The organism is Humibacter ginsengiterrae (assembly GCF_054780115.1).
Genome location: NZ_BAAGWY010000007.1, coordinates 1 through 57,671, shown reverse-complemented (window position 1 = coordinate 57,671; position 57,671 = coordinate 1). Strand labels below are relative to the sequence as shown.

At 67.9% G+C, this 57,671-nt stretch carries 47 protein-coding genes (1 of these 47 running past the window's edge); 27 read left to right on the top strand and 20 right to left on the bottom strand.

Annotated elements, in window-relative coordinates; genetic code table 11:
* Positions 1-352: the 3' portion of a glycine cleavage system protein H gene (gene gcvH / locus ACYVII_RS10115; protein WP_460534510.1), read on the top strand. Its footprint begins 35 nt before the window's first position; only the last 352 of its 387 coding nucleotides appear in the window; its start codon lies off the left edge, out of view; it ends in the stop codon at positions 350-352.
* A gap of 149 nt (positions 353-501) precedes the next feature.
* A complete protein-coding gene (gcvP, locus tag ACYVII_RS10110; protein WP_460534821.1) occupies positions 502-3,348 on the top strand; it encodes an aminomethyl-transferring glycine dehydrogenase in 2,847 nt (948 codons plus the stop codon).
* A gap of 170 nt (positions 3,349-3,518) precedes the next feature.
* Here gcvP and ACYVII_RS10105 read toward each other — a convergent pair whose 3' ends face one another.
* The gene (locus ACYVII_RS10105) at positions 3,519-4,400 is read right to left on the bottom strand and encodes a hypothetical protein (RefSeq protein WP_460534508.1); all 882 of its coding nucleotides are present in this window, start codon (positions 4,398-4,400) and stop codon (positions 3,519-3,521) included.
* Between the two features lie 311 nt (positions 4,401-4,711).
* Positions 4,712-5,536, bottom strand: a complete 825-nt coding sequence (locus tag ACYVII_RS10100) for a CPBP family intramembrane glutamic endopeptidase (protein ID WP_460534506.1) — start codon at positions 5,534-5,536, stop codon at positions 4,712-4,714.
* 283 nt (positions 5,537-5,819) lie between these two features.
* On the opposite strand from ACYVII_RS10100, the gene ACYVII_RS10095 reads away from it, so the two are divergent.
* The 3 genes from ACYVII_RS10095 (at position 5,820) to ACYVII_RS10085 (ending at position 10,461) form a co-directional block, all read left to right on the top strand.
* Entirely contained in the window at positions 5,820-7,583 is a 1,764-nt protein-coding gene (locus ACYVII_RS10095) for an ABC transporter family substrate-binding protein (RefSeq protein WP_460534504.1), read from the top strand.
* A gap of 174 nt (positions 7,584-7,757) precedes the next feature.
* The gene (locus tag ACYVII_RS10090; RefSeq protein ID WP_460534502.1) at positions 7,758-9,290 is read left to right on the top strand and encodes an ABC transporter permease; all 1,533 of its coding nucleotides are present in this window, start codon (positions 7,758-7,760) and stop codon (positions 9,288-9,290) included.
* Positions 9,291-9,345: 55 nt separating this feature from the next.
* On the top strand, positions 9,346-10,461 hold the full coding sequence (locus tag ACYVII_RS10085; RefSeq protein ID WP_460534501.1) for an ABC transporter permease: 1,116 nt from the start codon (positions 9,346-9,348) through the stop codon (positions 10,459-10,461).
* A 59-nt stretch (positions 10,462-10,520) separates the two neighbouring features.
* Here ACYVII_RS10085 and ACYVII_RS10080 read toward each other — a convergent pair whose 3' ends face one another.
* Positions 10,521-11,150: a PH domain-containing protein gene (locus tag ACYVII_RS10080; RefSeq protein ID WP_460534499.1), complete on the bottom strand. Its 630-nt coding sequence runs from the start codon at positions 11,148-11,150 to the stop codon at positions 10,521-10,523.
* Between the two features lie 140 nt (positions 11,151-11,290).
* On the opposite strand from ACYVII_RS10080, the gene ACYVII_RS10075 reads away from it, so the two are divergent.
* The 3 genes from ACYVII_RS10075 to ACYVII_RS10065 all read left to right on the top strand — a co-directional run bounded on the left by ACYVII_RS10075 (position 11,291) and on the right by ACYVII_RS10065 (position 15,877).
* A complete protein-coding gene (locus tag ACYVII_RS10075) occupies positions 11,291-13,201 on the top strand; it encodes an ABC transporter ATP-binding protein (protein ID WP_460534497.1) in 1,911 nt (636 codons plus the stop codon).
* Positions 13,202-13,388: 187 nt separating this feature from the next.
* The gene (typA, locus tag ACYVII_RS10070) at positions 13,389-15,299 is read left to right on the top strand and encodes a GTP-binding protein TypA/BipA (protein WP_460534495.1); all 1,911 of its coding nucleotides are present in this window, start codon (positions 13,389-13,391) and stop codon (positions 15,297-15,299) included.
* Between the two features lie 137 nt (positions 15,300-15,436).
* The gene (locus tag ACYVII_RS10065) at positions 15,437-15,877 is read left to right on the top strand and encodes a hypothetical protein (RefSeq protein WP_460534493.1); all 441 of its coding nucleotides are present in this window, start codon (positions 15,437-15,439) and stop codon (positions 15,875-15,877) included.
* Between the two features lie 4 nt (positions 15,878-15,881).
* Here the strand turns inward: ACYVII_RS10065 and efeB are convergent, their stop codons facing one another.
* Genes efeB through efeU form a run of 3 tightly spaced genes read right to left on the bottom strand, consistent with a single transcriptional unit; the run spans position 15,882 to position 20,043 of the window.
* Positions 15,882-17,192: a Dyp-type peroxidase gene (gene efeB, locus ACYVII_RS10060; protein ID WP_460534491.1), complete on the bottom strand. Its 1,311-nt coding sequence runs from the start codon at positions 17,190-17,192 to the stop codon at positions 15,882-15,884.
* A complete protein-coding gene (efeO, locus tag ACYVII_RS10055; protein ID WP_460534489.1) occupies positions 17,189-18,412 on the bottom strand; it encodes an EfeM/EfeO family lipoprotein in 1,224 nt (407 codons plus the stop codon). Before efeO ends, efeB begins: the two co-directional genes overlap by 4 nt.
* A gap of 20 nt (positions 18,413-18,432) precedes the next feature.
* On the bottom strand, positions 18,433-20,043 hold the full coding sequence (efeU, locus tag ACYVII_RS10050; RefSeq protein ID WP_460534487.1) for an FTR1 family iron permease: 1,611 nt from the start codon (positions 20,041-20,043) through the stop codon (positions 18,433-18,435).
* A gap of 130 nt (positions 20,044-20,173) precedes the next feature.
* Between efeU and ACYVII_RS10045 the strand changes: the two genes are divergently transcribed.
* From ACYVII_RS10045 to ACYVII_RS10025, 5 genes are all read left to right on the top strand, one after another.
* Positions 20,174-20,539 carry a hypothetical protein gene (locus ACYVII_RS10045; RefSeq protein WP_460534485.1) on the top strand — a complete coding sequence of 122 codons (366 nt, stop codon included), beginning with the start codon at positions 20,174-20,176 and terminating at the stop codon, positions 20,537-20,539.
* A gap of 103 nt (positions 20,540-20,642) precedes the next feature.
* Complete coding sequence (fdxA, locus tag ACYVII_RS10040; RefSeq protein ID WP_325454634.1) at positions 20,643-20,963, top strand: ferredoxin; 321 nt, start codon at positions 20,643-20,645, stop codon at positions 20,961-20,963.
* Positions 20,964-20,980: 17 nt separating this feature from the next.
* A complete protein-coding gene (dapC, locus tag ACYVII_RS10035) occupies positions 20,981-22,087 on the top strand; it encodes a succinyldiaminopimelate transaminase (protein ID WP_460534483.1) in 1,107 nt (368 codons plus the stop codon).
* A 145-nt stretch (positions 22,088-22,232) separates the two neighbouring features.
* Complete coding sequence (locus ACYVII_RS10030; RefSeq protein WP_460534481.1) at positions 22,233-23,543, top strand: type II citrate synthase; 1,311 nt, start codon at positions 22,233-22,235, stop codon at positions 23,541-23,543.
* A 776-nt stretch (positions 23,544-24,319) separates the two neighbouring features.
* Complete coding sequence (locus tag ACYVII_RS10025) at positions 24,320-24,862, top strand: hypothetical protein (protein WP_460534479.1); 543 nt, start codon at positions 24,320-24,322, stop codon at positions 24,860-24,862.
* A gap of 201 nt (positions 24,863-25,063) precedes the next feature.
* Here the strand turns inward: ACYVII_RS10025 and ACYVII_RS10020 are convergent, their stop codons facing one another.
* The gene (locus ACYVII_RS10020; protein WP_460534477.1) at positions 25,064-27,658 is read right to left on the bottom strand and encodes a penicillin acylase family protein; all 2,595 of its coding nucleotides are present in this window, start codon (positions 27,656-27,658) and stop codon (positions 25,064-25,066) included.
* A gap of 106 nt (positions 27,659-27,764) precedes the next feature.
* A complete protein-coding gene (locus ACYVII_RS10015) occupies positions 27,765-28,385 on the bottom strand; it encodes a TetR/AcrR family transcriptional regulator (protein ID WP_460534475.1) in 621 nt (206 codons plus the stop codon).
* A gap of 87 nt (positions 28,386-28,472) precedes the next feature.
* On the opposite strand from ACYVII_RS10015, the gene ACYVII_RS10010 reads away from it, so the two are divergent.
* The gene (locus tag ACYVII_RS10010; protein ID WP_460534473.1) at positions 28,473-29,180 is read left to right on the top strand and encodes an SDR family oxidoreductase; all 708 of its coding nucleotides are present in this window, start codon (positions 28,473-28,475) and stop codon (positions 29,178-29,180) included.
* Between the two features lie 114 nt (positions 29,181-29,294).
* Here ACYVII_RS10010 and dapD read toward each other — a convergent pair whose 3' ends face one another.
* Positions 29,295-30,290, bottom strand: coding sequence for a 2,3,4,5-tetrahydropyridine-2,6-dicarboxylate N-succinyltransferase (gene dapD / locus ACYVII_RS10005; RefSeq protein WP_460534471.1), 996 nt, complete (start codon positions 30,288-30,290; stop codon positions 29,295-29,297).
* 17 nt (positions 30,291-30,307) lie between these two features.
* On the opposite strand from dapD, the gene dapE reads away from it, so the two are divergent.
* From dapE to ACYVII_RS09990, 3 genes are all read left to right on the top strand, one after another.
* On the top strand, positions 30,308-31,381 hold the full coding sequence (gene dapE, locus ACYVII_RS10000) for a succinyl-diaminopimelate desuccinylase (protein ID WP_460534469.1): 1,074 nt from the start codon (positions 30,308-30,310) through the stop codon (positions 31,379-31,381).
* A gap of 40 nt (positions 31,382-31,421) precedes the next feature.
* Positions 31,422-32,666, top strand: coding sequence for a hypothetical protein (locus tag ACYVII_RS09995; RefSeq protein ID WP_460534467.1), 1,245 nt, complete (start codon positions 31,422-31,424; stop codon positions 32,664-32,666).
* A 64-nt stretch (positions 32,667-32,730) separates the two neighbouring features.
* Positions 32,731-32,904 (top strand): DUF3117 domain-containing protein, encoded by a 174-nt coding sequence (locus tag ACYVII_RS09990; RefSeq protein WP_440294658.1) that lies wholly within the window; start codon positions 32,731-32,733, stop codon positions 32,902-32,904.
* 96 nt (positions 32,905-33,000) lie between these two features.
* Here ACYVII_RS09990 and ACYVII_RS09985 read toward each other — a convergent pair whose 3' ends face one another.
* The gene (locus tag ACYVII_RS09985; RefSeq protein WP_460534465.1) at positions 33,001-33,633 is read right to left on the bottom strand and encodes an O-methyltransferase; all 633 of its coding nucleotides are present in this window, start codon (positions 33,631-33,633) and stop codon (positions 33,001-33,003) included.
* A gap of 178 nt (positions 33,634-33,811) precedes the next feature.
* Here ACYVII_RS09985 and ACYVII_RS09980 point away from each other — a divergent pair, with 178 nt between their 5' ends.
* Positions 33,812-34,192, top strand: coding sequence for a twin-arginine translocase TatA/TatE family subunit (locus ACYVII_RS09980; protein WP_460534463.1), 381 nt, complete (start codon positions 33,812-33,814; stop codon positions 34,190-34,192).
* A 41-nt stretch (positions 34,193-34,233) separates the two neighbouring features.
* On the opposite strand, the gene ACYVII_RS09975 is transcribed toward ACYVII_RS09980, so the two are convergent.
* The 3 genes from ACYVII_RS09975 to ACYVII_RS09965 are packed head-to-tail and all read right to left on the bottom strand — an operon-like array spanning position 34,234 to position 37,286.
* Positions 34,234-35,388, bottom strand: a complete 1,155-nt coding sequence (locus ACYVII_RS09975) for a P-loop NTPase (RefSeq protein WP_460534461.1) — start codon at positions 35,386-35,388, stop codon at positions 34,234-34,236.
* On the bottom strand, positions 35,381-35,977 hold the full coding sequence (locus ACYVII_RS09970; RefSeq protein ID WP_460534459.1) for a DUF1003 domain-containing protein: 597 nt from the start codon (positions 35,975-35,977) through the stop codon (positions 35,381-35,383). Before ACYVII_RS09970 ends, ACYVII_RS09975 begins: the two co-directional genes overlap by 8 nt.
* The gene (locus ACYVII_RS09965) at positions 35,964-37,286 is read right to left on the bottom strand and encodes a magnesium transporter MgtE N-terminal domain-containing protein (RefSeq protein ID WP_460534457.1); all 1,323 of its coding nucleotides are present in this window, start codon (positions 37,284-37,286) and stop codon (positions 35,964-35,966) included. Before ACYVII_RS09965 ends, ACYVII_RS09970 begins: the two co-directional genes overlap by 14 nt.
* Positions 37,287-37,354: 68 nt before the next feature.
* Here ACYVII_RS09965 and ACYVII_RS09960 point away from each other — a divergent pair, with 68 nt between their 5' ends.
* Positions 37,355-38,077 (top strand): YflT domain-containing protein, encoded by a 723-nt coding sequence (locus ACYVII_RS09960; protein ID WP_460534455.1) that lies wholly within the window; start codon positions 37,355-37,357, stop codon positions 38,075-38,077.
* Between the two features lie 9 nt (positions 38,078-38,086).
* Here ACYVII_RS09960 and ACYVII_RS09955 read toward each other — a convergent pair whose 3' ends face one another.
* Entirely contained in the window at positions 38,087-39,634 is a 1,548-nt protein-coding gene (locus ACYVII_RS09955) for an aminopeptidase P family protein (RefSeq protein WP_460534453.1), read from the bottom strand.
* 89 nt (positions 39,635-39,723) lie between these two features.
* Here ACYVII_RS09955 and ACYVII_RS09950 point away from each other — a divergent pair, with 89 nt between their 5' ends.
* A complete protein-coding gene (locus tag ACYVII_RS09950; protein ID WP_460534451.1) occupies positions 39,724-40,593 on the top strand; it encodes a PHP domain-containing protein in 870 nt (289 codons plus the stop codon).
* A 35-nt stretch (positions 40,594-40,628) separates the two neighbouring features.
* On the opposite strand, the gene ACYVII_RS09945 is transcribed toward ACYVII_RS09950, so the two are convergent.
* A complete protein-coding gene (locus ACYVII_RS09945) occupies positions 40,629-42,083 on the bottom strand; it encodes a DEAD/DEAH box helicase (protein WP_460534449.1) in 1,455 nt (484 codons plus the stop codon).
* Positions 42,084-42,390: 307 nt separating this feature from the next.
* On the opposite strand from ACYVII_RS09945, the gene ACYVII_RS09940 reads away from it, so the two are divergent.
* Positions 42,391-43,107: a ferritin-like fold-containing protein gene (locus tag ACYVII_RS09940; RefSeq protein ID WP_460534447.1), complete on the top strand. Its 717-nt coding sequence runs from the start codon at positions 42,391-42,393 to the stop codon at positions 43,105-43,107.
* Positions 43,108-43,113: 6 nt separating this feature from the next.
* On the opposite strand, the gene ACYVII_RS09935 is transcribed toward ACYVII_RS09940, so the two are convergent.
* The 3 genes from ACYVII_RS09935 to ACYVII_RS09925 are packed head-to-tail and all read right to left on the bottom strand — an operon-like array spanning position 43,114 to position 44,498.
* A complete protein-coding gene (locus ACYVII_RS09935; RefSeq protein WP_460534445.1) occupies positions 43,114-43,947 on the bottom strand; it encodes a tyrosine-protein phosphatase in 834 nt (277 codons plus the stop codon).
* Between the two features lies 1 nt (position 43,948).
* Positions 43,949-44,260, bottom strand: a complete 312-nt coding sequence (locus ACYVII_RS09930; RefSeq protein ID WP_460534443.1) for a hypothetical protein — start codon at positions 44,258-44,260, stop codon at positions 43,949-43,951.
* A 13-nt stretch (positions 44,261-44,273) separates the two neighbouring features.
* A complete protein-coding gene (locus ACYVII_RS09925) occupies positions 44,274-44,498 on the bottom strand; it encodes a DUF3107 domain-containing protein (RefSeq protein ID WP_460534441.1) in 225 nt (74 codons plus the stop codon).
* 207 nt (positions 44,499-44,705) lie between these two features.
* Here ACYVII_RS09925 and ACYVII_RS09920 point away from each other — a divergent pair, with 207 nt between their 5' ends.
* Together ACYVII_RS09920 and ACYVII_RS09915 are read left to right on the top strand one after the other, a co-directional pair.
* Positions 44,706-47,810 carry an ATP-dependent helicase gene (locus ACYVII_RS09920; RefSeq protein WP_460534819.1) on the top strand — a complete coding sequence of 1,035 codons (3,105 nt, stop codon included), beginning with the start codon at positions 44,706-44,708 and terminating at the stop codon, positions 47,808-47,810.
* Positions 47,803-51,279, top strand: a complete 3,477-nt coding sequence (locus ACYVII_RS09915) for an ATP-dependent helicase (RefSeq protein ID WP_460534439.1) — start codon at positions 47,803-47,805, stop codon at positions 51,277-51,279. The genes ACYVII_RS09920 and ACYVII_RS09915 overlap by 8 nt, the downstream gene beginning before the upstream one ends.
* Positions 51,280-51,304: 25 nt before the next feature.
* Here ACYVII_RS09915 and ACYVII_RS09910 read toward each other — a convergent pair whose 3' ends face one another.
* Positions 51,305-52,387: a phosphotransferase gene (locus ACYVII_RS09910; protein WP_460534437.1), complete on the bottom strand. Its 1,083-nt coding sequence runs from the start codon at positions 52,385-52,387 to the stop codon at positions 51,305-51,307.
* 101 nt (positions 52,388-52,488) lie between these two features.
* Here ACYVII_RS09910 and nudC point away from each other — a divergent pair, with 101 nt between their 5' ends.
* The 4 genes from nudC (at position 52,489) to ACYVII_RS09890 (ending at position 57,153) form a co-directional block, all read left to right on the top strand.
* Positions 52,489-53,442 carry an NAD(+) diphosphatase gene (nudC, locus tag ACYVII_RS09905; RefSeq protein WP_460534435.1) on the top strand — a complete coding sequence of 318 codons (954 nt, stop codon included), beginning with the start codon at positions 52,489-52,491 and terminating at the stop codon, positions 53,440-53,442.
* Positions 53,439-55,235 (top strand): ATP-dependent helicase, encoded by a 1,797-nt coding sequence (locus ACYVII_RS09900; RefSeq protein WP_460534433.1) that lies wholly within the window; start codon positions 53,439-53,441, stop codon positions 55,233-55,235. Before nudC ends, ACYVII_RS09900 begins: the two co-directional genes overlap by 4 nt.
* An 865-nt stretch (positions 55,236-56,100) precedes the next feature.
* Entirely contained in the window at positions 56,101-56,847 is a 747-nt protein-coding gene (locus tag ACYVII_RS09895; RefSeq protein ID WP_460534431.1) for an AAA family ATPase, read from the top strand.
* Between the two features lie 135 nt (positions 56,848-56,982).
* Complete coding sequence (locus ACYVII_RS09890) at positions 56,983-57,153, top strand: hypothetical protein (protein ID WP_460534429.1); 171 nt, start codon at positions 56,983-56,985, stop codon at positions 57,151-57,153.
* A 93-nt stretch (positions 57,154-57,246) separates the two neighbouring features.
* Here ACYVII_RS09890 and ACYVII_RS09885 read toward each other — a convergent pair.
* Positions 57,247-57,671: HNH endonuclease signature motif containing protein (locus ACYVII_RS09885; RefSeq protein ID WP_460534427.1), on the bottom strand; the 425-nt coding region annotated here is incomplete at its 5' end.

Sequence of the window (57,671 nt, the reverse complement as noted above, 5' to 3'; positions counted from 1 at the left end):
GCACGAATGGGTGCTCGGTGACGGCGACACCGTCACCGTCGGCATCACCGAGTACGCGGCCGAGAAGCTCGGCGACGTCGTCTTCGTCGACCTGCCGGCGGCGGGAAGCGACGCCGCCGAGGGGACCGTCGTCGGCGAGATCGAGTCGACCAAGTCGGTGGGCGAACTCTTCGCGCCCGTCAGCGGCGAGGTGCTCGAGGCCAACCAGGCGGTGATCGACGCGCCCGAACTCGTCAACTCCGACCCGTTCGGCTCCGGCTGGCTGCTCAAGGTGCGCGTGGCCGACGCGTCGCGGCTGGAGGACCTGCTGGATGCCGCAGCCTACGCAGCGCTGATCGGCGACGCGGAGTGAGCGCCGGTCCCCACGAGCACGGCCCGAGCGAGCACGGCCCCAGCGAGCATGACCAAAATGAGCAGAGCGCAGTGAACGGAACCGCTCTCGGAGCCCGAAGCACCTTCGCCGACCGCCACATCGGTCCGGACGCCGAAGCCACGCGTGGCATGCTCGACGCCCTCGGCTTCGACTCCGTGGACAAGCTGGTGCGCACGGCCGTGCCCAAGGGCATCCAGCTGCCCGCAGATGTCGACCTGCCGAACCGGTCACTGCCCGTCGAGGGCGTGAGCGAGCGCGACGTCCTGACCGAGCTTCGGGCGCTCGCCTCCGGCAACCGCGTGAACACGTCGTTCCTCGGGCTCGGCTACTACGGAACCGTGACCCCCGCGGTCATCCAGCGCAACGTGCTGGAGAACCCGAGCTGGTACACCGCCTACACGCCGTACCAGCCGGAGATCTCGCAGGGGCGCCTCGAGGCGCTCATCAACTTCCAGCAGATGGTGTGCGACTTCACCGGCCTCGATATCGCCAACGCGTCGATGCTCGACGAGGGCACGGCTGTTGCAGAGGGGATGCTGCTGGCCCGCCGAGCATCGCGCGCGAAGTCCAGCGTCTTCCTCGTCGACTCGGATGCCTTCCCGCAGACGCTCGCGATCCTGCGCGGTCGCGCAGCGGCGGTCGGCATCGAACTCGTCGAGCTCGACCTCGCCTCCGCGAACCCGGTCGAGTTGCCCGAGGCGTTCGGCGCGTTCGTCCAGTACCCGTCCGCCTCGGGCCGCGTATGGGACCCGTCGCGCGTCATCGACACCGTGCACGCCGGTGGCGGCCTCGCAGTCGTCGCCGCGGACCTCCTCGCACTGGCTCTGATCAAGGCTCCTGGCGAGCTAGGTGCCGACATCGCGGTGGGTACGACGCAGCGATTCGGGGTGCCGATGGGCTTCGGCGGCCCGCACGCGGGCTACATGGCCGTGCGCAAGGGTCTCGAGCGTCAGCTCCCAGGCCGCCTCGTCGGCGTCAGCCAGGATGCCGCCGGCAAGCCCGCATACCGACTCACGCTGCAGACCCGCGAGCAGCACATCCGTCGCGAGAAGGCCACCAGCAACATCTGCACCGCCCAGGTGCTTCTGGCGGTGATGGCATCGATGTACGCGGTCTACCACGGACCACGCGGCATCCGCGCGATCGCACAGCACGTGCACGCGAACACGGCGTTGCTGGCCGACATGTTGGTGCAGCGCGGTGTGCACGTGTTGACCGATTCCTACTTCGACACCATCCGGGTTGGTGTCGACGACGCGAACGCCGTCGCAGGTGCGCTCCACGCCGCCGGCATCCTGGCGCACGTCGTCGACGAGACAACGCTCTCGTTCAGCATCGACGAGGCGAACGTCGACGACATACAACGCATCGTCGGCGTCGTCGCCCCTGGGGCGCCGCAGGAGCGGCTCGGCGACGACCACGAGCCGGAGCCTGGCGTGCGGCCGGCACGAACGTCCTCGGGCATTCGTCGCTTCCCCGAGCACCTGGCCCGCACGAGCGAGTACCTCACGCATCCCGTCTTCTCCTCGTACCACTCCGAGACGGCGATGATGCGCTACCTCAAGCTGCTCGCCGACCGCGACTACGCGCTCGACCGGGGCATGATCCCGCTCGGATCGTGCACCATGAAGCTCAACGCCGCCACCGAGATGGCCGCCATCACGTGGCCGGAGTTCGCGGCGATGCATCCGTTCGCCCCCGCATCGGATGTCGGCGGCTATCTCGACCTCATCGCCCAGCTCGAGACGTGGCTGGCGGAGCTCACGGGCTACGACACCGTCTCACTGCAGCCCAACGCGGGCAGTCAGGGCGAGCTCGCGGGTCTCTTGGCGATCCGCGGTTACCACGATGCCAACGGCGACGCGCACCGCACCGTGTGCCTCATCCCGCAGTCCGCGCACGGCACGAACGCCGCATCGGCCGTGCTCGCCGGCATGCGGGTGGTCGTCGTGGCGACGGATGCCGCGGGCAACGTCGATCTCGACGATCTGCGCGGCAAGGTGGCCCAGCATGCCTCCGAACTCGCCGCCCTGATGATCACGTACCCCTCCACGCACGGCGTGTACGAGCACGACGTCGTCGACGTGATCGACGCCGTTCATGCCGCCGGGGGACAGGTGTACATCGACGGCGCCAACCTCAACGCGCTGCTCGGCTTCGCTCGCTTCGGCGACTTCGGCGGGGATGTCTCGCACCTCAACCTGCACAAGACCTTCTGCATCCCGCACGGAGGCGGCGGACCCGGCGTCGGACCTGTTGCGGCGAAGGCCCATCTCGCGCCGTTCCTGCCCGGGCACCCGCTCATGCAGTCGAACGACCATGTGGGATACGCGCACGATGGCGCACCCGTCTCTGCCGCGCCGTACGGGAGCCCGAGCATCCTGCCGATCTCCTGGGCGTATGTGCGCATGATGGGAGCCGAGGGCCTCGCTCGTGCGACCGGTGCCGCCGTGGTCTCCGCGAACTACGTCGCGGCGAGGCTCCGCGAGCACTACCCGGTGCTGTACGCGGGCGAGCGCGGACTGGTGGCGCACGAGTGCATCATCGACATCCGTCCGCTCACGGATGCCACGGGCGTCACCGTCGACGACGTCGCCAAGCGCCTGATCGACTACGGATTCCATGCGCCGACCATGAGCTTCCCGGTCGCGGGTACTCTCATGGTGGAACCGACCGAGAGCGAAGACCTCGCCGAGCTCGACAGGTTCGTCGAGGCGATGATCTCGATCAAGGCCGAGGCGGATGCCGTTGGTGCAGGTACCTACCCGGCCGACGACAACCCGCTGCGAGGCGCCCCGCACACCGCGGAGTCGGTCGTGGGGGAGTGGACGCATCCCTACACGCGTGAGCAGGCGGTGTACCCGGTTTCGGGTCTCGTGCGCACGAAGTACTGGCCGCCGGTGCGCCGCATCGACCAAGCCTGGGGCGACCGCAACCTGTTCTGCGCCTGCCCGCCGCCTGAGGCGTTCGCCTAGCGAACGCCTCAGGCGGCGGGATCCGCTGCACTGCTTGCTGGCAGGCGCCGTCGGCGCGCGAGGTGTTCGCGTAGCGAACCCTCAGGCGGCGGGAACCGCCGCTGTGCTCGTGTGCCTGAGATCGCTGCACTGTGCCGAGACCGGGGAGCTGTGCGCCGGTTTCGGCACGATCAGTCGGTCTCACCCGATTTCGTGGCCTCGAAGGATCGCGGGTTGTGCGCGAGCGTTGCAAGGAGCGAGACATTCCGCCGGCGCACCGGTCGGAGCCCGGCAGCGCGAAGTTTGCGGTCCAGCGATTCGTAATTCAGGACGTCTCCCCAATCCCACCGCGCGAATCCGCCCTCGTGCCGGCGCAGACGGTCTTCGCGCGTCTTCTCCGCAACGAAGTGAGCTTTCGCCGCCTCTGCATCGTCGGCGTCGTACTTCCCGTAGCCATCCGCCTCACCGATGATTCGCTGTAGACGCCAGTAGAAGTCGACGCGATCATGCGCGTTCTCGTAGTTGAACCGCACCTGCAGTTCTGGCCGTTCGTAGCCCAGCCAGTCGATGGCCGCGCGGCTGGCCGACTCATTGGGCGACTCGGCATCCGACGTCGCTTCCCCCAGCACCCAGCGCAATTGACGCCGACCGCGACGGCTGGAGATGCGCTCCGCTCGCTCGAGAAGTTCGGATGTGGTCACCAACCCCTTGTGCAACGCGGAATCGGCCACTGCCAGTGCGAACGCAGGGGGCAGGACGAGCCCGAGATCCACCACAGTGTCGGGCATGGCAGTCGTCACGATCCCGCCAGACATGTCGAGGCTTCGCTCGTCACGGAAGGCGTGCACAGCGACATCGCCGTCGACCGACATTGCGCCGGAGCGGCCGATCACGTGAACGTGCCGCGGCTCGCCGAATACGGGCCCTCCACGGAGGGCGCCGGCAGACTCCAGACAGAAGACAGGATGGTGCAGGGCTCGTTGGACCGCGTGGATGCGAGCGATGTACTTCTCCCATGGCGCTAAGGCGCTCCAAAGGTCGCGCCGCGCGTAGACACCCGGATGCACGCGCACGAGAGCTCGATCGCGGTATGGGGTGCTTCCGCTGAGCCTCTCCCGCGCGACGACCAATGGAATGGGGCAGGGAACCGGGCCGGGCATCCCTCCATCGTGCTCGAACCGATTGGCGCAGTGGCAACGAACGCATTATCGGTGGAAAACTCGCCCGAGTCGCTGTCTCGAAAGCTCCCACCCCACACTCTGCGTGCCAGCCTGAGACAGGTCGATCGTGCTGAGACCCGCGCATAATGCCGCGAGCTCAGCTCAATTCGCCGGTCTCACCGGCGTCGCGGAGCTCGGCGAGTCGCAGGGCTCGACGCGCCGCGTCACTTCGAGGGGCCGAAGACGGTCGGCCACAACGCGACGGCGAGCGGGTAGCCCACGAACGACACGATGTCGAGCAGGCTGTGCGCAACCACGAGTGGCGCTGTGCGCCCCCACCGCCGATAGCACCACCCGAACACGATCCCCATCGCCGCGTTGCCGAAGAACGGCCCGATGCCCTGGTACAGGTGATAGCTGCCTCGCACGAGCGCGGACGCGACGATCACCCACCACGAGTTCCACCCCAGCTGCTTGAGGCGCGTGAACAGGTAGCCGATCATGATGATCTCCTCCTGCAGCGCCGCGCGCACAGCGGAGAGCAGCAGAACGGGCACCGTCCACCAGTACTGGTCGAGCGGAGATGCCTGCACGTCGACCGTGATCCCGATCGCGCGACCCACGGCGTACAGGCCGAGCCCCGGCACACCGATCACGGCCAGCAGCAGCGCACCGCCACCCAGGTCGCGCGACGGCCGTGACCAGTCCAGGCCGATGCGCCGGAAGCCGCTTCGCGCCGGCTGCCACAGCAGGTACACGGCGAGCGCGACGGCCATCAGCGAGAAGCCGATGTCGAGCACCTGATACGTGAAGTCCACCCACGGTGTCGACGACTGCGACGGGTTCAGCTGCGCGCTCTGATCCTTCAGAGGGGTGGGAGCCGCGAGCCGCTGAACGATCGTGAAGATCGAGTACACGGCGGACTGCCCGAGCGACAGGCCGAGAACGATGCCGACTTCCCACCACAGCCGCGCGCGATCGCCGCGTTCCGCCACGTCCTCGAGGGGGAAGGATGCCCATGGCAGCCGCACGTCGCCCGCCTCGCCCATGCCAGTCATCCTGTCACGAGCGGCGCCGGCACCGGGGCGAGGTCAGCGCCCTGATATCGGCAATAGTGAGCGATGCTCGAGATTGCTCAAATGTTGCAATCCGCGCCGGAAATCCGCGGCGAATCCGAAATAGACGCCCGAATCGCGCTTCCACGGTCACTACCTCGTAACGGTTGCGCCTGTGGGTTTTGTGGCGCGCCGCAGAGGTGTCTATCTTCGTTGCTATCTCGTGCGCGTCGACATACCCCTGTTCGTCGTGCGCAATTCCCAACCAGGAGGAACATTGAAGATCACGCGAAAGCGTCTGCGTCCCGTAGTGGGTGCCGTCGCGGTCGCCGCCGCCGCAGGGCTTGTGCTCTCCGGCTGCACGACGAGCACGCCCTCGAGCGAGGCATCGTCCGGCGGAAAGACCATCACGGTCGCCCAGGTTAACGAGGCGTCGTCGTTCAACTACAACACGCCACAGGGCAACCTGGACACGAACGGCTACATCTGGCAGATGACGCAGCCCCAGTTCTTCACGCTGCAAGGCTCCAACTACAAGATCGTCCCGAACACCGACCTCGGCACCTACAAGAAGCTCAGCAACAACCCGCTCAAAGTCGAGTACACGCTGAACCCGGATGCCAAGTGGTCCGATGGCGTGGCGATGACGGCAGACGACCTGATGCTCGGATGGGCGCAGTCGGCGTGCTATTACGACTCGGCGAAGTTCGACGACCAAGGCAACGTCACCTCCGGTACGCAGTACTTCACGACGGCCGGCGGATGCCCGTTCGCGACGAACCTGCCGAAGATCAGCAACAACAACCGAACGATCACGTTCACCTATGACCAGCCCTACGTGGACTGGCAGCTCGTGAACCCGATTCAGTTCCCGGCACACGCCACGGCCAAGGAAATCGGCGTCAGCATGAAGGACCTGACGAACGCGTTCCTCAAGACGCCGAAGGGCAACCCGGACAGCCCGGCTGCTCCGAACCCGATCATCCAGAAGGCCGCCAAGCTGTTCAATACCGGCTATGACGCCACGGCGATGCCGAAGGACAAGAACCTTCTGATCTCCGGCGGCCCGCTCGAGGTCTCGGCGTGGACCCCGAAGCAGTCGATGACCTTCGTGCCGAACCCGTACTACAAGGGTTCGCACAAGGTGAAGTTCGGCAAGCTGGTCATGCGGTTCATCGGTGACGCCAACGCGCAGGTCACCGCACTGCAGAACGGCGAGGTCGACGCGATCCAGCCGCAGCCTTCAGCAGACACTGTGAAGGCTCTGAAGGCGGTTTCCGGTGTTCACATCCTGCAGGGTGACCAGGCAGCGTATGACCACCTCGACCTGAACTTCAAGTCGCCAGTGTTCAGCGACCCGACAGTTCGTGAGGCGTTCCTGCTGACGATCCCGCGTCAGGACATCCTGAACTCGATCATCACACCGATCAACCCGAAGGCGAAAGTTCTCGACTCGCAGGTCTTCCTGCCCGGGCAGGACGGCTACGACCAGTCCGTGAAGAACAACGGATCGTCCGCCTACGACAAGGTCGACATCGCCAAGGCGAAGCAGCTCCTCGCGGGCAAGACGCCGACCGTGAAGATCCTGTACAACACGGGCAACCCCAACCGCGTGGACTCATTCCAGGCGATCCAGTCGTCTGCTGCCAAGGCAGGGTTCAACGTGGTGGACGGTGGTTCGCCGCAGTGGAGCTCGCTGCTGGCCGGTGGCAACTACGACGCGTCCATCTTCGGCTGGATCAACCCGGGTGCAGGTAACGCCGCGCTCCCGCAGCTGTTCCAGATCGGCAACGGCGGCAACTACAACAACTACAACGACCAGCAGGCCAGCGACCTCGCCGTGAAGTCGCAGACCACGCTCGACCCGCAGAAGCTGATCCAGATCAAGCAGCAGATCGATGCACTGACGTTCAAGGACGCGTATGGCCTGCCGCTGTTCCAGCTGCCCGGGATCTTCGCCTACACGGGCAAGGTCAAGGGCATCGGGTACTTCGGCGGCCAGAACGGCATCTTCTGGAACTTCTGGGAGTGGACGAAGTAATCCAGCACACCGATTGATCAGCTAAGATCGCTCAGTCGCGGGGCGTCGGACCGACCAGGTTCGGCGCCCCGTCGCTGGGCACGCTCGCGTCGGCGTAACATCTGTACGCACTCGGCAACGTCGCCGTTCGATGTGATTGCGCCTCAAAAAGGCAAGTAGAGGTTCTCGTTCCCTATGGTGAGTTATATTGCGAGGCGCATCGGCGTCTCGATCCTGATCTTGATCGCCGCGTCGTTCATCATGTATGTGCTTGCGGCCGAATCTGGAGATCCGCTTCAGGATCTCGAGGGCAGCAATTCGCCCAACAAAACAGCGCTCATCGAAGCGCGTGTTCATACCCAGCATCTCGACCTGCCCTCGCCAGTGCGATGGTTGCTCTGGCTTGGTGGAGTCGCGCGATGCATCGTGCCGGTCGGCGGTGGATGCGATCTGGGCACGACCTTCCAGAACCAGCAGGTCTCTCAGTTGCTGCCGCAGGCTGTGACGGCGACGATTCAGCTCGTCACCGTGGCGTTCGTGCTGGCCGTCGTGCTCGGCGTCGCCCTGGGCATGGTGACAGCCCTCCGTGCCTACAGCGGGTTCGACTACTCGATCACCCTGGTGAGCTTCTTCCTGTTCTCGCTGCCGTCGTTCCTCATCGCGGTGCTGCTGAAGAGCTTCATCGCGCTCGGGTACAACAACTTCCTCGCCGATCCCACGCTCTCGCCTCTGGCGCTGGCTGTCTGGGGTGTCGTGGTCGGCCTCGTTGTGCAGCTCATCACGGGGGGCAATTTCCGAAAGCGGTTAGTCACCTTCCTGATCGCGGGTGCGCTCACCGTTCTCATCCTGTGGTACATGTCGCTGACTCAGTGGTTCATCAAGCCGTCGCTCGGACCCGTGATCGTGATCATCTTCTGCGCAGCGATCGGCTTCGCCGTGGTCGCCCTGCTGGCGGGCACCCGAAACCGCAAGGCGTGGACCACCGCGGGAATCAATGTCGCGATCGCCATCGCGTGCTACTTCGGACTGCAGTGGCTGCTGAACATGTCGAGCATCGGCACGCTGATCATCCTTGCCGTCGCCGCCATCGGCATCGGCCTGCTTGTCGGGTTCTTCGTCGGCGGGTACGACCGAGCGCTGATGATGAGGATTGGAGCACTCACCGCGTTCTTCAGCTCTGGCGTGATCGTGCTCGACCGGTTCATGCGGTCGTGGCCGGCGTACATGGACGACACGAATGGTCGCCCGCTCGCGACCGTAGGCTCGGCAACGCCGGGCCTCAACGGGGACGTGTGGATCACCGGCCTCGACACCTTCAGTCATTTCCTGCTGCCCACCCTGAGCCTGCTGCTGATCAGCTTCGCCGGCTACACCCGGTATTCGCGGTCGGGCATGCTGGAGGTGCTCGGCCAGGATTATGTGCGCACGGCGCGGGCCAAAGGCCTTCCGGAACGCACCGTGATCGTGCGGCACGCGTTCCGCAACATGCTGATCCCGATCACGACATTGGTCGCCACCGATATCGGCGCGCTGCTGGGTGGTGCGGTGATCACCGAGTACGTCTTCGGCATCAGCGGAATGGGGCAGATGTTCATCGCCGGGCTCTTCCGCACCGACGTCAATCCGATCATGGGCTACTTCCTCGTGGTGGCCGTTACGGCGATCGCGTTCAACTTCCTCGCGGATCTGACCTACTCGGCACTCGACCCGAGGGTGCGTGTGCGATGACCCGACCGAGCATGCGCACACAACCCACAGAACCATTGGCTGCGGAGGTGGCCGTATGAGCACGCTTCAGGGAAACCTGCCCGAGCCGAACGTGAGCGACGGCTTCGAAGTAGCCGAGACGGAGAAGGGCGCCAAGGGCCAGAGCCAAGGGCGGATCATCATCCGCCGCTTCCTGAAGAACAAGGTCGCCGTCGCGGCCCTGATCATCTACGTGGTGATCCTGCTGTTCTCGATCTCCGCGATCGGTGTTGGCCCGATCCACGGGTGGTGGCCGTACACATACAAGCAACTCAATCCTCAGGTGAACCAGGGCGCGCCCACACTGAGCTTGTGGCCGTTCAGCCTCGGCGAGCATCCGTTCGGGCAGGACCGCATCGGAAAGGACTACTTCGCGCTCACCATGCGAGGCATCCAGAACTCGGTTCTGGTCATGGTCGTACTCGGCTTGTTCGCCACCGTTCTCGGAGTCATCGTCGGCTCGATCGCCGGCTACTTCCGCGGCTGGGTCGATGCGGTCCTCATGCGCATCACCGACATCTTCATCGTGATCCCCGTGATCGTCATCGGCGCCATCGTCGGCCGCACCGCTGGGGGCCTCGGCGCCCTCGGGCTTGCGATCCTTCTCGGGTTCGTTTCCTGGATGGTCATCGCGCGACTCGTGCGGTCGGAGTTCCTCGCCCTGCGTGAGCGGGAGTTCGTGGAGGCAGCGCGAGTCGCCGGCGCGTCGGATGCCCGGATCATCTTCCGGCACATCCTGCCGAACGCGGTGGGAGTCATCATCGTCGCGTCAACGTTGCTGATCGCGTCGGCCATCCTGCTGGAGACGGCGATCAGCTATCTCGGATTCGGCATCAAGCCACCGGACTCGTCGCTGGGACTCCTGATCAGCCAGAACCAGAGCGCATTCAGTACGCGCCCGTGGCTGTTCTGGTGGCCGGCGCTCTTCATCGTGCTGCTCGCACTATGCACGAACTTCGTCGGCGACGGGCTTCGCGAGGCCTTCGACCCGCGGCAGCAGCGCTTCAGCCTGCGTCGTACGCGCGAGCCGGAGCCCGAGCCGACTGAGGCCGAAGCGGTCGCGACGGCGTCGACCGCCGAGTCGTCGACGGTGCACCACGCATCGGCGCCCGGATCCGGCGACGACCCGGCTGGCAGCGGGAAGGGCGCCTGATGGTGGCTCCCACTCCGCTCGCCTCGCTTCTGCACGAGCGCCCGAGGGGTTCCTCCGTGTCAGAGCACGAACACCAGCACGGAGCCGATCAGCAGAGCGGCCATGATGCCGTTCAACCACCAGTGCACCCGGATGTCTACGGGCGTCTGGTCAGCGACGCCGGCGTCGATGCGTCCGGCATCGCGCAGACGCGCCCATCGTTCGCGGATGAGGTATGCGGCCTGGCCCGACTCGCTGGCGATCAGGTCTCCGGGCCGGATGCTGCCGTCTTCACTGACCGGCGCCATCTCGACACGGCCCCGTTCCTGCTTGCGTGCCGCCATGGCCGCACCGGTGCGGCCGGGAGCCGGCGCCGCCCAGACGCTGTAGCGGTGTCCAGGGATGAAGAGCGTGAGCGCGTACTTGGTGTCGATGTGGATCAGCGCGGGCCATGGCACCGTGACGGTGCGGAAGACGTTGACGACGCGGATTTCCTCGTCGTCGATCTGGATGCTCGGGCGCCACAGCGCGACCCACGCCAGCAGTGCGACAAGGGCCACAGGAAGGATCGCGAAGGGGTCGCGCAGGCCGGCGTGGATCCACACGTAACCAGCCAGGGCGAAGGCGTCCAGCGCCCACACCACGACCGCGAGCACGCGGTTGAACCTCGAAACGAAGACATCACGGTCGACGGCCGCGGAAGAATGCATGGATCCATGGTGGCAGCATCCGCTTACGCTTCCGTGCACGTGCCGCCCGCGACCCGCGCTGCACGACGACTCGCGTCGCGGCCCACCGGCCGTGCACGACTTGGAATACGGCCCACCGGCCGAGAAGGGGCCGCCGTCTGATGGCACCGGAGAACAACACCCCCGTTCTGCAGGTCTCCGACCTCAGTGTCGACTTCGCCGTGGACAACGTCTGGGTTCCCGCGGTCAAGAAGCTCAATTACTCGATCAAGCGCGGCGAGGTCATGGCGCTCGTCGGCGAGTCCGGCTCGGGCAAGAGCGTCAGCTCGATGTCGGTGCTCGACCTGCTCCCGCCGAACAGCCGGGTCAGCGGCTCGATCAAGCTGAACGGACGCGAGCTCCGCGGTCTGCCGCCGTCGCAGATGCGCGGCATCCGAGGCAAGGAAATCGCGGTCATCTTCCAGGAGCCGATGACCGCCCTGAATCCGGTGCTCACGGTCGGGTTCCAGATCGTGGAGACCCTGCGCATCCACTACGGCATCTCGCCGCACGAGGCGAGGGAGCGGGCGATCGAACTACTGGGGCTCGTCGAGCTGCCCGACCCGGTGAAGGCGTTCAACTCGTACCCGCACCAGCTCTCCGGCGGACAGCGGCAGCGCGCCATGATCGCCCAGTCCATCGCGTGCGACCCCGGCCTTCTGATCGCCGACGAGCCGACGACGGCGCTCGACGTGACGGTGCAGGCCGAGATCCTCGATCTGATCCGCAACCTCAGCGACAAGCTCGATTCCGCGGTTCTGCTGATCACCCACGACATGGGTGTGGTGGCGGACCTCGCCGACCACGTGGCGGTCATGCGGCGCGGTGAAGTGGTCGAGGCTGGGCCGACGCTGCAGATCTTCCGCGAGCCGAAGCATCCGTACACGATCGCCCTGTTGGATGCCGTTCCGCACCTCGGTCAGGGTGCGGAGGGCCAGGAGATCGACGTCACCGTCGCGCTGGCCGCCGCCGCCCTGGCGGAGGACGACACCCCGACCGGCCTGCTGGAACAGATCGAGGTGAACGAGCAGGCGCTCGAGGAGGCGCGCCAGGTGGCGGCCGAACTCGACAGCCGTGAGAAGGTGCTCGAGTTCAAGAACATCGTCATCGAGTACCCGGGCCACGGCCGCGTCAAGGCGTTCCGAGCGATCGACGGCGTGGATCTCACCGTGCACAAGGGTGAGGTGATGGGCCTGGTCGGCGAGTCCGGCTCAGGCAAGACAACGCTCGGCCGCGCCGCGATCGGTTTGCTGCCGGTCACCGCGGGCGAGCTCAACGTCACCGGCGTGAATCTGTCGACCTGGAGCCGCAAGCGGGTGCGTCAGGTGCACAAGAACGCCGGCATCGTGTTCCAGGACCCCGCGTCGTCGCTGAACCCGCGCATGACGATCGGCCAGTCGATCGGTGAGCCGCTGCTGCTCGCGAAGGGGCTCAAAGGCCGCGCCCTGGAGAAAGAGGTGCAGGGACTCCTCGACAGCGTCGAGCTGCCGACGTCCTACAAGTCGCGGTATCCGCACGAGCTCTCCGGCGGGCAGAAGCAGCGCGTCGGCATCGCTCGCGCCATCTCCCTGCACCCCGAGCTGTTGATCGCGGACGAACCGACCTCCGCTCTCGACGTCTCGGTGCAGGCGACGGTGCTCGAGCTGATCAAGAACCTGCAGGCCGAGTTCCAGTTCGCCTGCCTGTTCGTCACACACGACCTCGCCGTCATCGACGTGCTCGCCGACCGCATCGCGGTCATGCACCTCGGGCGCCTCGCCGAGGTGGGAACGCGCGACGAGATCCTGCGCAATCCGCAGGATCCGTACACCCAGCGTCTCATCGCGGCCGTTCCGCTTCCCGATCCGGAGGTGCAGCGGGAGCGGCGCGAACTGCGTGCGCGCATCCTCGCGGCCGGCAGCGACGAGTACGACAACAAGGCGCTTCATCCTGAGGCGGGGGAGTACGCGGAGCCGCAGCAGTACCCGGCGGCCGCGGGATACGGCGGAGGCGGGGAGGAGCCCGAGCCGGACGAGAAGCGTCCCACCGACTGAACGGATGCCCGAGCGTTCCCTGATGGGGCACTCGGGCATCCTCCGGTAGACTTTCAGGGGCGGGGTTCTCCCGCCCCTTCGTCACGCCCGCCCGCACCGAGTGCGTGAGGCGACGCATCCGACTTCGGCTCGGCCGCTGTGAAAGCGGTCAAGCATCCACTTCATCTCTGCACGCGAGGACTACAGCATGGCCATCCGCACCCGTGACGATCTGCGCAATGTCGCGATCGTCGCCCACGTCGACCACGGCAAGACGACGCTCGTCGACGCCATGCTGAACCAGACCCACTCTTTCGCCGAGCACGCACACGTCGAAGAGCGCGCGATGGACTCCAACGAGCTGGAGCGTGAGAAGGGCATCACGATCCTCGCCAAGAACACGGCGATCTCGTACAACGGCAAGCACGCGAACGGCACGCCGGTGACGATCAACGTGATCGACACGCCCGGCCACGCCGACTTCGGCGGCGAAGTGGAGCGCGGCCTCTCCATGGTCGACGGTGTGGTGCTGCTGGTGGATGCCAGCGAAGGGCCGCTGCCGCAGACCCGCTTCGTGCTGCGGAAGGCTCTGGAGGCGAAGCTGCCGGTCATCCTCGCGGTGAACAAGACGGACCGGCCGGATGCCCGCATCACCGAGGTCGTGCACGAGAGTCAGGACCTGCTGCTCGGCCTCGCCTCCGACCTCTCCGACGACGTGCCAGACCTCGACCTGGACGCGATCCTCGATGTGCCGGTGGTGTACGCGTCGGGCAAGGCGGGCCGGGCATCCGCAGCCGAGCCCGCGAACGGCGAGCTGCCGGACAGCCCCGACCTGGAGCCGCTGTTCGACGCGATCCTCACGCACATCCCGGCGCCGACGTACGACGACGAGGCTCCACTGCAGGCGCACGTCACGAACCTGGATGCGTCTCCGTTCCTCGGTCGTCTCGCCCTGCTGCGCGTGTTCAACGGCACCATCAGGAAGGGTCAGACGGTCGCCTGGGTGCGCCACGACGGCGACGTGCACAGTGTGCGCGTCACGGAGCTGCTGATGACGAAGGCGCTGGACCGCTACCCGGCCGAGAGCGCCGGTCCCGGCGACATCGTCGCCGTCGCCGGCTTCGCCGACATCATGATCGGCGACACGCTCGCCGACCCCGACGACGTGCGGCCGCTGCCGGCGATCCACGTCGACGAGCCCGCGATCTCGATGACGATCGGCACGAACACCTCCCCCCTGATGGGCAAGGTGAAGGGTCACAAGCTCACCGCTCGCATGGTCAAGGACCGGCTCGATCGGGAACTGATCGGCAACGTCTCCATCAAGGTGCTCGACATCGGGCGCCCGGATGCCTGGGAAGTGCAGGGGCGCGGCGAGCTGGCGCTGGCCATCCTGGTGGAGCAGATGCGCCGTGAGGGCTACGAGCTCACTGTGGGTAAGCCGCAGGTCGTGACGAAGAAGGTGGACGGCAAGACGTTCGAGCCGTACGAGCACCTCACCATCGACGCGCCGGAGGAGCACCTCGGCGCCATCACGCAGTTGCTGGCCGGTCGCAAGGGCCGGATGGAGTCGATGTCGAATCACGGCACCGGCTGGGTGCGCATGGAGTTCATCGTGCCATCGCGCGGCCTGATCGGATTCCGCACCGAGTTCCTCACGTTGACGCGCGGAACGGGCATCGCGAACGCGATCTCGCACGGCTACGACGAGTGGGCAGGACCCATCGTCACCCGCAGCAACGGCTCGATCGTGGCCGACCGGGCCGGCTCGGTGACCGCGTATGCGATCATCCAGCTGCAGGAGCGCATGACGTTCTTCGTGAACCCGACCGACGAGGTGTATGAGGGCATGGTCGTGGGGGAGAACTCCCGCGCCGACGACATGGACGTGAACATCGTCAAGGAGAAGAAGCTCACCAACATGCGTTCCTCCACGGCCGACACGTTCGAGTCCATGACGCCTTCGCGTCAGCTGACGCTCGAGGAGTCGCTCGAGTTCGCCCGCGAAGACGAGTGCGTCGAGGTGACGCCGGAAGCGGTGCGCATCCGCAAGGTCGAGCTGGACCAGCAGACGCGAGGCCGTGCCGCTGCCCGGCTGAAGCGGGAATCGCAGAGCTGAACGGCGAGCCGCCAGGCACTGCCGGCACCGAGCATCTGTCAACCTTGAGGAATGCTTGGAATCACGGATGACCTCGCACCGGGCCGCGCTACCTTACCGGTGTCGGCTCTCGCCGGCGTCGAGCACCTGGAGTCAGCATGATCCGCACCCGTCGTGCTCTGGTCGCCGTACCGCTCGCCGTGCTGCTCGCCTTCGGGTCGACCGCGGCGCTGTCGGGATGCAGCGTGCAGAGCATAGTGCGCAACGTGACGCATGGCCACGTCAACCTCGACGGCAAGTCGGTGCCCGCCGACTTTCCGAAGGCGGTGCCGCTGGCGCACGGCGACGTGGTCACTGCGGCCTCTGTCGGCTCGTCGGACGGCAAGATCTGGAACGTCACCATGAAGATCAGCGGCGCGGATCCGCTCGATGCGATCGTCGGTCAGTTCGCGGATGCCGGCTTCCGGCAGGATCTGAACAACCGCACCGACAAGGGCGGGACCGTCTCGTTCACGAAGGATCGGTACTCGGTGCTGGTCGTCATCGCCAAGGACTCCTCGAAATGGGTCGCCAACTATACGGTGACCGAGAAGAAGTAGCCGCCTACGCGAACAGGCTCTCCGCCAGGTAGTGTCCCGGCTCCGGCCCTGGAGGCACCGCGAACACAGCGGATCCGATGTGCGAGATGTACTCGTTGAGGCGGTCGTACGCGCCCAGCTTCTTCTGAAGGGTCACGAAGTTGCCCGGGTTGTTCGTGTAGGCGATGAACATGAGGCCGGCATCCAACTGCCCGAACTGGTTGATGCCGTCGGTGTAGTTGTAGGAGCGCCTCAGGATCTTGACTCCGCCGTTGTTCTCGTGAGCGGCCAGCGCAACGTGCGAGTTCTGCGCGATGACGTGCTGCCCGTTGGCGGTCTTGCCGAAGTCCGGGGTGTCGAACTCCTTCGTGCCGGTGAGCGGGGCGCCATCGGATTTGCTGCGGCCGAAGACGGTCTGCTGGTCGCCGATGCGGTCGGCATCCCAGATCTCGATGTTCATCTGGATCTTGCGCGCGACCTGGTAGCTGCCTCCTGACATCCATCCGGCGTCGTCGCCGAGCCAGACGAAGTCGCGATACTCGTCGTCGGAGCGGATGTTGCGGGTGCCGTCCTTGAAGCCCATCAGGTTGCGAGGGGTGGTCTGGTTTGCGCCAGCTGAGGCTCGGCCGAAGCCCATCACGGTCCACCGGGTGCTCACTGTGCCGCGGCCCATTCGGGCGAGGTCGCGGATGGCGTGGTAAGCGACCTGCGGATCCTCGGCGCACGCCTGCAGGCTGAGGTCGCCGCCCGTGAGCCCCGCCTGCAGGTTGTCGCTGGGCAGTTCGGGAAGGGGGCCAAGCAGCTTCGGCTTCTTCGCGGTGAGCCCGAAACGGTCGTCGAAGATGCCGGGTCCGAGTCCGAGCGTGACGGTGAGGGCGTTGGGGCTGAGGTCGGCCGCCTCGCCGGTGTCCTGCGGCACGGCGCCCGGACGGGTGGGCTGCACGAGCCCGACCGGCTTGCCCTGCATGAGCTGTGCGATGCCGGCCGACCACCTCGCGAACAGGGACTGGAGATCCGTCGCCGTGCTGCCGGCATCCACGTCGAAGGTCATGTAGACGCAGTGCCGTTGCGGCTCGGTGCGGATGCCCGCCTGGTGCACGCCGCCGTAGAACGGGTAGCTCAGCGTCGCATCGACCGCCTCACCCTGATCCTTAGGCGTCAGAGCCTGCGCGGCGAGTGTGCCGCCCACGCCGGCCAGTGCGCCCACGGCGAGGCCGCCGGCGCCCATCGCGAACAGGCCGCGGCGGCTCACGTGCGAGGTGGTCGCGTCGGCCGACGGCGTGGACTCGCCTGGCATTACGGCGGGATCGGCGGCGGACTCGCGGTCGTCGGTCATTGCGCGGTGGCGACCTTCTCGGCGAGGCGGGAGAGCGGGTCCTGCAGGGCCTGCACCGCCTGGCTGAGCGTGTTCGCGTCGCTCGCGCGGAGCTCGGCCGTGTAGGTCTTGTAGCCGCCAACGGCCGACGGGTCGCGGTAGGTGTCGAGCATCGCGTTCACCTTGTCGAACTGCGTCGCGATCTGCGAAGTGAGGCTCGAATCGATCTTCGTGAGCCCGGGCTTCAGATATTCGAATGCCTGCTGCGAGCCCTCGACGTTCGCGGCGAAGTCGGCGAGGTCGGTGTGGCTGTACGCCTCCTCCTCGCCCTTGATCTTCGACGACTGCACCTCTTCGAGGAGTCCCGCTGCGCCGTTGGCGAGATCTTCCGGCTTGTAGCTCAGCGACTTCGCGAGCCCGGCGAGCGTGGTGACGTTCTTCTGCAGTTCGGCGGCGAGCTGTTTGGTGCTGTCGGTGATCGCACCGTTCTGCCACAGGTCTCGCTCGATGGCGTGGAAGCCGTGCCACCCGACGGCGTCATCGAGGTTGGATGCCCGCATGTCGATCAGGTAGTCCAGGTTGCCGGCGTTGTCGTTGGCCTTCGTGCCGGGCAGCACGAACCCGTCGACATCGGACTCGATGCGCTCGTAGAACGGGCGCGCCTTCCCATACGCCTGCTGGGCCGCGGTCACGTCGCCGGAATCGACAGCGGACTTCAGGCTGGCGACACCCTGCACGAGGCCGGCGAGCTGGTCGTCGACGTATCCCGCATAGTCCGTCGCGCCCTGTTTCAGCAGCGTCTGCACGCTCCCCGTCTTCTGTGTCGCTGCCTTGCCCGTGACGGTGAACGCGATGTTCTCGTTCTTGCCGCCCGGGCAGTAAAGCGTGTACTTGCCACCGCCGAGGGTCAGCGTGAAGCTCACCGGCTTCAGGCCCGGTGCGAGGTTCTCCTTCTCGCCGATGATCCGCTGATCGCTCTGCAGCTCGACCTCGGTGATGCCTGTCGCGCTCTCGTTGTGCACGGTGAACGTGATCGGACCGGCCGGAGCCGAGGCGTGGTCCATGCTGCAGGCATCCGCCGATCCGTCGTTCGCCAGCGTGATCTTCACGTGCGACGCACCGGAGGCCGACGGCTTCGCGCCGCTGTCGTCTGCTGCGCACCCGGCGAGCAGGAGCGTGGCGCTCACCACCGCGGCGGCTGTCGCGCCGGCGCGGGCGCGACGACGGCTACTGGGCTGCATTCGTTGTACTCCAGCGGTGTTCAGGACGCCGTCGATCGTGCGACGTCGGTGGGGGTCGTTGCGGGCTTGGTCTGTGGTCCCGCCGGCGCGGCCGACGCGGCGGCGCGGGCATCCGACCCCGAATCGGGGGTCGGGGAGATCGCACGGCGCTCGCGGACGCCCCGCAGGGCCAGTGCGATCGCCGCGATCGCGAGCACGAGGGGGAGCCACAGCTTCCACAGCACCGCCTCGCGAGCGGATGCCTGTGCCGCCGCGATAGCGCCGCTCGAGGCCGCAACGGTCGCCCGCTTCACCGACCACGCACCGTGCCCGTCGTCGACGGCGAACGCCCGCGGGGCCGCGAGCCCGCCGCCCGAGATCGTGACGACCGTGCGTACCTGGCTCGATGCATCCACGAGTCCGGCGTCGAAGGTGTACGCGGTCACGGACGTGGTCGTCGTCCAGGACGCGGAATACGGGCCAGGGGCGCGCACCGGGTCGATGCCGACCGGAATACGACCGCGGTTCAGCTTCACGAGCGCGTCGAGGCCGAGTGAACCGGGGCGATCCGCGGGGTGCGCCGTCGTGGTGGAGGTCCAGGACCGGTTCGCGCCCGCGTGCGAGGCCGGTTCCGGTCCGCTGAGGCTGAAGGTGCCGGGATCGTGTTTCGTGACCACGAGCCGCGCCGAGTTGCCCTGAGGGTGGAAGGACGCGGTGCCGCCGCCCGTGACGGGCACCGCCGTGGGGAGTTCGGGCCGGGATCCCATCGGCACGGCGACGGCGAGCACGATCGCCGCGACGCCGAACACGGCGGCGGAGACGAGCATGGCCCGGGAAGCGGCGCGGCCGATGAGCTTCAACCGCTTCGGCCACAGCGAGTACGCCAACACGGGCACCACGTACAGCAGCCAGCCGAGCACTTCGACGACGCGCGGGTCGGCCGGGATGCCGAGCACGCCGGTGATGAGTGCCGCCTGCACCGATCCGGCGGGAGCGAGCCAGGAGAGGTCGACGGTGGCCTGCTGCCCGAATGAGATCCAGCCCGCCTCGTGCGCCGTGCGCAACGTGGTGACGACGAGACCGGCGGCCACGAAGACCAGGAAGATGCCCGTCACCGTGAAGAACCGCGAGAGATTGAGCCGAACACCGCCGGTGTAGAGGCCGATGCCGATCGCGACCGCCGCGGCGATGCCGAGCACGGCTCCGAGGGCCGCCGCTCCGGCGCTGTTGGATGCCTGGAACGTGGCCAGCAGGAACACGGAGGTCTCGAATCCCTCCTTCAGCACCGCGAGGAACGCCATGCCGGCCAGCGCCCACGTCGTGCCTGAGCCCAGTGCCGCTGCCGCCTCCCGCTCCAGCTCCTTCTTCAGGCCGCGGGAGTTCTTCTTCATCCAGACGATCATCGTGGTGACGAAGACGACGGCGATGGCGCCGATGATCGTCTCCATGCCCTCCTGAGCGGCCTGGGGGAGGCTCGCCTCGATCGCCTGCAGGATGAATCCGACCGCGACGCTCAGCGCCAGCGCGGCCACGACACCGAACCACATCGGCTTCAGCGATGCCCCGTTGCGCTTGAGGAATGCGGCGATGATGCCGACGATGAGCGCAGCCTCGAGGCCTTCGCGAAGGCCGATGACCAGGGTTGCGAGCACAGCGGAGCCTTCGGATCAATCGGGTGGGATTTCGGTAAGGCTAACCTTACCTGGATCGACTGTAGGCGCGAAGGGGCCGGGCTGTCCACTCGCCCCTCACTTCTGTGCGCACCGCCCGTAATATGGCGCCATGTTGTTGCGAGCGCTCACGGCCGTGATTCTCGGCATCGTCGGGCTCGTGTTCGGCATGCTCGGCACCGTGGTGCACAGTTCAACGCTGGGCTCGTGGCAGGTGCCGTGGGGCATCGTGGTCGCGTTGCTCGCGCTGGCCTGCCTGCTGGCGGGCATCCGTCTCCTGAGCGACGGACGCCTCTACACGGCTTGTGCCGCGCTCGGTGCCCTGGTCGCCATCGCCCTGCTCTCGCAGAGGAGCTTCGGCGGATCCGTTCTCATCACGAACAGCGTGCCGGGTTGGATCTGGATGGCCGGCGCCGTGGTGATCGCGCTGCTCGCAGTCGCATGGCCAGGCGCTCCCAAAAGGGGGCCGGCTACCTGAGCCCCTGCATCGTTGCGTCGCATGTCGGCGACTCGTCGGCGAGGCGCGGCGGCACCCTTAGACTGGCATGGCGCTCAAGAAGCCCGAGAGGAGCCAGTGGACCGTGACCTATGTCATCGCCCTGCCGTGCGTGGACGTCAAAGACAGAGCCTGCGTCGATGAATGCCCGGTGGACTGCATCTATGAGGGCGAGCGCACTCTCTACATCCACCCGGACGAGTGCGTCGACTGCGGTGCCTGCGAGCCGGTCTGCCCGGTCGAGGCGATCTACTACGAAGACGACCTGCCCGAGGTGTGGAGCGACTACTACCGCGCGAACGTGGAGTTCTTCGATGACATCGGATCCCCTGGTGGTGCGGCGAAGGTGGGCGTGATCCCGAAGGATCACCCGCTGGTGGCGGCGCTTCCCCCGCAGAACCACTGAACGCGCGGATCGCGGAAGTGACCCGGCCCGAGCTGCCCGGCTACCCCTGGGACCTGGTGGCGCCGTACGCGCAGCGCGCCCGCAGGCATCCCGGCGGCATCGTCGACCTCTCGATCGGATCCCCGGTCGATCCCACACCGGAGGCCGTGCGGCAGGCGCTGGCCCAGGCGACGGATGCGCACGCCTACCCGCAGACGGCCGGCACCCCGGAACTGCGCGACGCCATCGTGTCGTGGTTTCAGCGGCGCAGGGGCGTGCCGGGACTCACCGGCGCGAGCGTGCTGCCCACGATCGGCTCGAAGGAGCTCGTCGCCCTCCTGCCCGTGCTGCTCGGGTTGGGTCCGGGCGACATCGTCGTGCACCCGCGCGCCGCATACCCGACGTATGCGATCGGGGCTGCGGTCGTGCAGGCGACGTCTCTGGCATCCGACGATCCCGCCGAGTGGCCGGAGGACACGCGGCTGGTCTGGCTCAACTCGCCCGGCAACCCTGACGGGCGCGTGCTCGACGAGGACTTCCTGCGTAATGCAGTGGCGAGGGCCCGTGAGCTGGGCGCGGTGATCGCGAACGACGAGTGCTATGCCGAGCTCGGTTGGGAGGGGCGCTGGGCCGGCGAGCCGGTGCCGAGCATCCTCGATCCGCGCGTGGTCGGCCACGACCTTTCCGGTGTGCTGTCCGTCTATTCGCTGAGCAAGCAGTCCAACATGGCCGGATACCGGGCCGCCTTCGTCGCGGGCGATCCTGCGTTGATCGCGCGGCTTCTCACGGTGCGCAAGCACGCCGGACTGATGCTTCCCGCCCCCTTGCAGCGCGCCATGGTCATTGCGCTCGGCGACGACGACGCCGTGCGCGAACAGGTCGACCGCTACCGGCGCAGGCGCGAGGTGCTGAAGGCGGTGCTTGAGGCATCCGGGTTCCGCATCGACCACAGCGAGGCGGGGCTGTACCTGTGGGCGACCGCGGGAGAGGATGCCTGGACCACCATGGGCAGGCTGGCCGAGGTGGGCGTCCTGGCCGGCCCCGGCGTGTTCTACGGCGACTTTTTCCCGCAGCACGTGCGATTCTCGCTCACGGCCACCGACGAGCGGATCGCTGCGGCAGCGGAACGGCTCGCGGCGCTGTAAATCCCTATCAGTTCAGGCATCCGGCCGACCGATTTTCGGTTTCACTGCACCGAAGCGGGCGGTCATTGGGGGGTACGACAGTGGACCACCTTTGCCCGTAGGCTGTACTGGCACGATCTTTGGCAGTGCTTGTGAGGAGGCTCGAGTGAACGCAGGTGGTCACGACGGAGGGGACGGCGACACGCGAGCCACTCTGACGTACCCGGGCGGTACAGCCGAGTTCCCGATCCTGCCCAGCGTCGACGGAGCCTCGAGCATCGACATCTCGACGCTCGCTAAGCAGACCGGCTTCACCTCGCTCGACTACGGCTTCGTGAACACCGCAGCCACGCGCTCGGAGATCACGTTCATCGACGGCGAGGCGGGCATCCTGCGTTACCGCGGGTATCCGATCGAGCAACTCGCCGCGAACTCCACGTTCCTCGAGGTGGCCTGGCTGCTCATCCACGGCGAACTGCCGACCGCGGACGAACTCGGCAACTTCGACGAGCGCATCCGCCGTCACACCCTCCTGCACGAGGACCTGCGCAGCTTCTTCGGCGCGCTGCCGCACGATGCGCATCCCATGTCGGTGCTTTCCAGCGCCGTCTCAGCGCTCGGCACGTTCTACCAGGACTCGCTCAGCATCAGCGACCCGGAGGCTGTGGAGCTCTCGACCATCCGGCTGCTGGCCAAGCTGCCGGTGATCGCCGCGTACGCGCACAAGAAGAGCCTCGGGCAGGCCTTCCTCTACCCGGACAACTCGCTGAGCTTCGTCGACAACTTCCTGCGGCTCAACTTCGGCACGCTCGCCGAGCCGTATGAGGTCAATCCCACGGTGTCGAAGGCGCTGGAGCGCCTGCTGATCCTGCACGCGGATCACGAGCAGAACGCATCCACCTCGACGGTTCGTCTCGTGGGATCGACCCAGGCGAACCTGTTCGCCTCGATTTCGGCCGGCATCAACGCGCTCTACGGGCCTCTGCACGGCGGCGCGAATGAAGCAGTGCTCGACATGCTTGCGCGAATCCGCGACTCGGGCGAGAGCGTGCACCGCTACGTCGAGCGGGTGAAGAACAAGGAAGACGGCGTGCGCCTGATGGGCTTCGGCCACCGGGTGTACAAGAACTACGATCCGCGCGCCAAGCTGGTCAAGGAGAGCGCGGATGCCGTTCTGCAAGACCTCGGCGTGCACGACCCGCTGCTCGACATCGCGAAGGAGCTGGAGCAGATCGCGCTCGACGACGACTACTTCAGCCAGCGCAAGCTCTATCCCAACGTGGACTTCTACACCGGGGTCATCTACAAGGCGATGGGCTTCCCGACGCGCATGTTCACCGTGCTGTTCGCGATCGGCCGCCTGCCGGGATGGATCGCACACTGGCGAGAGCTGAACACCGACCCAGCCACGAAGATCGGCCGCCCCCAGCAGCTCTACGTCGGCGAGCCGGAGCGGGACTACCCGGCAGAGCGCTGAGCACACCGCCGGCCGCCGCAGGCATGTCTCACTAATTGCGGCTCAGGCGCGCCTCTACCGGCAGGTTCTGAGACTTGTTCCCGTGATGTGTCTCAGAACCTGTGCCGTGAGCGACCCGAGCCGGCGTCTTCTGAGACATGCCTTCACGAGAGCTTGCCGGTCGTGCCAACGGCATCGGGTCTCAGCCGGTGAGCGGTGCCGCGACAACGGTCGCAGCAGTCCCGCCGCTCCCGCCCGGGCCATCGGCACTCGTCCACAGGAGACGCTTCCCGAAGGTTCTCCACAGTTCGGTCTCCCCGGGACGAACCGAGCGCCGTTCATGTGGCGTAGTGGTTCTGTGAGTCGAGCACAGCCGTTGCCCCCGGAATTGCAGAGTCGTCCGTTCGCCGTCGCTGAGGCGGTGCGCTCAGGGGTGTCGATGTCACGACTGCGAGCGGGGGACCTGATCGCACCGACGCGCGGCGTCCGCGCTGTTCGAGTGGGTGCTCCACGACGGCCGGAGAAGGAGACCGCATCTGAGCGAATGGAGCGGCTCTGCAAAGAACTCCTCCGTCGCACCGAACAGGTCGCGCCTGCACTCACCGGCCACCAGTTCGTGAGCCACGACACCGGACTCGCGCTGCTCGGTGTACCACTGCCGTACACGGAAGAAGACGAACGCGCGTTGCATGTCTCGGCACGACGCCCTGCCGCGAAGCCGCGCCGCGAAGGCGTAGTCGGCCACCGTCGGCCACCGGCTGCAAGAGCGACGCCCGGCCAGGTGGAAGGTCCAGGGCGTGCCCATAGAACATCCTGCTCGGCTGTGGCGGCAGGCCGGCTCGCTGTGGCAGCTCGACGACGTCGTCGCCGCCGGCGACTTCCTTGTGCTTCCTCGAAGGAGGCTCGCCACCATCGAGGAACTTCGCCGGGAAGTCGAGTACGCGGGGGATGTCACGGGCGGCGTGCTCACGCGGGCGCTCGACGAGATCCGCGTGGGCGCCGAGACCGCCGAGGAGACATACCTGAGGCTTCTGCTTACACGCAACGGCTTGCCCGACCCGGAGCTGAATATCGATCTGCGCACTCCCGAGGGCCGGTTTGTTGCGCGGCTCGACCTCGCGTATCCGCGGTACCGCGTTGCCGTCGAGCACGATGGGCGCACGCACGCGTTCGACGAGAACCAGTTCGCGCGTGATGCCGACCGCTGGGATGACATCCGTGCGTTGGGGTGGCGCCACGTGCGCATCCTCAGCCACCATCTGCGACCCGAAGAAGGCGTGGCCGTCGCGAAAGTGAGGGAAGCGCTGATCGAGAGAGGTTGGCGTCCCGATTTGCGATGAGCGCGGAACAATATGTCTCAGTTCTTGCTGGTCCCCGCAGCGGATTCCGCAGGATCTGCGACATGCGCGGCGAGTGTGTCTCAGAAAGGGCGGGGATGCCAGAGCGGAGCCGCATCTACTGAGACATGCTCGACGTATTTCATCTCGGATGAGGCTGGGACGGGCAGCGGGGGACCACCGCCCGCGGACAACGCGGCGAGACTAAGCGGCAGGCATCAGCGTCAGCGTGTCCTGCGTCGACTTCGCGATGGCATCCGCACTGAACGCCCACGGACGGGTCTTGTTGTGCTGCCAGAGCGGCGTCTGGTCCACGTAGTGCGGGTTGAACGCGTGTCCGGAGTCGCCTGTGAGGTTGATCCAAGTGGAACGGTCGAAGTCGCTCAGATCGATCACCTGGCGCATCGAGGGCACCCAGTTCACCTGGTAGCCCTGCGAGGCGTCCCAGCCGACGGCATCCACCACCGATGACGCGCCGCCCAGCTTGTACGGTCCCCGGTTGAACAGCCACTCGATCGGTGCGATGCCGGACTCGCCGAAACTCTGATTCGTGACCTCGAGCGTGTGGATGTCTCCCCACTTCCAATCGGACATCTCCGGCCCCATGAGCTTCACGGCCTCGTGGTATGCCTGATCGGCCGCGTACGCGAACATCTCGTCTCGGTCGCCTACGCCGAGGCCGTCGTCGACCCACCATGGGGAGTCCTTGTCTTTGGCGAGGCTGTCGACGACCTGGAACCAGCGGTCGCCGCCCACCGGTGCAGCGCCGGCGGGAAGCTTGCGGGCGAACGCATCGTGCAGCAGGTTGCGCCAGAAGATGTTGAAGTAGGCGGCAGCTGCGCTGTCTTCGTCGTCGCGGTAGTTCCAATGATCGAGCAGGTCGACGGCCCGCTGGGTTCCGTGGTCGAGCGAGATGCTCTTCAATATGGGGACCAGGGCGGCGGCATTGGCGTCGTAGGTATCCGCGTCGATCTTCGACATGGCGGCCGAGGTGATCTTCGTGCCCGAGGAGATCAGCTTCTCGAGGTGCGCGGTGATGCGGTCGGCGCGGTAGCCGGCATCCCAGTCCTTTGTGAGGTTCACCGGGAAGTCCGGTCCGACGGCGGCGTTGTTGGCCGTGACGATGAACCCTCGCGCCGGGTTGTACACGCTGGGCAACTGATCGAACGGGATGTAGCCGCTCCAGCCGTACGCGCTCGACCACCCCGGGGTGATGGTCGTGCCGTCGCCCTGCTTGCGGATCGGGATCACCCCCGGCGCCTGGTAGCCGATGTTCCCCTTCGTGTCGGCGTAGAGCAGGTTCTGTGCTGGCACGTCGAATTGGCGGGCAGCGTCGCGGAAACCTTGCCAGTCGGTAGCCCTGTCGAGGGTGAAGATGGACTCGGCCGTCGTGCCAGGAGTGAGCGCGGTCCACTGCAGCGACAGCGCATACTTGCCGCCTGGAGCGTCGCCGGCCGGCTTCTCATGGCTCTTCACGATGGTGTCGTAGTCGCCTCCGGAGACGATCGGGCCGTGGACGGTGGAGCGCACCGTGATGGTCACCGGCTTGCCGCCGGCGACCTTGATCGTCTCGTCGCGGGTGGTGAACGGCAGCACCTGTCCGTCGTACTCGTAGCCCTTCCCGCTCAGCTTCTCCAGGTACAGGTCTGTGACGTCGGGGCCGAGGTTCGTGAACCCCCAGGCGATGTGGTCGTTGTGCCCGATCACCACGCCGGGCAGCCCCGAGAAGCTGAACCCTGCGACGTCGAACGGGCAGGATGCGCTCACGTGCGCGCAGTGCAGGCCGACCTGATACCAGATGCTCGGCGCGGCAGGTCCAAGGTGGGGGTCGTTCGACAGCAGCGGCTTGCCCGTCGCCGTGTGGGATCCGGCGACGACCCACGAGTTGGATCCGATGTCGTCGCTGTTGATCCCGAGCAGCGCCGGCACCTCGGCGGCGGATGCCTGCACCTGGGACGCGAGCGTCGCGATGTCGTGTGCAGCGGCATCCGCGCTCGTGCCCGATGACCCTGAGCCGAGCAGCGCGGCTGCGGAGGCGGTGGAATCGGTCGGGTCGACCAGTGTGGCGTCGCCCCCGCCGGCATCCGTGATGGTCGGATGCGACGAGTACGGATACTGCGGATGCAGCTGTGCGATCTGGTCGGGAGAGAGCTTCGTCGCCAGCAGCGCGCGGTCGAGCTCGTCTTCGAGGTTGGAGCGCAGGTCCCACGCCATCGCCTTGAGCCACGAGACGGAGTCGACCGGCGTCCACTTCTCCGGCGTGTATCCCGGTGTCTGCAGTCCCAGCACGGCGTACTCGAGCGAGATGTCGGCGCCCTTGTGGTCTTTCAGATACGCGTTCACGCCGTCTGCATACGCCTGGTAGTAGGAGAGCGAGGTGGGGTCGAGGTTCTTGACCTCCTGCTCGGCGACGCGCCGCCAGCCGAGCGTGCGGATGAATTCGTCGGTGCCGATCTGGCTCTTGCCGAAGAGCTCGCTGAGGCGCCCTGCCGTGACGTGCCGGCGGAAGTCCATCTCCCAGAATCGGTCCTGTGCGTGCACATAGCCCTCCGCCAGGAACAGGTCGTGCGTGCTGGATGCCGTGATCTGCGGGATGCCCGCGTCGTCGCGTCGCACCTCCACCTGAGCCTTCAGACCGGGGATCGAGATACTGCCGGTGGTCTGCGGGAACGAGCGGGTGACGGTCCAGAAGCCGAGCACGGCGGCGATGACGGCCAGCGTCACGACGATGGCGAGCAGAATGCCCAGAAACCGCCAGAACGGATGCCGGCGGGTCAGGCGCGGTGCATCGGTGCCCACATCACTCCTTCGTGTTGCTCCCCGCGGCCATGCTATCGGGGGCCAGAACGACGGGGCGGAACGGACGCGACCAGCGCGGCCTCCGCTCCCGCGCCACCTCCCGGAATCACGTAGAAGCCGGCCTCGACGCAGCCGCAGCCTCCTGTCGAGCGGGAGAGAGAAGGTCGAGCAGTGGTGCGAGATCGGTGGCACTCAGCGGACGCTCTGTTGCGAGCAGGCGGTACCAGATCACACCGAAGACGACATCGGCGAGCAGATCGGCAGGGAGGTCGCCAGGTGCATCTCCGCGCGCCCGAGCGCGATCGAGGAGCCCGATGAGGGCGCTCCGGCGCCGATCCAGGAAACCTTCGCGAAAGCGCACCGCGAAATCCGGGTCGATCTGTGCCTCAGCCATCAGGCTGCGCAGGAGCCCGGCGACTCCGGGGAACGCCAAGAGTGCGAATGAGTCGCGCAGGAACTGCTCCAGGTCACCGCGATACGACCCGCAATCGGCGGTTGAGACACCTAGATCCGCTTTCAGGGCGCCTGCTTCCAGAAGCACGTCGGCCTTGGTCGGCCACCATCGGTAGACCGTCTGCTTGCCCACGCCCGCGCGGGCTGCGATCCCCTCGATCGTCAAGCCGCGATAGCCGACTTCCTGGGTCAAATCGAACGAGGCGGTCAGGATGGCCAACCGGGCCCGTTCGTTACGTTTCGGACCCCGGCGCACTGGCTCGGTCTGCGTCATACAGCCGATGCTAGCAAATACGAGACGCTCCGGTTCGTTTCTCTGTTATCGTAAATGCGAACCGAAACGTCTCGTGAAAGGAATCTCATGCCCACCACCCTCGTCATTGGCGGCAGCTCCGGTATCGGCCTGGCCGCCGCTATCCGCCTCGCGGAACTCGGAGATTCCGTTCACATCGCCGGCCGCCGCGCCCAGACACTCGCGTCGGTGGTGCAGGCGCATCCCGCGTTGCAGCCGCATACCGTCGACGCAGGCGACGCGCAAGCCGTCGGGGACCTGGCTGCCGAGCTCGGCAGCATCGACCGCCTCGTCATCACTCTCAGCGGCAACAAGGGTGCGGGATCGCTTGCCGACCTTGAGCTCGACGTGTTGCGCAGCGCGTTCGATGAGAAGTTCTGGCCCACCGTCACTGCAATCAAGGCAGCGCTCCCGTACCTTGACCGCTTGGGTTCAGTCACGCTCGTCGGGGCGATCACCGCTCGCGCCGGCCTTCCCGGTACGGCCGGCATCGGTGCGCTCAACGCGGCAGTGGAAGGTCTGGTCGCGCCGCTGGCGGCCGAACTCGCGCCCGTTCGCGTCGATGCTGTCTCGCCCGGCTACGTAGACACCCCGTGGTGGAGTATGGTTCCGGACGCCGATCGCGAAGGGCTGTTTGCTCAGGTCGCTGCAAGCCTTCCCACCAAGCGGATCGCTACCGCAGATGACGTCGCCCAAGCCCTCGTGCTCCTCGCGACCAACCCCAACATCACCGGAACCGTGATCGAGTCTGATGGTGGAGCACATCTGGCCGGCTAGACGTGAAGTCGGCGCACTTGGCCGCGGCCGAGAAGGTTCTCGAGTGGATCCGCTCCCAGAAGGGCAACTCCTGCGAACGCCGCCAACAAGGCGGTCTGGTGAGCGAGGCCCGAATCAGGCGTGCAGCGTCGCGTTGAGACGGATGCCCTCGCCGCGACGCTGCAGCACCTCGACAGCACCGGTCAGAGAGTTGCGGCGGAACAGCAGATTCGGCACTCCCGAGAGCTCAAGCGCCTTGACCGTTTGCGGCCGCCCGGAGGCATCCGGAGAGGATCCGACGAGCACGACCTTGGTTCCGGGCATCACGTAGAGACCTGCTTCTACGATGCAGTCGTCGCCGATCGAGATGCCTACCCCGCTGTTCGCGCCCAGCAGTGAGCGCTCGCCGATCGAGACGCGCTGCGTACCGCCGCCGGAGAGCGTGCCCATGATGGAGGCGCCGCCGCCGATGTCGGAGCCCTCGCCCACGACGACGCCCTGCGACACGCGTCCCTCGACCATCGAGGCGCCCATGGTGCCGGCGTTGTAGTTGACGAAGCCCTCGTGCATCACCGTGGTGCCGGGGGAGAGGTGGGCGCCGAGGCGCACACGTGAGGCATCCGCGATCCGCACCCGGTCGGGCACGACGTAGTCGAGGAGGCGGGGGAACTTGTCGATGCCGCCGGCCTGGATGCCCGCGCGCTGCAGCGACGGACGCAGGCGCGCGTAGTCGTCAGGATGCATCGGCCCTGCACTGGTCCACGCCACGATCGGTAGGTGGGCGAAGAGCCCGTCTAGGTCGATCGTGTTCGGGGCGACCAGAAGGTGGGAGAGCAGGTGCAGCCGCAGGTACGCATCCGGTGTGCTGCCGATCGGTGCCGCCAGGTCGATCTCGATCGCACGCGCGTCCACGCGCACGTTGCGGCGGGCATCCTCACCGCTCGCCGCCTCGAGCTCCGCCGGAACGATCCACGGCTCCCGTCCAGCGGGCAGACGACCCAGCCGTGGCTGCGGGTACCAGGTGTCGAGCACGGTGCCGTCGCCGGCGACGGTGACCAGGCCGTATCCCCACGCGTGGGTCGGCTCGGCCGAGGCGGCGGGCATGGCGGCATCAGGGGAGGCGGCGGGCATGGCTCTAGATTAGTGGGGTGCCTCTGGACCTCACGGCCGGCCCTGTCGACCTCACCCGCGCCATCTGCGATATCGAATCCGTCTCGGGGAACGAGCAGCAGCTGGCGGATGCCATCGAGCACGCCGTTCGCGCAGTCGACCACCTCGAGGTGACCCGCGTCGGCAACAACATCGTCGCCCGCACGCACCTGGGGCGCGAGAAGCGGGTCGCCATCGCCGGTCACATCGACACCGTTCCGGTGAACGACAACCTGCCCACCCGGTTCGAGACGCTGGCCGGGGTCGATTACCTGTGGGGACGCGGCACGGTCGACATGAAGGCGGGTGTGGCCGTGCAACTGGCACTGGCACCGCAGCTGGTGGATCCGCGCTACGACATCACGTGGCTCTGGTACGACAACGAGGAGGTCTCCTCCGATCTGAACGGGCTCCGCCGGCTCTCGGTCGAGCGACCCGACCTGCTCGAGGCCGACTTCGCGATCCTCGGCGAGCCGAGCGGCGGCGAGGTCGAGGGCGGCTGCAACGGGACGCTCCGCGTCGACGTGCGCACCACCGGCCTTCGCGCGCACGCGGCCAGGCCCTGGGTGGGTGACAACGCCATCCACAAGGCGGCGCCCATTCTGGAGACCCTCGCCCGCTATACCCCGCGCGAGGTGCACGTGGACGGGCTCGTGTACCGCGAGGCGCTGAACGCCGTGATGATCAGCGGGGGAGTGGCCACGAACGTCATCCCCGACGAATGCGTCGTGCACGTGAACTACCGGTTCGCGCCCAGCAGGTCGGGCGAGGAAGCGGTGCAGATCGTGCGTGACCTGTTCGGTGAGCACCACGTCACGGTCGTCGACCTCGCCGAGGGTGCGAGGCCCGGGCTCGACACGCCGTTCGCGCAGGAGTTCCTCGCCGCGGTGGGAGCGACGGCCAAGCCGAAGTACGGCTGGACGGATGTCGCACGCTTCGCCGCGCTCGGCATCCCCGCCGTCAACTACGGCCCGGGCGACCCGCTGAAGGCGCACGCGGACGACGAGCGGGTGGCGCTGTCGGAGATCGTGGCCTGCGAGCAGGGGCTGCGTCGCTGGCTCACGGCCCAGTGACTTTCGACGCAGTGACTTTCGACACGGTGACGACGACGCTGTGACGGGCACCGACACCGGTTACCGGGCGACGGGATCGAGAATGCTCGCGATCCGCCTGCGTTATCGCCTCACTCCGTGGTGGGTGAAGGTCATCGTCGTGTACCTGCTCGCGCGGCTGGTGAGCACCGTGATGCTGCTCGTGCTGGCGAGCGTGCAGGGCCCCAACCCGTGGACGGGGGCGCATCCCGGGTACTTCGACTACGCCTCCATCTGGGACGGCCGGTGGTACGACATCGTCGCCGAGGCCGGCTACCCGAAGTCCCTGCCCATCGGGGCCGACGGCACCGTGCAGCAGAACGCGTGGGCGTTCCTGCCCGCCTACCCGTTCCTGGTGCGCGTCGTCATGACCGTCACGTTCCTGCCCTGGTCGCCGGCCGCCGTGCTGGTCTCGTTCGGGTTCGGGCTGGGCGCGGCCCTCGTGTTCTACCGGCTCATGGCCCTGCGCCTGCCGGGCTCGACGAGCCTGTTCGCGACCGTGATCTTCTGCGCAGGCCCCACCTCGCCGCTCTTCCAGCTGGCGTACGCCGAGTCGATGTACCTGTTCTTCCTCATGCTGGCGCTCTACCTGCTGCTGAAACGCCAGTACTGGTGGATGCTCGCGCCCGTTCTGGTGATGGCTTTCACGCGCCCCAGCGGGCTCGCCTTCGCCCTCGCGATGGGCTTTCACGTGGTGTATCGCTGGGTGGTGCGGCGACGCGACGGTTTCGCGGTGCGCGAGCGGGTGGCATCCATCATCGTCATGGCCGTCGCCGGCGTCTCGGGCATCGCGTGGCCGGCGATCGCGGGCTTGGTCACCGGCGTTCTGGATGCCTACACCGCGACCGAGCTGTCGTGGCGCGCCGACTACATCGGCTATGTGCATCTGATGCCCTTCACCCCGTGGGTGCAGGCGGCGGACTGGTGGTTCGGGCTGTTCCTGCAGACCTCGCCGTGGCTCGGCTACATCACGCTGGTGACGGTGCTCGCACTTTTCGGCATCTGGATGTTCGCCCCGTCTGTGCGCCGACTCGGCGTCGACCTTCGCTTCTGGTCGCTCTCGTACGCGCTGTACCTGCTCGCGGTGTTCTTCCCGCAGTCGAGCACGTTTCGGCTGCTGGCGCCGATGTCGCCGCTGGCCGGGGCGATCGCGCAGCCGAAGAGCAGGATCTACCGCGTCGCGATCGTCGTGTTCTGCCTCGCTCTGCAGTGGGGATGGCTGCTCGTGTGCTGGGGTGTCGACGGTCTCGACTGGTCTCCGCCGTGAGGCGATTTCCCAGCAGTTCATCAGATGTCGGATAATGGAGAGACATCCACGAAAGGGGAGCTACATGGCGGCCATGAAGCCGAGAACCGGAGACGGACCCATGGAGGCTGTGAAGGAGGGGCGGCTCATCATCGTGCGCGTCCCCCTTGAAGGTGGAGGCCGGCTCGTCGTCTCGGTCAATGACGCCGAGGCTCAGGAGCTTCACGACGTGCTCGGCGCGGTCATCTCGGGCAGCTGACGCTACGCGTAACAAAGCACCACACGAACGAGAGCGGATGCCGCAGGGCATCCGCTCTCGTTCGCTTACGACCGGCTTGTGAGGGCCGGTTTCGGCTCAGTCGCCGAGCTTGGTGAGCTGCAGCAGCCCGTCGCCCACCGTGCTCAGAGCGCTGACGACGGCGGGTGATGCGGCGATCTCGGTCACGAGCGTACGGAACCCGGTGGTCACCTCGTCGCGCTGAGCGGGGTCCGCGACCCTGCCCTTCCACAGGGCGTGCGCGACGAGCACCGTGCCGCCGGGGCGCGCCAGGCGCAGCGCGTGCTCGACGTACTCGATGGCGCCGGCCGGATCTGCGTCGACGAACACGATGTCGTACGCGTTCTCGTTCATCCGCGGAAGCACGTCGCGGGCACGGCCGGTGATGAGCCGCACGCGTGCCGGCTGGATGCCCGCCTCGGTGAAGTTGGACCTGGCACTGTGCAGGTGGTCGGGTTCGACGTCGATCGAGGTGAGCGTGGCGGAGGATCCGCCGCGTAGCAGCCAGAGACCGGACACCCCGACTCCGGTGCCCACCTCGAGGATGCTCGTGGCCCTGGATGCCGCGGCGATGACGGCGGACTGTGCACCGATCGCGGGTGCGACGGGCTCGATGCCGAGCTCGAGGGACTGCGCCCTGGCCGCCTGGATCGACTCCGGCTCGGCGACGATGTCGCTCGCGAACTTCCAGCTCTGATCGTGATGAGACACGTGAGGCTCCTTCCTCGGCCTCAAGACTACGGCCACTGCAACAGGGTTCCCCGCCGCCGCGCTCGGCCTTGTCGCCGGTTGAGCCTGGGCTCCAGATGCCGGAGCCTCCGCGCCGCCTAGTGGCGCGTGGAGGGCATGAGGGAGCGAAACCCGGAGGTAAATGGATAACGAGATGCTGATGACGCAGCCGGTGCGCAGCCGCTCGGGTTACTCTTTACGGGTGTTCGGTTTGACCATGGAGAAACTGGTGATCATCGCGGTGATCGCCGTGTTCCTCATCGGGCCGGGCCGGTTGCCGAAGTACGCCGCCATGCTCGGGCAGTGGGCGCGCAATCTGAGAAACATGGCCACCAACGCGACCGAGAAGATGCGCGAGGAACTGGGGCCGGAGTTCGACGACGTCGACTGGCGAAAACTCGATCCCAGGCAGTACGACCCGCGCCGCATCATCCGTGACGCCCTGCTCGACGACGAGCCGGCTCCCACGCTGAGCAGGCCGGCCAAGTCCACCCGACTGGACGACGGGGCGCTACCTCCGTTCGACAGCGAAGCCACGTAGCACGTTTTCGGCGGCTGCTCGTGGTGCTCCCGCTCGGAGTATCAGGTTCGTGGCCGGGGGTTCAGGGACCGTCCGGCGAGACCGCGGGGCCGCGAAGCGATGCCGTCGGCGACCGTCGCGATCGCGACCGCGGCGGGATCCGCGGGATCCGCCACCACGATGGGCTCTCCGGCATCGCCGCCCCGTCGTAGCGCAACGCTGAGCGGAACGGATGCCAGCACCGGCACCTCGTGCTCCGTCGCCTCGGACAGCCGGGCGGCAGCCTCCGTGCCTCCACCCGAGCCGAACAGCTCGAGGACCGTGCCGTCGGGCTGGGGGAGCCCCGCCATGTTCTCGATGACGCCGAACACGTTCTGTCCGGTCTGCCTGGCGACGACGCCACTGCGCACCGCAACGTCGGCCGCGGCAGGCTGCGGCGTCGTCACCACGATCACGTCCGCGCCCGGCAGGAGCTGCCCGACGGAGATGGCGACGTCGCCGGTGCCGGGCGGCAGGTCGAGCAGCAGCACGTCGAGGTCGCCGAAGTACACGTCGGTGAGGAACTGCGAGATCGTGCGGTGCAGCATCGGGCCGCGCCACGCCACGGCCGTCGAGGCGCCCTGCCCCCGTGACGGGTCGAGGAACATGCCGATCGAGATGGTCTTCACGCCGTAGGCAACCGGCGGCAGGATCATGTCGTCCACCCGCGTCGGCTGCTGCGTGGCGCCGTCGTGGACGAGGCCGAGGATGCCCGGAATCGAGAACCCGTACACGTCGGCATCCACAAGCCCCACCCGGAGCCCGCGCTCGGCCAGCGCGACCGCGAGGTTCGCCGTGATGGTCGACTTGCCCACGCCGCCCTTGCCGCTCGTCACCGCGTACACGCGCGTCAGTGAGTCAGGCGTGAACGGATTGGTCCGGCCGCGGGATCCGCGCAGCCGTTCCGTGAGCGCGGCACGCTCGGCGGGCGTCATGACAGAGACCGTCAGGTCGACGGAGGTCACGCCTGGGGCCGCGGAGACCGCCTCGCGAACGTCGCGTTCTATGGTGTCGGCGGCGGGGCATCCGACGATCGTCAGCTTGATGCCGACGGATGCCCGGCCCGCCGCATCCACCGACACGTCATCGACCATGCCCAGCTCGGTGATGGGCCGCCGGATCTCCGGGTCGATGACGCGCGCCAGCGCCGAACGCACGCCATCGATGGCGTCAGCCACGCGCGGGCTCGTCGCGCGGCGCGCGCCGTGGCGCTGGAACCCCGGACGTCTCGGCACCCGCCGGCTCTCCCGGCTCGTCCTGCGCCCGCTCGTCGCGGCCGCGTTCCAGTTCCTCCAGGAGGGCGCGCAGCTCGGCTCGGATGAAGTCCTTCGACGCCATGTCTTTGACGGCGAGACGCAGGGCCACCACCTCGCGTGCCAGGTACTCCGTGTCGGCGAGGTTGCGCTCGGCGCGCTGCCTGTCCTGCTCGATCTGCACCCGGTCGCGGTCATCCTGCCGGTTCTGCGCCAACAGGATGAGCGGCGCCGCATACGACGCCTGCAGCGAGAGCATCAGCGTCAGCAGCGTGAAATTCGTGGTCGCCGGGTCGAACTGCAACGAGTGCGGCATCGCGATGTTCCAGACCAGCCAGACCGTGACGAACACGGTCATGCCGATCAAGAAGGCGGAGGTGCCCATCGCGCGCGCGAACGCCTCCGAGAACCGGCCGAACGCGTCACGGCCGCCCTGCCCTCCCCGCCGCAGGACGGAGGTTCGCAGCCCCTTCGGGGCATCCAGTCGTGCGACGGCCCGATCAGCGCGTGCCATGGCTCACCCTCTTTCCCGTGTTGCTGCGTGTGCGGACGTTCGCCGCCGAGCGCTGCCCGGCGGGCAGCTCGTCGTCTTCGTCGTGACTTCGCCAGTCGTCGGGCAACAGGAAGTCGAGGATGTCGTCAATGGTCACCACCCCGACGAGCCGGTAGTTGTCGTCGACGACAGGCACCGAGACCAGGTTGTAACTGGCCAGGATGCGGGAGACCTCGGCCGCCGACGTGTTCGCCGTGACCGGTTCCAGAGTCTGGTCGATGATAGTGCCGAGCCGTTCGTGCGGCGGGTAGCGGAGCATCCGCTGGAAGTGCACGAGGCCGAGGAAGCGACCGGTCGGCGGCTCGTACGGTGGCAGCGTGATGCACACCGCGGCCCCGAGCGCCGGGGCGAGCTCCTGCTTGCGGATGAGCGCGAGACCCTCGGCGACGGTGGCGTCGGCGGAGAGGATGATCGGCTCGGTGGTCATGAGACCGCCCGCCGTGTCCGGTTCGTAGCTGAGCAGCATGCGGACGTCGTCGGCCTCTTCGGGCTCCATCAGCCCGAGCAGGTGCTCGCCGCGGTCGCTCGGCAGCAACCCGACGAGGTCGGCGGCGTCGTCCGGCTGCATCTGGTCGAGCACGTCGGCGGCGCGGTTGTCGTCGAGGCTGGAGAGAATCTCGAGCTGGTCGCTCTCCGGCATCTCCTCGAGCACGTCGGCGAGACGGTCGTCGGGCAGCTCGCCCGCCACCTCCAGCCGTCGCTGCTCGGGAAGGTCGAGGAGCGTGTTCGCCAGGTCAGCAGGCTTCAACTCCGAGTACGTCGCGATCAACTGCTCAGCGGACTGAGGCTCGCCCTTGGCCGGGCGCTCCCGCACGTCGCTCCAGGTGACGAATGCGGTGGCGCCCTTCGCGAAGGGCGATGCGCTCGTCTTCGGCCGCCGCACGAAGAGCTGTGAGATGGACCATTCGGTCGGTGAGGACTGCTCGATCGCGACGTCTTCGATGGTGGCCGGTCCTGAGCCGTCGCGGAAGTCGACGGTGCGGCCGAGGATCTCCGCGATCACCCGCACTTCGCCGCCGCGCTGCTCGAAACGGCGCACGTTGATGAGCCCGGTCGTGATGATCTGACCGGCGCCGATACTGGTCACCCGGCCGATGGAGACGAACACGCGACGTTTACCGGGGATCTCGACGACGAGTCCCACGACGCGCGGCGGATCGCTCTTGCGATAGACCACGAGCACGTCGCGTACCTTGCCCACGCGGTCACCCGCTGGGTCGAAGACCGTGCACCCGGCCAACCGGGCCACGAAGACGCGTGCTGCACTCACATGTAAACCTTAGGCCTAGCTCGCTGAGCCAACTGAGTGCCGCAAGGGGAGCATGAAACAATGGCCGCATGAGCAGCCAAGGCCCGTTGGGCGGGCGTCAGCGTGGGGTGCAGCCGACGGTGCCGCGAGGCGAGGTGGTCGCGACGTTCGAGACGTACCCGGAGGCGCAGGCCGCCGTAGACGTGCTGGCGAGGGCGGACTTCCCGGTCGCGCAGGTCTCCATCGTGGGCAGCGACCTCAAGACCGTGGAGCGGGTCACCGGCAAACTCACCTGGGGCAGGGTCGCTGCGGCGGGCGCCGCATCTGGGGTATGGCTGGGCATCTTCCTCGGCCTGCTGCTGCTCATCTTCAGCCCGGCGACGAGCTTCGGCGTGCTGTTGGCGGCACTGCTGCTGGGTGCCGGTTTCGGCATCCTCTTCGGTCTGGTCTCGTATGCGATCACGCGCCGTCGCCGCGACTACACGTCGATGACGCAGGTGCTCGCGACGAGCTACTCGATCATCGTCGACCCCGAGCTGGCGAACCGCGCTCGGAACCTGCTCGGTCCTGGGGGAGTAGGCAGTGGTTCCGGACCAGCCGGTGACAGTGCCGGGCCGACGTTCGCGCCGCCCAGTGAGCATCCATCGGACCCGCCACCCGCGCCGCCCGCAGGGCAGGAGCCCGGCCACGAGGACGACCCGAACGGTGGCAACGCACCGTCGGGGGAGCCGCCGCGCTACGGCGAACGTACCGACGAGCCGCCACGGTACGGCGAGCGGGCGGGCGAGCCGCCGCACGACGGCCAGCGCTGACCGGCCTGCCTATCGCAACCGCGCGATCCAGGCCTCGACGTCGTCGGCGGTGCGCGGGATGGCGATCGAGAGGTTCTCGGCTCCGGCTTCGGTGACCAGGATGTCGTCTTCGATGCGCACGCCGATGCCGCGGAACTCCTCCGGAACCGTGAGGTCGTCCGGCTGGAAGTACAGACCGGGCTCGATCGTGAACGTCATGCCGGCGCGCACCTCGCCGTCGATGTAGAAGTCCCGTCGTGCTTGCGCGCAGTCGTGAACATCCAGGCCGAGGTGGTGGCTCGTGCCGTGCACCATATAGCGGCGGTGCTGCTGCTGGTCGGTCTGCAGCGCCTCCTCGGCGGTGACCGGAAGCATGCCCCACTCGGCGACGTGACGGGCGATCACCCCCATGGCTGTTGCGTGCACCTCGCGAAAACGGATGCCAGGACGCACGATCGCGAACGCGGCATCGGCTGCCTCGCGCACCGCCTCGTACACCAGCCGCTGTGTCGGCGTGAAGGTGCCGGTGACCGGCAGCGTGCGCGTGATGTCGGCGGTGAACAGGCTGTCGACTTCGACACCGGCATCGATGAGCACCAGGTCGCCGGGACGCACCGGGCCGTTGTTGCGCGTCCAGTGCAGAATGCACGCGTGCGGCCCAGACGCCGCGATCGTGTCGTACCCGACGGCATTGCCATCCAACCGTGCCCTGGCGTTGAACACTCCCTCGATGATGCGCTCGCCGCGCTCGTGCTCGGCGATGCGGGGGAGTTCGCGCACGATGTCGTCGAAGCCGCTCGCGGTGGCGGCAACGGCCGCGCGCAGTTCGGCGATCTCCCAATCGTTCTTCGTGAGCCTCAGCTCGGAGAGGTCGCGTGCCAGCTCGGCATCGGCGTCTGCGGCGGAGTCGTCTGCGTCGTGATCGTCCAGTTGCACGAGGCGGAGGCTGTCGATCTCGGCGGTGAGCTCCGGATCCGCCTCCCGCACGACCAGCGTCGACTCGTCGAGGGTGTCGAGCACCTGTCGCAGCTCCGCGATGTGCCGCGTCGGCAGCGCGAGATCTCCGGCGACCTGCGCGAGCGATGGGCGCGGCCCGATCCAGAACTCGCCGATCTCGGGGTTGGCGTAGAACTCGTCGGAGTCGCGTCCCGCGCGCTCCCGGAAGTACAGGGTTGCGTCATGGCCGTTCGCGGTGGGCTCGAGTACGAGCACGCTGCCCGGTTCGGCATCCGATCCCCAGCCGGTGAGCTGGGTGAAGGCGGAGTGCGCGCGGAACGGGTAGTCCGTGTCGTTCGAGCGCTGCTTGAGTCGCCCGGCAGGAACGATGAGTCGCTGTCCCGGATGCCTGTCCGAGATCGCCTGCCGGTGTGCGGCCGCCGAGGCGACGGCATCCCGGGGCCCCGGCACCGTCTCGTCGCGGTCCGCCCACCCGGAGCCGATGTACTCGGCGAACGCGGACGACGCGGGCGTCGTCGAGCGATTCTGGGTGGCGCGCGGTTTCGGCGCATCCGTCGCGGAGGATGGCGCGGGTGCTGCCGTCGCCGCGGCTTCGGTCGAGGAGGTGGCGGTGTCGGACATGCGTCCATTCTCTCGCGTGCGCCCGAATGCGCTTTCGTGTGGACGTCCGCGCACGCTCGGCGGGTGGTGCGCGGCAATACGATGGTGGGATGGCCGACGACCCACGGGATTTCCGTGCCCCGATCGATCTGCACACGCACTCCAGCGTCTCCGACGGCACCGAGTCGCCCGACGAGCTGGTCCGGGCGGCCGCCGGCGCGGGGCTCGGCACCGTGGCGCTCACCGACCACGACTCGACAGCGGGATGGGCGGATGCCTCGGACGCGGCATCCGACGTCGGCATCACGTTCATTCCCGGCATGGAGCTCTCCACGCGGTATGGCTGGAAGAGCGTGCACATGCTCGCCTACCTCTTCGACCCGTCGGACGAGCCGCTGTCGGCCGAGCTGGAGCGCATCCGCGAGGGACGCAGGAGCCGCGCGGAGACGATGGTCGCCCGGCTGGCACTCGACTACGACCTGAGCTGGGACGACGTCATGGCACACACGGCGGTCGGCGCGACGGTGGGGCGGCCGCACATCGCGGACGCGCTGGTGTCCAGGGGTGTTGTGCCCGACCGGTCGGCGGCCTTCGCGACGCTGCTGCACCCGCGCGGCGGCTACTACGAGCCGATCTATGCGCCGACGCCGCTCGACGGCGTGCGGCTGATCCGTGGTGCCGGCGGGGTACCCGTGCTGGCTCATCCTGCCACCAGGGGTCGAGACGGGATCATCCAGGACTTCTACCTGCAACGGCTCATCGATGCGGGGCTCGCGGGCCTCGAGCTGGACCACAGGGAGAACACCGACGACGGCAAGATCGCACTGCGCGACCTCGCTGACCGCTACGGACTCGTACTCACCGGATCCAGCGACTACCACGGTGCGGGCAAGCCGAACCGGCTGGGGGAGTACACCACCTCGCCCGAGGCGCTGGAGCGCATCCTGGCGGAGTCCGCCTACCTGGCCCGCACTGCCTGAGGTGCTCGTCGCGCGGTCAGCGAGAAGTCCGCGCGCTACTGCGCCGCAGGCGCGCCGCCAGCTGGACGGCGGCGACGCCGCCGACGCTGCGGGGCGGCGTTGCCGTCGTGGTGCTGGTGGCCCTGGCCGTCGTGCGTGCCAGTGGCGACCTTCTCGGCGCCTGCCGCGGCATCCGCTGCGACGCTCGGCGAACCGGACGCACTCCTGGTGCGACGGCGGTTGCGCGACCGGCTCGACGAACCGGATGCCTCACCCTCGGCCCCCGACTCGGTGCGTGAACGAGGGCGGTCGCTCTTCACCGGCGGGGTCGGCTTGAGACGCCCCTTGGCTCCCTCCGGGATCCCGAGGTCGCTGTAGAGGTGCGGCGACGACGAATATGTCTCGGTCGGCTCCGGCTGCCCGAACTCGAGGGCGCGGTTGATCAGTGCCCACTTGTGAAGGTCGTCCCAGTCGACGAACGTGACGGCCGTGCCCTCCCGTCCGGCGCGGCCGGTGCGGCCGACACGGTGCAGGTAGGCCTTCTCGTCTTCCGGGATCGTGTGATTGATCACGTGCGTCACGTCGATGACGTCGATGCCGCGAGCCGCGACATCCGTGGCGATCAGCACGTCGCGTTTGCCCGCGCGGAACGCGTTCATGGCACGTTCGCGCTGCTCCTGGCCCAGGTCGCCGTGCACCGCCGCGGCGTTGAAGCCGCGGTCGTTGAGCTCCTCCACGAGCTTCGCCGCGGCCCGCTTCGTGCGGGTGAAGATGACGGTCTTGCCGCGGCCCTCCGCCTGCAGGATGCGCGCGATCACCTCGTCTTTGTCCAGTGCGTGCGCGCGGTAGACGAGGTGCTTGATGTTCGCCTGCGTGAGGCCCTCGTCGGGGTCGGACGCCCTGATGTGGATCGGGCGCGTCATGAAACGGCGGGCCAGCGCCACGATCGGCGCGGGCATCGTGGCCGAGAACAGCATCGTGTGACGCGTTGCGGGCGTGAGGGAGAAGAGCTTCTCGACGTCGGGCAGGAAGCCGAGGTCGAGCATGCGGTCGGCTTCGTCGAGCACCATCTCGCGCACGTGCGAGAGGTCGAGGAGCCGCTGGCCGGCGAGGTCGAGCAGACGGCCGGGCGTGCCGACCACGATTTGCGCCCCCGCCTTGATCTGTTCGATCTGGCCCTCGTACGCCTTGCCGCCGTAGATCGAAACGATCGTGGTGGAGCGCCCAGAGGCGGCCAACTCGAGGTCTTCGGCCACCTGGATGGCTAGCTCTCGAGTCGGGGCGACGATGAGCGCCTGCACGCCAAGAGCGGGTTCGGGTCCGAGCCGCTGGATGAGCGGGAGCCCGAAGCCGAACGTCTTGCCGGTGCCCGTCTTGGCCTGGCCGATGATGTCTTGGCCGGAGAGCGCCAGCGGAATGGTCTGCTGCTGGATGGGGAACGGTTCGGTGATGCCCTTTGCGGCGAGTGCCTGAACCATGTCGGCATCGATGTTCAGATCGGAGAAAGTCAAGTGTTGTCTGCCTGTCGAAGGTGATGGGGCGGATCGAGGCGATCCGCGTGGCCGCGCCCGCACGGGTCGTCACGTCTTCACTGGGCACGGTGGCCGTCGATCCTGTGCCGACGGCGTGACTAGTCTACTGACGACTGAGCCGAGAGCAGAGCGAGCTCGCTCGCTCTGCCGAGGCGATGGAGTCAGTTGAGCGGCGAAGCCGCGATCACCGGCGACTGAGCCGAGAGCAGAGCTCGCTCGCTCTGCCGAGCCGATGGAGCCAGTCGGAGCGAGAAGCGCGACCAATAGGCCCCTAAACTTGGGTTCCGTGACACCCTGGTTCGCGCGCAGGACGCCGCCCGTCGATGCGCCGAAGCTCAAGCCGCGACGCGAACAGGCGGCGGGCACACGCGTGGACCTGCACGACATCGCCCCCGACCTGCTGCCTTACCTGGGTCAGGTCGCCTACTTGCAGCTGCAGGCCTTCGAGACGCTCTCCGGTGTCGTGCAGAAGGTGCCGTCGCTGACGAGCAAAGAGATGATCTCGCTGGCGGCGGGCGCCGCCCTCAGCAAGCACCAGTCAGTGGTTGCCGAGATCCGCAGGCACGAGGCGGAGCCGGCGGACGTGATGGCACCGTTCGCGCTGGCGATCGACGGGTTCCAGGCGATCACGATCGGCCGCGACTGGCAGGAGACGCTGCTCGCGGTGTACGTGACCGACGGGCTGCTCAGCGACTTCTTCATGCGCCTGGCCCAGGGGCTCCCCGGCGACGTGGGACCACGCGCGGCGAGCCTGCTCGGCGCGCAGGGCAGCACGGAGCAGCTTGCAGGCATCCTGGAACTGGAGATCCAGGCCGATGCCACGCTCGGCTCGCGGTTGGCCATGTGGGGCAGGAGGCTCGTCGGCGACACGCTGCTCGTGGCCCGTTCCGCGCTGAAGCTCTCGGGCAATCAGCGTTCTGATGAGGAGCGCATCGACCCGGTGTTCACCGAGATCATCGGGGCACACACCCGGCGGATGGACGCTTTGGGGCTCACCGCCTGAGGCACGTCACTCCAGCAAGAGCTCGCGCAGCCGCTGCTGCACGTCGCGCCCGAGGCCCAGACCATCCGTGAAATAGCCTTCGATGGTGCCGTACCTCTCGTGCATCTCGGTAAGCGCCGCCTCCAGGTACTCCGGTTCGACACGCAGGATGGGTTTCAGCAGATCGGGCTTGCCTCCGCGAGCGGCGAAGGAGTCGAGCAACGGCTTCATGGCGTGGCGCAGGTACTCGTTGCTGAGCAGATAGTCGTGGAGGACGGATTCCTTCGGAACCCCCAGGAGGCTGAGCAGCGCTGCCGTGGCCCATCCGGTGCGGTCCTTCCCGGTGGTGCAGTGGTACAGGGCGGGAAGGGTGGTCTCCCGCGACAGGTCGAGGAACAGCGTGCGGTAGGACGCGCGGGCGCTCGGCAACGAGACGAGGCCTCGGTAGATCTCCTCGAAGATCGCGGGGATGTCGGTCTTGGACAGCAGCCGGCTCGCCTCGTCGGGGTGCGCGAAGACCTCGGGAATGCGCGCTGCCGCGGACCCGGGCGAGTCAGCGAGCACGTCGAGGTCGACCTCGGAGGTCGCGGGAGGCACCCGGTCCGGGTCTTCCCTCCGCTCTGTGGACGTCCGCAGGTCGAAGACCGTGTGCAACCCGAGCTGTGCGAGGAGCTCCAGGTCTGAATCCGTTGCGCGATCCAGAGCGGTCGACCGGAAGACGAGGCCGAGGCGCACCATCCTGCCGTCCGTCGTTCGGTAGCCGCCGACATCCCTCAGGTTCGGGATGCCTTCGGTGTGCAGCTCAGCACCTGGCACCGAGTCTGTGACGTCGTTCCGGTCGCCGGGATCTGCCTCGCTCACGTCAGGCGCCCGCTGAGGAGACGCCCGATCGAGTGAGGCGGTGCAGGCGCCGTTCGTCGCCCCTGGTGCGCAGCGCTCCCAGCAGCAAATCGATACCGACGGTCATGACGGCGGTGGCGATGAGCGTGATCCACCAGATCCAGCCGCCGTTCCACTTCAGGCCCGCCCACGTGAGCGCCACCCAGAGTGCGGCGGCGAACCCCGCGCCGAATGCCGGGACGAGCACGCTGCCGTGCGCGTGCCGGTAGGGGAGGGCGTAGCGGGCGATGAGGCCGATGATGGCGCCGCCCAGCGTGATGAACAGAAGCTCCATTGCTCTAGGAACGTTACGCGACGAAGCCGACCCGGCGGGATTCCTCGCTGCCGATCTGCACGTAGGCGATTCCGGCGGTCGGCACGATGAAGAGGCTGCCGTGCTCGTCGCGCAGTTCGAGCGTGCTCGCGTCGCTGCCGAGCGCCGCGCTGACGGCCGCCTCGACCTCTGCTGCCGACTGGTTCGACTCGAAACTGAGCTCACGCGGAGCGTTGACAATGCCGATGCGAATATCCACCTGGGGTGCCTTCCGACTTGTGTTCGCTGGTTGTCAGTCACACTACGGCAGCAGCGCGATCCGTTCCGCGCGGTTCACTGTCGGCAGAACGCCATCGCCGATCGCGGTCGGCTTGACCCTTGAACAGGCCCTCACTGCGACGAAAGCGAGCCTTCATCGCCGTGGCTCAGTCGCGTGTCGGTGGCGGCTCATAACGTGAATGGCGTGATGCACCAGAACCCGATCGTCGCGAGCGCTGCCGACCTCGACTCGTCGCAGCGAGCGGTCCTCGCGATGGATGCCGGGGCATCCGCCGTCGTCATCGGCGCACCGGGCACCGGAAAGACGACCGCGCTCGTCGAACTGCTCGCCGACCGGGTGCATCGCTGCGGGTTCGCCCCGGAATCCGTGCTCGCTCTTACGTTCGACCGTGCGAGTGCGACGCGTCTGCGCGACCGGCTCGGCCTGCGGGTCGGCGAGGCGGTGAACGGTCCCCTCGCGCGTACCGTGTCGTCGCTCGCTTTCGACATCGTGGCTCAGGCCGCGATCCGAGCCGGTTCCGAGCCGCCTACCCTGCTCACCGGGGCGGAGCAGGACGCCGACGTGGCCGCACTGCTGGCCGGGCACATCGAAGACGCAGCCGGGTCCGCCGGGCCTGTGCCCCAGTGGCCGGAGCATCTGGGCGAGGCGGTGCGCGGTCTGCGCTCCTTCCGCACGGAGCTGCGCGAGCTGATGGCCAGGGCGACCGAGCACGGCGTGACGCCGGAGTGGATGCGTGTGCTCGGCAGGGAGCACGGACACGCAGAGTGGGTGGCCGCGGCCGACTTCATCGACGACTACCTGGCATCCATCGCGCAGGCGCGACCCGACCAGCTCGACTCTGCCGAGCTGGCGCGTTTCGCCGTCGCCGCGCTGGAGCGTGGAGAAGTCAGCGACGCGGTGGCACGGCTGAGGCTCGTGGCCGTCGACGATCTGCAGGAGGCGACGCAACTGGGACTGGCGTTGATCGAGGCGCTGCGCTCGCGGGGTGTCACAGTGGTGGCGTTCGGCGACCCGGATGCCTCCACGAGCGTCTTCCGCGGTGGTTCGGCCGACGTAGTCGGCCGCTTCGCCGCGGGGATGCCCACCCACCTGCTTCGTGTCGCGCACCGGCAGCCACCGGTGTTGCGCGACCTCACGCGGAAGGTCACCGAGCGAGTGGGTACTGCAGGGGTGGTGGGCCATCGTGGCGCCCTTCCGGCCAGGGCTGCTGACGACTCGCTGGATCCGCTCCTCACCATCGAGGCGCCGACGCCCGCGCGAGAGTGGGCGGCCGTGGCGCGCGTGCTGCGGGAACGGCACCTCATGAACGACGTGCCTTGGTCTCGGATGGCAGTCGTGGTGCGCTCCGGCGCGCTGATCGACGGGGTGGCGAGAGCGCTTGCCGTTGCCGAGGTGCCGGTGCGCACGACGAACGGGGCAACGGCCCTTCGCGACGATCCTGCGGCCAGGGCGCTGCTCGAGATCGTCGACCGCGGTATCGGCCGGTCGGCCCTCGACATCGAGTCGGTGACCTCCATGCTGCTCGGCCCGTTCGGGCGCCTGGACCGACTGGCGGTGCGGCGGCTGCGAGTGGCGCTGCGCACCGAGGAAGTGGCTTCGGGCGGCGTACGCGCCGCCGACGAACTCCTCGTGGAGGCCATGGCCGCGCCCGGTCGCCTCGCCACCATCGACCACCGCATCGCACGTGATGCGGACCGCCTCGCCCGCACGCTGGATGCCGTGCGCAAGGCATCCGCCGCGGGAGCGGGAATCGAAGAGCTGCTGTGGACGGTGTGGGAACGTACCGGACGCGGGGCGCAGTGGAGGCAGGCGGCGTCGGGGACGGGAGTGGCGGCATCCGAGGCGAACCGCAACCTCGACGGGGTGGTCGCACTGTTCACCGCAGCGAAACGATTCGGTGAACGCGAACCGGATTCGCCGGCGTCAGTGTTCCTCTCCCGCGTGCTCGACGCCGACGTGCCGGAGGACAGGCTCTCGCCGACCCGCGTCGCGGAGTCGGTGCTCGTGGCGACGCCATCCGGTGTCGTCGGCCAGGAGTTCGACGTGGTGGTCGTCGCCGGACTGCAGGAGGGCGTCTGGCCCGACCTGCGCGTGCGCGGCACGCTGCTGAACACTGACGCGTTGATCAGGGCGGCGTCCGGCGAGCCGGATGCGGTGCTCGACGCGCGCAAGCAGGTCGCCGCCGACGAGCTGCGCATGTTCGCCGTCGCCGTGTCGCGGGCCAGCAGGCAGGTCGTGCTCGCTGCCGCATCCGACGATGACGAGTCGCCGAGCGTGCTGTTCGGCCTTGCGCCGACGGGAACGCCGGGGGTGGATGTCTCGGCTGCCGCGCTCACGTTGCGCGGGCTGACGGGCCGGCTGCGTCGCGAACTCACGCGAGGCGACGCGACGAGCGCCGCACGCGACGAAGCCGCATCCGCGCTGGCCGCGCTGGCTTCGGCGGGTGTGCCGGGCGCCGATCCGTCGCAGTGGCACGGGGTTCTCGAACCATCGAGCACGGCGCCGCTGTTCGATGACGACGAGGTCGTACCGGTCTCGCCCTCGCGCATCGAAGCGATCGAGGAGTCGCCGCTCGACTGGTTCCTGGACGACATCGCCGGATCGAGCACGAGCACGTCGATGGGCATCGGAACCATCGTGCACTGGGCGATGGAGACGGTGGACGACCCGGCGGTCGACGCGTTGTATGCCGCCGTTCAGTCCCGCTGGAACGAACTCGTGTTCGAGGCACCATGGATCGCCGCACGCGAGAAGCGCGCCGCTCGGCGGCTCGTGCAGGGCGTCGCGGAGTACCTCGCGGACGCAGAGCGTTCCGGAGCGCGACTCGTGGCGGCAGAGACCGGGTTCAGCCTCGATGTCGGCCGTGCTCAGGTGCACGGCAAGATCGACCGGGTCGAGGCCGACCCTTCCGGCGGCATCACGATCGTCGACCTGAAGACCGGCAAACCGGAGACGAACGCAGCGAAGCTGGCTCAGATGCCGCAGCTCGGCGTCTACCAGCTCGCCTACGCCTCCGGGCAGCTCGACGCCCCGTGCGAGCCGTTCGCACCGCATCGCAGCGCTGGAGCGAAGCTGCTCTTCGTGCGCGACGGTGTGCGCGGCAAGGCGTATCGCGAGGGTGCGCAGGCGGCGCTCGACGAGGAGGGACTGGAGACGTTCCGGGAGCGCATTCGCCAGGCCGCTCAGGCGATCGCCGTCGCCGAGTTCGAGGGCAAGGCCGAGCTCGACGAGCACCGTCCCGGTTTCGCGGTGCGTCGCCTGCACCGGGTGGGAGCCGTCTGTGGTGAGTGAGCAGAGCGTGCTGAGTGAGCAGAGCGTGCTGAGTGAGCAGAGCGTGCTGAGTAAGCAGAGTGCGGTGGGTGAGCAGAGCGCGGTGAGTAAGAAGAGTGCAGTGGACGAGTTCGGTGCGCCGGGGCCGCGCAGCGCCGTGACGCAGATCGTGCGTGCGGATGCCATTGCCGACGCCCTGGGCACGCATCGGCCCACCGACCAGCAACGAGCCGTGATCGAGTCTCCGCTCGCGCCGGCACTCGTCGTGGCGGGTGCGGGGAGCGGCAAGACCGAGACCATGGCGTTCCGGGTGCTCTGGCTGCTTGCAAACCGTCTGGTCGAACCCGGCCAGGTGCTCGGCCTGACGTTCACCCGCAAGGCGGCGGGGGAGTTGCGCGAACGCATCCGCGACCGAATAGCACGCCTCGCCGCAGCCGGAGTGATCGACGAACCCGACGAGTTCGACCCGCCGGTGGTCTCCACCTACAACTCGTTCGCGAACACGATCTACCGCGACAACGCCCTGCTTCTGGGACGTGAGGGCGACGGCGCGGTGCTGGGGGAGGCATCCGCATGGCAGCTCGCGCGAAGCGTCGTGGTCTCCAGTCGCGACGCCAGGCTGCACGACCTCGACCAGTCCGTCGACCAGGTCACCCGTGCGGTGCTGCAGCTCGCCCACGAGCTGGGGGACAACGCAGCGGATGCGGATGCCGTCGCCGCCATGGCCAGCGAGTTCGCCCGTCTCGAGGAACTGCCGAACGGCGGATCGGGTTCGTACCAGAAGGAGGTGGTCGAACCCGTGCGCGCCGTCGGGCACCTGCCGCTCCTTCTCGACCTGGCACGAGCGTTCGACGCGGAGAAGCTGCGTCGGGGGCTCGTCGAGTACTCGGATCAGGTGGCGTTCGCGCTGCAGATCGTCGAGCGGTCGGCCGACGTGGCACAGGGCATCCGCGAACGGCACAGCGTGGTGCTTCTCGACGAGTATCAGGACACGTCCGTCGTGCAGACCCGGCTGCTGTCCACGCTGTTCGCCGGGCGGCCTGTGATGGCCGTGGGTGACCCGCACCAGTCGATCTATGGCTGGCGTGGAGCAAGTGCTTCGAACCTCGATCAGTTCGCGGCGGCGTTCGGTGAGCGTTCGCAGGCGGAGTCGAGTGCTGGAGCCGACAGCGACGGGGCCGGCCCTGGCGAGTCGGATGCCGGCGAGGTCCGGCGCTATGGACTCAGCACGAGCTGGCGCAATGGCACTCGGATCCTCGACGCGGCCAATCGGCTGGTACAACCCCTGACTGCTCGGTCCCGAGTCGCGGTCGACGCGCTCACGCCGTCGCCGGTGGCGAGCACAAGGGGCATCCGGAGCGTGTTCGCCGAGACCCTGGCCGAGGAGGCGGATGCTGCCGCCGTATGGCTGAAGGAGCGGCTTGCCGAGCCGGTTCTCGACGGAGAGGGCCGCCCGGCGCTCGACCCGCAGGGACGCCGTGCGGTGCCGAGCGCCGCGATGCTGTTCCGCTCCCGCGGGACGCAGGCCGCATTTACGGCCGCGCTACGCGAGCACGGCGTGAAGTACCACGTGCTCGGCGTGGGCGGGCTGCTCGCCGAGCCGGAGATCGCCGACCTGGTCAGCGCCCTGCGAGTGGTGGACGATCCGACGGCCGGGTCCGAGCTGGTGCGGTTGCTCGCAGGCGCGCGGTGGCGCATCGGCGTACGCGACCTTCGGGGGCTGCGCGATGCGGCGCGCTGGCTCACCCAGCACGACTACAAGCAGCAGCGACTGGATGCCGGCGTGCGGGCCGCGATACGGGCCAGCGTGATCGACAGTGAGCAGGCATCCGTCGTCGATGCACTCGACGCGCTTGTTCACGCCCCCGACGGGCACAGCATGCTGCTGGGCATCTCCGAGGTGGGACTGGCGAGGATGCGCGACGCGGGCAAGTTGTTCGCCCGGCTTCGCGCTCGCAGTGGACTCGACCTCCTCGATTTCGTGACGCTGGTCGAACACGAGCTCGGCCTCGACATCGAGCTCGCTGCCAACGAGTTCCGCACCGGTGGCCGCGGGGCAATGGATGCCTTCTTCGACGCACTCGCCGACTACCTGGCGGTCAGCGAGACGGCCGGGCTGCCGGGATTCCTGGGCTGGCTCCGTGAGGCCGAGCAACGAGACTCGCTCGCGCCGCGGTCGGAGAAGCCCGAGCCGGGTTGCGTGCAGATCCTCACCATCCACGGCTCGAAGGGACTGGAGTGGGATCATGTCGTCGTTCCGCGGCTGGTCGAGGACGAACTGCCCTCGAAGCCGAACGAGGGCACCAACGCGTGGCTCGGGTTCGGGCGGCTGCCGTGGGAGTTCCGCGGCGATGCCGACGAGTTGCCGTCGTTCGCCTGGCGCGAGGCGATGACTCGCAAGGAGGTCAAGGAGGCCAGGCAGCGATTCAAAGACGAGGTGGGTGAGCACTACGAACGTGAGGAGCGGCGCCTTGCCTACGTGGCCGTCACGCGCGCCAGGCACTCCCTTCTGCTGACCGGATCGTTCTGGTCGACTCAGAAGCAGCCGCGATGCCCGAGCCGCTACCTGACCGATTTGGCGGACGCCGGGATCGTCGCTCCTCTGCCGCAGGCATCGGTCTACGACGAGAACCCGCTGGGCGACGGCGCGGAGCCGATCAGGTGGCCGATCGATCCGCTCGGGGGTCGCCGAGCGGTGGTCGAGCGCGCGGCCGAACAGGTGCGCAGCGCGGACCCGCGGCGTCCCGGTCGCTGGAGTCACGACGTGGAGCTGCTTCTGCGGGAACGCGAGCGGATGCTGCGGGCATCCGGCGACGTGGCGGTGCCGACCCGCGTGCCGGCATCCCGCTTCAAGGACTACATCGACGCGCCCGGTGAGGTGGCGGAGGAGTTGCGCCGGCCCATGCCGGAACGGCCGTACCGTGCCACGCGTCTCGGAACACTCTTTCACGCCTGGGTGGAGCGCCGTGCCGGTGTCTCGGGCGGTACCGAGGTGATCGACGCGTTCACCGCGGAGCTCGACGAGGACCCGCTCGCGCCCTCTGACGCCGACGGCGCCGGGCTCTCCGGCGACCTGGTGGAGCGCGAGCGACTTGCCGCACTGCAGCGCACCTTCGAGCGGTCGCCCTGGGCCGACCGGCAGCCGGTGGAGGTCGAGCGCGAGATCCATCTGCCGTTCGACGGCCATCTCGTGATCTGCAAGATCGACGCGGTCTACGAGAACGACGGTGGGTACGAGATCGTCGATTGGAAGACAGGCAAACCGCCGAAGGATGACGCCGACCTCGCCAGCAAGCAGCTGCAGCTGGCTCTGTACCGCCTGGCGTTCTCGCGGTGGCGAGGCATCGATCCGGGTCTGGTGGATGCCGCGTTCTACTACGTCGCCGACGACCGGATCATCCGCCCGGCGGAACTTGTCGACGAGCACGAGCTGCTCCGGCTCTGGCGCGCCAGCACTGGAGCAGAGGCGAGCGGCTTCGTCGCGGCGTGACCGCTACACAACGCGCGGAAACCGGTCAGTCGTCGTCGCGTTCGAACTCGTCCTCCGCCGGCGGACGGTCCTCGGCCACCGGCGGGAGGCCCTGGGAAGCGTCGCCGTGGTCGCGATCGAGCGGCGTGGCATCCAGGAGTGCTTCGACGTCCGTTACGGCCATGATCGGGCCGGTGTGCGGCGCCAGCGGGTCGACGTCGTCGTCGTGAACGCGCTCGACGAGGCTGTCGAGCATGGCCACGGCGTCGTCCACGATGAGCTGATCGTGCAGCTCGCGGCCGTGCATGAGCCAGCGCGCCAGCTCGAGCTCGGCGTAGAGCGTCGCCCGGAAGAGCAGGTTGCGGTCGGATGCTGCGCCGCGCGCCAGCGAGTACGCCTCGATCGCGCTCTCCGCGGCATCCGCGTTCATGCCGAGCACCCAGTGCAGGTCGCGTGCCGGGTCGCCGACGCGCAGCGCGGACCAGCCGATGAGTCCGACCACGGATTCTTCGCGCACGATGAACGAGTCGATCGTGAGCGCCCCGTTGATCACGGTCGGCTGGAACCGCCACAGTTCCTCGTCGTCGACCGCCTCCTTCCAGCGCTTCGACAGCGCCGCAGGCACGAGGCCCGTTGCTCCGGCCGAGGAGATGAGCGTCTTCGTCGCGGCGAGGCATTCGGAGGCAGTGAGCGCGGGCAGCCCGGCCTCGCTCACGAACGACGTCGGCAGCGTGTGAATGGCTGCGACTGCCCGGCCGATCGAGGCGGCGAGGCCGTCGCCGGGCTGCACGTTCTCGAGCGCGACCTTGTCGCCGGGAAGGAACGTGTAGACGACTGCGCGGGTGCCGCCGATCGGGGTCTGGCCGACATATTCCGGGACGTCGAAGGGCAGACGTGCGCGCACCCCGGGCGTGAGCGAGTGCAGCGCGACGAGGTCGGCGCTCTGCTCCGTCTCGGCGTCTTGCGATGCCGGAACCCGGATGATCAGCTCGGTGCCGTCGCGGCTGGTGAGCAGCGCTGACTCGAAATCGCCGTGCAGATCGTAGCTGTAGCTGCGGGTACCGGCGATGTCCAGGTCGGGCACGGCCGACGTGGCCAGCGCGGCTAGAGTGAGGTGGGATCTGGCCATACCGTCAAGGTTAGGCGCCCGCTTGCGCACCGAGGCTGTGCGCCACGCGTTGCAGGCCAGGCCAAGCTGCACAGGCCGCGCCGCTTTCGAGGAGATCACCTATGCCCCGCCCGCTCGGTCCGCTGCCGCTGGCACGATCAGCCGTCGACCGCGATGGTGTAAGCCGCACCCGCGAATCCCTGTTCGACGAACTGCTCGCAGACGAATCCACCAGAGTTCTCCCGCTCTGGAACGGCCGGGTGCTGGCGAAGGATGCCGAGGGTCGCGCCCGCCTCACGCTCTTCCGGGCCGACGAGGTGACATCGGCGCTCACGCGCGTCTACCTCGGCCGCACCCTCGAAGCCGGGCCAGACGAACCTGCCGGAACCCCGGTCATCCTCTGCGTTCTGACGGATGCCGCCGCCCGCGAACTGCAGGCGGACGAGGGCGCGTGGCGCGGTCTGCGCGAACTCGCCACGGCCCTGAGCGACCGGGACGCCGGACTGGTCACCGAGTCCGTCGCCGTCGCGAACTGGCACGCATCCCACACGCACTGCCCGCGCTGCGGCACCCCGACCGTCGTGGAGCACGGCGGATGGATGCGCCGGTGCTTCGTGGACAACAACGAGATCTTCCCGCGCACCGATCCAGCCGTGATCATGCGGGTTCTCGACCAGGACGACCGCATCCTGCTCGGCTCGAACGCCCTGTGGGAGAACAACCGGTGGTCGCTGCTGGCCGGATTCGTCGAGGCGGGGGAGTCGTTCGAAGACGCCGTCGGGCGCGAGGTCGGGGAGGAGTCCGGGGTACTGGTGACCGATCCGCAGTACCTGGGATCGCAGCCGTGGCCGTTCCCGGCATCCGTGATGATCGGCATGGAAGCACGCGCGGTGTCCGGTCACACGGAGCTTCGTCCTGACGGCGAGGAGATTCTCGCGTTGCGCTGGTTCAGCCGCGACGACATCTGGCGGCAGCGTGACGACATCCTGCTGCCAGGCGGTTCGTCGATCGCGCACGCCATCGTGCGGGACTGGTACGGAGGGCCCCTGGACCAGCCTCCTGCGGAGACCGTGTGACCGGCTTCGCCCGATCCGATCCGGCACCGCCGGAACCGGGGTCGCCCCAGGCTCTCCTGGACGGGCTCGACGACGCGCAGCGTGTCGTGGCGGAGGCGCTGCTCGGCCCGGTGTGCGTGCTGGCCGGCGCAGGCACCGGAAAGACGCGGGCGATCACGCACCGCATCGCGTACGGCGTCGCGATGGGCGTCTACGCGCCGAACCGGGTCATGGCGCTCACCTTCACGAGCCGGGCGGCGTCCGAGCTGCGCACCAGGTTGCGGGCCCTCGGGGCATCCGGGGTCGCGGCGCGAACGTTCCACGCGACCGCGCTGAGCCAATTGAACTACTTCTGGCCGATCGTGGTCGGCGGCGGGTTGCCGCGCGTGCTCGACGGCAAGGCGAGGCTGCTCGGGCAGGCGGCGGAACGCATCCGGTTGCGGGTCGACACCGCCACCCTGCGCGACGTGGCCGCGGAGATCGAGTGGCGCAAGGTCAGCGAGCTGAGCATCGACGACTACGCACGGGCGCAGCGGCCCGCGCCCGGGTCGCTCAGGGCCGAACGGGCGATCGACCTGCAGCGCGCGTACGAAGCGCTGAAGGACGAGCGCAGGCAGCTCGACTTCGAAGACGTTCTGCTCGCCTGCGCCGGCATGATCGAGACCGAGCCGTCGGTGGCGATGCACGTGCACGAGCAGTACCGCTTCTTCGTGGTGGACGAGTATCAGGATGTCTCGCCCCTGCAGCAGCGTCTGCTCGACCTGTGGCTCGGTGACCGATCCGACCTGTGCGTGGTCGGCGACGCGAGCCAGACGATCTACTCGTTCGCCGGTGCGTCGAGTTCGTTCCTGCTCGACTTTCCCCGCCGGTATTCGGATGCCACGCTCGTGCGTCTCGAGCAGAACTATCGCTCCAGTGCACCCATTGTGGAGACCGCCAACCGGTTGATGCGCGGCCGGCCAGGCGCGCTGACGTTGCACGCGATTCGACACGACGGTGCGTCCGGCACGGCGGCGGCGGTTTCGACGGCCTCGACCGGCGGTACCTCGGAACCGAAGGATCCGGCACCGCACGTTGCGGGCTACGGCACTGACGCCGAGGAGGCCACAGCGGTCGCCGCAGAGTTGAGTGCGAGCATCCGTGACGGCGCGAAGCCGCAGAACCTCGCCGTGCTGTACCGCGTGAATGCGCAGGCGGCCCCGTTGGAGGCGGCGCTGACCGACGCCGGCGTCGCGTATCAGATGCGCGGTTCGAGGCGGTTCTTCGACCTGCCCGAAGTTCGTCAGGCGGTGATGACGCTGCGTGCCGCGTCGCTCACGGTGTCGGATGAGCCGCTCTTCCAGTCCGTGAGCGACGTTCTTCGTTCCCTGGGCTGGACGCTCGAGGCGCCGCAGGCCGCGGGCAGTGTGCGAGATCGCTGGGAGTCGCTCAACGCGCTCATGGGTCTTGTCGACGACGCGCCGGCCGGCACCTCGTTCCGGCAGTTCACCGACGACCTGCTCGCCAGACAGGCGGCGCAGCACGAACCGACCATCGCGGCGGTGACGCTGTGCACTCTGCACGCCGCGAAGGGGCTGGAGTGGGACGACGTGCACCTCGTCGGCCTCGGCGACGGGCTTGTGCCGATCGGCTACGCCCGCACTCCGGAGGCGATCGAGGAGGAGCGCAGGCTGCTCTACGTCGGCATCACGCGCGCGAGGCGCCGGCTGACGCTGAGCTGGGCTGCGAACGCTGCCGGCCCACGAGAGCCGTCACGTTTTCTGGCAGAGCTCGGCATCCGCACAGCGGGTGAGGCGAGTGCGACTCCTCGCTGACACGTCCGTCACGGTGCACATGGATGCTCGTGGCCGCGTGAGAGCGGTCGCCCGCCCGTAACCGGGCATCCACCCACCGTGCTGCCAGCGACGCCGCCTGCGCTGACAAGAGAGCCGGCTCGGGAGGGTGCGGGAGCGCATCGAGCTGTACCGCGATGGCCGGCCAAGCCGGATCCAGGTCGCGTCGCTCCAGTGAGAGGCAGCGCAGGCAGGGGCCATGATCGTGCTCGTGGTCATCGATCGGTGGATCGGCGTACGGCGAGTCGACGAAGGGCCCCACCTGGGCCCCGTCGTCCCCGAAAACGATCGGCAGGTGCGGAATGTCGCGCCGCAGCCAGGGGCCGTGCCGCCACGGCGGGATCACGTACGAGCCGACGATGACCGCCGCGGCTACCCCGACCGGCTCGCCACCCGCTCGATCGGCGGGGACGGCCTGGTGTCCCGCCTCTCGCAGCAACCGGAGCAGTCGCTCCGCGGTCGGGCCGGCGCCGTCGATCGCGATGGTGCGCGGTGGGGCAGCGTCCGGGGCTTCCAGAGCGGATGCGACCGAAGCGAGCAGAGCGTCCACCTGCTGGGCGGCATCGGTCCGTGTACCGCGCGTGGCCTCCACCTCGAGCGCCGAGCGCGGAGCTCCCGTGCGCAGCGCTGCCAGCATTCGCTCCGTCTGCGGTGCAACGTTCGCGAACGTGCACACCACGCGATCCACGCCCAACTGCAGCGTGTGCGGGTCGCGCCACACGAGCGGTATCGCGGGATCGAGGCGAAGGATCATGTGCGCCATCATGCCCAGGCTCGAGGCAGCCCCGATTCCGTTCTCCACAGCCTCGGGTGCCGTGTGTCTCCGGTGGCTGCGAGACTGACTGGCGTGAGCGCCCCTGGTTCGTTCTCGCAGTCGCCCGTGGTCGCGATTTCGCGGAGGCCGGATGCCGGCGACCGAGTCGGGGAATGGCCGCGAACCGTGCCCGCTGTCGCGCAACTCCTCGAGAATGGCCTCGAGCCATCGCCGGGGGTCACGTTTCTCGTGGGCGAGAACGGGTCGGGGAAGTCGACGATCGTGGAGGGTATCGCGCTCGCGTACGGCTTCTCGCCCGAAGGTGGTTCGGCGTACGCCCAGCACAGCACGCGCGCGACCGAGTCGGCGTTGTCGGACTGGTTGCAGCTGCAGCGCGGTATCGGCTCCGGACGTTGGGGGTTCTTCCTTCGCGCGGAGACGATGCACTCGTTCTACACGTATCTCGAACACCACCCGTCGAACTCCCGCCGCGGGCCCGAGCCCGCCTTCCACGAGATGAGTCACGGCGAGTCGTTCCTCGCCATTCTGGAGACGCGTTTCGATTCGCCCGGGTTCTATTGCCTTGACGAGCCGGAGGCCGCCCTGTCGTTCGGGTCGACGCTCACGCTCGTGGCCACGCTGCACCGAATCGCCCACGAGGGTGGTCAGGTGATCTGCGCAACGCATTCTCCGGTGCTGGCAGCGCTGCCGGGTGCACGCATCCTCGAACTGGGCGAATGGGGCATGCGCGACGTGACCTGGGAAAACCTTGCGCTGGTGCAGCACTGGCGCTCATATCTCGATTCCCCGCAGCGGTACCTAAGGCACTTGCTCGGCTGAATGGCGTTCCGGGCCCCTTAGCGCATCGTCGTCAGCACGAAGTGGTTGGAGAGCGCGGCATAGAGTGAAGGCGTGCATCGCCGGGCTCCATCGGTTTTCAGTGCTGCACTTGCCAGCCTGTACTGGAGGCGCTGAATGACGCGGAAGACGAAGAAGCCCAGTTCCTCGCCGTGGTTCTTCATGACTGGGAGCAACTATGCACCGTCTTCTTGGCAAGGCTGGGTTCTGATCGCGGTAGCCGTGGTTGTCATCGCCGCGGTCGTGGCGGTCATCGTGACGCTGTCCGGAGGCCAAGTCTTCCACTGAGCGCGCACTCGCACGCGGGCGCCAGCTACGCCTTCGTTGTCCTCTTGCAGCCGCGAACACTTCGGCCTCGGCACGGCAATTCAGCTCAGGCGTTTAGAAGGGTGGTGGGTCGCTGTCGTATCCGGTGGGGGTGCGGACGCGGATGCCGCCGTCGGGTTTCGGGTCCAACCGGATCCTGGTGACGGTTTTCAGCCGGTGGAGGCGGGGTTTCAGCGGGGCAAGGTTGGTCACGTTGGTGGGTCCGCCGTGTTGTCGTTCGATGACGTGGTCGATCTCGGCGCCGGTGGTGACCCCGACTGGGAGGTAGGGGGCGGCGTCCTCATCCAGCCCGTACCTCAAGGTGAGCCAGGTCCGCTGATCCGGGGTGGGACGGTACCGTTTCGTGTCCAGGTTCAACTGTGCCGGCCGGATCGGGTCGGCGAGCACTTTCCGGAATGAGGGCGCGTCCCGTAACGCTTTCCCGGCGACACTGGGCGGGATCGGACCGTAGCCCAGGAGCTCGGCGAACCGGCCGTCCG

Coding starts and splice junctions, on each gene's coding strand:
- ACYVII_RS09890 (WP_460534429.1), top strand. CDS start 56,983: ATGACGCGGAAGACGAAGAAGCCCAGTTCCTCGCCGTGGTTCTTCATG.
- efeB (WP_460534491.1), bottom strand. CDS start 17,192: ATGACCGACGACCGCGAGTCCGCCGCCGATCCCGCCGTAATGCCAGGC.
- nudC (WP_460534435.1), top strand. CDS start 52,489: ATGCCCCGCCCGCTCGGTCCGCTGCCGCTGGCACGATCAGCCGTCGAC.
- ACYVII_RS09910 (WP_460534437.1), bottom strand. CDS start 52,387: ATGGCCAGATCCCACCTCACTCTAGCCGCGCTGGCCACGTCGGCCGTG.
- ACYVII_RS10090 (WP_460534502.1), top strand. CDS start 7,758: ATGGTGAGTTATATTGCGAGGCGCATCGGCGTCTCGATCCTGATCTTG.
- ACYVII_RS10045 (WP_460534485.1), top strand. CDS start 20,174: ATGTTGTTGCGAGCGCTCACGGCCGTGATTCTCGGCATCGTCGGGCTC.
- ACYVII_RS09950 (WP_460534451.1), top strand. CDS start 39,724: ATGGCCGACGACCCACGGGATTTCCGTGCCCCGATCGATCTGCACACG.
- ACYVII_RS10080 (WP_460534499.1), bottom strand. CDS start 11,150: ATGCATTCTTCCGCGGCCGTCGACCGTGATGTCTTCGTTTCGAGGTTC.
- ACYVII_RS10015 (WP_460534475.1), bottom strand. CDS start 28,385: ATGACGCAGACCGAGCCAGTGCGCCGGGGTCCGAAACGTAACGAACGG.
- ACYVII_RS10065 (WP_460534493.1), top strand. CDS start 15,437: ATGATCCGCACCCGTCGTGCTCTGGTCGCCGTACCGCTCGCCGTGCTG.
- ACYVII_RS09980 (WP_460534463.1), top strand. CDS start 33,812: ATGACGCAGCCGGTGCGCAGCCGCTCGGGTTACTCTTTACGGGTGTTC.
- ACYVII_RS09960 (WP_460534455.1), top strand. CDS start 37,355: ATGAGCAGCCAAGGCCCGTTGGGCGGGCGTCAGCGTGGGGTGCAGCCG.
- typA (WP_460534495.1), top strand. CDS start 13,389: ATGGCCATCCGCACCCGTGACGATCTGCGCAATGTCGCGATCGTCGCC.
- ACYVII_RS10085 (WP_460534501.1), top strand. CDS start 9,346: ATGAGCACGCTTCAGGGAAACCTGCCCGAGCCGAACGTGAGCGACGGC.
- ACYVII_RS09970 (WP_460534459.1), bottom strand. CDS start 35,977: ATGGCACGCGCTGATCGGGCCGTCGCACGACTGGATGCCCCGAAGGGG.
- ACYVII_RS09930 (WP_460534443.1), bottom strand. CDS start 44,260: ATGGAGCTTCTGTTCATCACGCTGGGCGGCGCCATCATCGGCCTCATC.
- ACYVII_RS10075 (WP_460534497.1), top strand. CDS start 11,291: ATGGCACCGGAGAACAACACCCCCGTTCTGCAGGTCTCCGACCTCAGT.
- gcvP (WP_460534821.1), top strand. CDS start 502: ATGCTCGACGCCCTCGGCTTCGACTCCGTGGACAAGCTGGTGCGCACG.
- ACYVII_RS10100 (WP_460534506.1), bottom strand. CDS start 5,536: ATGGGCGAGGCGGGCGACGTGCGGCTGCCATGGGCATCCTTCCCCCTC.
- ACYVII_RS09955 (WP_460534453.1), bottom strand. CDS start 39,634: ATGTCCGACACCGCCACCTCCTCGACCGAAGCCGCGGCGACGGCAGCA.
- ACYVII_RS09920 (WP_460534819.1), top strand. CDS start 44,706: ATGCACCAGAACCCGATCGTCGCGAGCGCTGCCGACCTCGACTCGTCG.
- ACYVII_RS10010 (WP_460534473.1), top strand. CDS start 28,473: ATGCCCACCACCCTCGTCATTGGCGGCAGCTCCGGTATCGGCCTGGCC.
- efeO (WP_460534489.1), bottom strand. CDS start 18,412: ATGCAGCCCAGTAGCCGTCGTCGCGCCCGCGCCGGCGCGACAGCCGCC.
- ACYVII_RS09990 (WP_440294658.1), top strand. CDS start 32,731: ATGGCGGCCATGAAGCCGAGAACCGGAGACGGACCCATGGAGGCTGTG.
- dapD (WP_460534471.1), bottom strand. CDS start 30,290: ATGCCCGCCGCCTCCCCTGATGCCGCCATGCCCGCCGCCTCGGCCGAG.